The organism is Aquiflexum sp. TKW24L (genome assembly GCF_023502205.1).
Classification (GTDB): domain Bacteria; phylum Bacteroidota; class Bacteroidia; order Cytophagales; family Cyclobacteriaceae; genus Cognataquiflexum.
Map to the genome: position 1 here is coordinate 57672 of NZ_JAMFLG010000010.1, position 57671 is coordinate 115342.

General features: G+C 40.5%; 42 protein-coding genes (2 of these 42 cut by a window edge). 29 read left to right on the plus strand and 13 right to left on the minus strand.

The annotated features are described in order from the left end of the window. A protein-coding gene (gene porM / locus M3O96_RS08860) for a type IX secretion system motor protein PorM/GldM (RefSeq protein WP_249719983.1) crosses the window boundary here: on the plus strand, positions 1 to 1250 show its 3' portion. The gene continues 352 nt to the left of window position 1, outside the view; 1250 of the gene's 1602 nt are visible here — the last part of the coding sequence; its start codon lies beyond the left edge, outside the window; the stop codon is at positions 1248 to 1250. Between the two features lie 45 nt (positions 1251 to 1295). Next, a complete protein-coding gene (porN, locus tag M3O96_RS08865) occupies positions 1296 to 2105 on the plus strand; it encodes a type IX secretion system ring subunit PorN/GldN (protein WP_249719984.1) in 810 nt (269 codons plus the stop codon). Positions 2106 to 2305: 200 nt separating this feature from the next. On the opposite strand, the gene M3O96_RS08870 is transcribed toward porN, so the two are convergent. Beyond that, entirely contained in the window at positions 2306 to 2728 is a 423-nt protein-coding gene (locus M3O96_RS08870; protein ID WP_249719985.1) for a nucleoside-diphosphate kinase, read from the minus strand. 187 nt (positions 2729 to 2915) lie between these two features. Here M3O96_RS08870 and M3O96_RS08875 point away from each other — a divergent pair, with 187 nt between their 5' ends. From M3O96_RS08875 to M3O96_RS08890, 4 genes are read left to right on the plus strand one after another with little or no spacing between them, the layout of a single operon-like run. Further along, entirely contained in the window at positions 2916 to 3956 is a 1041-nt protein-coding gene (locus M3O96_RS08875) for a DHH family phosphoesterase (RefSeq protein WP_249719986.1), read from the plus strand. After that, complete coding sequence (locus M3O96_RS08880) at positions 3943 to 4881, plus strand: FKBP-type peptidyl-prolyl cis-trans isomerase (protein WP_249719987.1); 939 nt, start codon at positions 3943 to 3945, stop codon at positions 4879 to 4881. Before M3O96_RS08875 ends, M3O96_RS08880 begins: the two co-directional genes overlap by 14 nt. A 4-nt stretch (positions 4882 to 4885) precedes the next feature. Then, positions 4886 to 5434: an FKBP-type peptidyl-prolyl cis-trans isomerase gene (locus tag M3O96_RS08885; RefSeq protein WP_249719988.1), complete on the plus strand. Its 549-nt coding sequence runs from the start codon at positions 4886 to 4888 to the stop codon at positions 5432 to 5434. Positions 5435 to 5437: 3 nt separating this feature from the next. Then, a complete protein-coding gene (locus tag M3O96_RS08890) occupies positions 5438 to 5986 on the plus strand; it encodes an FKBP-type peptidyl-prolyl cis-trans isomerase (RefSeq protein WP_249719989.1) in 549 nt (182 codons plus the stop codon). A gap of 107 nt (positions 5987 to 6093) precedes the next feature. Here M3O96_RS08890 and M3O96_RS08895 read toward each other — a convergent pair whose 3' ends face one another. Next, entirely contained in the window at positions 6094 to 6729 is a 636-nt protein-coding gene (locus M3O96_RS08895) for a GDSL-type esterase/lipase family protein (protein WP_249719990.1), read from the minus strand. Between the two features lie 90 nt (positions 6730 to 6819). On the opposite strand from M3O96_RS08895, the gene M3O96_RS08900 reads away from it, so the two are divergent. Continuing rightward, positions 6820 to 7659 carry a hypothetical protein gene (locus M3O96_RS08900; RefSeq protein WP_249719991.1) on the plus strand — a complete coding sequence of 280 codons (840 nt, stop codon included), beginning with the start codon at positions 6820 to 6822 and terminating at the stop codon, positions 7657 to 7659. On the opposite strand, the gene M3O96_RS08905 is transcribed toward M3O96_RS08900, so the two are convergent. Together M3O96_RS08905 and M3O96_RS08910 are read right to left on the minus strand one after the other, a co-directional pair. Further along, the gene (locus tag M3O96_RS08905; RefSeq protein ID WP_249719992.1) at positions 7651 to 9015 is read right to left on the minus strand and encodes a neutral/alkaline non-lysosomal ceramidase N-terminal domain-containing protein; all 1365 of its coding nucleotides are present in this window, start codon (positions 9013 to 9015) and stop codon (positions 7651 to 7653) included. The genes M3O96_RS08900 and M3O96_RS08905 overlap by 9 nt on opposite strands. 36 nt (positions 9016 to 9051) lie before the next feature. Next, positions 9052 to 10215: an AIR synthase related protein gene (locus M3O96_RS08910; RefSeq protein ID WP_249719993.1), complete on the minus strand. Its 1164-nt coding sequence runs from the start codon at positions 10213 to 10215 to the stop codon at positions 9052 to 9054. A gap of 335 nt (positions 10216 to 10550) precedes the next feature. Between M3O96_RS08910 and metK the strand changes: the two genes are divergently transcribed. The 3 genes from metK (at position 10551) to M3O96_RS08925 (ending at position 12947) form a co-directional block, all read left to right on the plus strand. Continuing rightward, on the plus strand, positions 10551 to 11804 hold the full coding sequence (gene metK, locus M3O96_RS08915) for a methionine adenosyltransferase (protein ID WP_249719994.1): 1254 nt from the start codon (positions 10551 to 10553) through the stop codon (positions 11802 to 11804). 119 nt (positions 11805 to 11923) lie between these two features. Next, the gene (locus M3O96_RS08920) at positions 11924 to 12421 is read left to right on the plus strand and encodes a hypothetical protein (RefSeq protein ID WP_249719995.1); all 498 of its coding nucleotides are present in this window, start codon (positions 11924 to 11926) and stop codon (positions 12419 to 12421) included. 4 nt (positions 12422 to 12425) lie between these two features. Then, a complete protein-coding gene (locus M3O96_RS08925) occupies positions 12426 to 12947 on the plus strand; it encodes a hypothetical protein (protein ID WP_249719996.1) in 522 nt (173 codons plus the stop codon). A 15-nt stretch (positions 12948 to 12962) separates the two neighbouring features. Here M3O96_RS08925 and M3O96_RS08930 read toward each other — a convergent pair whose 3' ends face one another. After that, positions 12963 to 13949: a D-alanine--D-alanine ligase gene (locus M3O96_RS08930; protein ID WP_249719997.1), complete on the minus strand. Its 987-nt coding sequence runs from the start codon at positions 13947 to 13949 to the stop codon at positions 12963 to 12965. A 183-nt stretch (positions 13950 to 14132) separates the two neighbouring features. Here M3O96_RS08930 and M3O96_RS08935 point away from each other — a divergent pair, with 183 nt between their 5' ends. The 7 genes from M3O96_RS08935 (at position 14133) to M3O96_RS08965 (ending at position 25734) form a co-directional block, all read left to right on the plus strand. Next, positions 14133 to 15212 (plus strand): metallophosphoesterase, encoded by a 1080-nt coding sequence (locus tag M3O96_RS08935; protein WP_249719998.1) that lies wholly within the window; start codon positions 14133 to 14135, stop codon positions 15210 to 15212. A gap of 115 nt (positions 15213 to 15327) precedes the next feature. Continuing rightward, positions 15328 to 17508: a S9 family peptidase gene (locus M3O96_RS08940; protein ID WP_249719999.1), complete on the plus strand. Its 2181-nt coding sequence runs from the start codon at positions 15328 to 15330 to the stop codon at positions 17506 to 17508. A gap of 339 nt (positions 17509 to 17847) precedes the next feature. Continuing rightward, positions 17848 to 18654 carry an alpha/beta fold hydrolase gene (locus tag M3O96_RS08945; RefSeq protein WP_249720000.1) on the plus strand — a complete coding sequence of 269 codons (807 nt, stop codon included), beginning with the start codon at positions 17848 to 17850 and terminating at the stop codon, positions 18652 to 18654. Positions 18655 to 18659: 5 nt separating this feature from the next. After that, positions 18660 to 19751 (plus strand): efflux RND transporter periplasmic adaptor subunit, encoded by a 1092-nt coding sequence (locus M3O96_RS08950; protein WP_249720001.1) that lies wholly within the window; start codon positions 18660 to 18662, stop codon positions 19749 to 19751. A 3-nt stretch (positions 19752 to 19754) separates the two neighbouring features. Next, complete coding sequence (locus tag M3O96_RS08955) at positions 19755 to 22817, plus strand: efflux RND transporter permease subunit (protein WP_249720002.1); 3063 nt, start codon at positions 19755 to 19757, stop codon at positions 22815 to 22817. Further along, a complete protein-coding gene (locus M3O96_RS08960) occupies positions 22817 to 24166 on the plus strand; it encodes a TolC family protein (RefSeq protein WP_249720003.1) in 1350 nt (449 codons plus the stop codon). Before M3O96_RS08955 ends, M3O96_RS08960 begins: the two co-directional genes overlap by 1 nt. Before the next feature lie 167 nt (positions 24167 to 24333). Next, complete coding sequence (locus tag M3O96_RS08965) at positions 24334 to 25734, plus strand: MltF family protein (protein WP_249720004.1); 1401 nt, start codon at positions 24334 to 24336, stop codon at positions 25732 to 25734. On the opposite strand, the gene M3O96_RS08970 is transcribed toward M3O96_RS08965, so the two are convergent. Beyond that, positions 25731 to 26444 (minus strand): SAM-dependent methyltransferase, encoded by a 714-nt coding sequence (locus M3O96_RS08970; RefSeq protein ID WP_249720005.1) that lies wholly within the window; start codon positions 26442 to 26444, stop codon positions 25731 to 25733. The genes M3O96_RS08965 and M3O96_RS08970 overlap by 4 nt on opposite strands. A 122-nt stretch (positions 26445 to 26566) precedes the next feature. Between M3O96_RS08970 and M3O96_RS08975 the strand changes: the two genes are divergently transcribed. Continuing rightward, positions 26567 to 27049, plus strand: coding sequence for a hypothetical protein (locus tag M3O96_RS08975; RefSeq protein ID WP_249720006.1), 483 nt, complete (start codon positions 26567 to 26569; stop codon positions 27047 to 27049). 91 nt (positions 27050 to 27140) lie between these two features. Then, on the plus strand, positions 27141 to 28490 hold the full coding sequence (locus M3O96_RS08980) for an amidohydrolase family protein (RefSeq protein ID WP_249720007.1): 1350 nt from the start codon (positions 27141 to 27143) through the stop codon (positions 28488 to 28490). Between the two features lie 145 nt (positions 28491 to 28635). On the opposite strand, the gene M3O96_RS08985 is transcribed toward M3O96_RS08980, so the two are convergent. Together M3O96_RS08985 and M3O96_RS08990 are read right to left on the minus strand one after the other, a co-directional pair. Continuing rightward, complete coding sequence (locus M3O96_RS08985; protein WP_249720008.1) at positions 28636 to 33027, minus strand: hypothetical protein; 4392 nt, start codon at positions 33025 to 33027, stop codon at positions 28636 to 28638. 1301 nt (positions 33028 to 34328) lie between these two features. Continuing rightward, on the minus strand, positions 34329 to 35375 hold the full coding sequence (locus M3O96_RS08990; protein WP_249720053.1) for an RluA family pseudouridine synthase: 1047 nt from the start codon (positions 35373 to 35375) through the stop codon (positions 34329 to 34331). Between the two features lie 59 nt (positions 35376 to 35434). Between M3O96_RS08990 and M3O96_RS08995 the strand changes: the two genes are divergently transcribed. Beyond that, complete coding sequence (locus M3O96_RS08995; protein WP_249720009.1) at positions 35435 to 36349, plus strand: 1-aminocyclopropane-1-carboxylate deaminase/D-cysteine desulfhydrase; 915 nt, start codon at positions 35435 to 35437, stop codon at positions 36347 to 36349. Here M3O96_RS08995 and M3O96_RS09000 read toward each other — a convergent pair whose 3' ends face one another. From M3O96_RS09000 to M3O96_RS09010, 3 genes are all read right to left on the minus strand, one after another. After that, positions 36350 to 36982, minus strand: a complete 633-nt coding sequence (locus M3O96_RS09000; RefSeq protein WP_249720054.1) for an AlbA family DNA-binding domain-containing protein — start codon at positions 36980 to 36982, stop codon at positions 36350 to 36352. It lies immediately after the preceding gene. Positions 36983 to 37247: 265 nt separating this feature from the next. Continuing rightward, complete coding sequence (gene uvrB / locus M3O96_RS09005; protein ID WP_249720010.1) at positions 37248 to 39284, minus strand: excinuclease ABC subunit UvrB; 2037 nt, start codon at positions 39282 to 39284, stop codon at positions 37248 to 37250. 62 nt (positions 39285 to 39346) lie between these two features. After that, positions 39347 to 40537 (minus strand): Lnb N-terminal periplasmic domain-containing protein, encoded by a 1191-nt coding sequence (locus M3O96_RS09010; protein WP_249720011.1) that lies wholly within the window; start codon positions 40535 to 40537, stop codon positions 39347 to 39349. A gap of 123 nt (positions 40538 to 40660) precedes the next feature. Between M3O96_RS09010 and M3O96_RS09015 the strand changes: the two genes are divergently transcribed. From M3O96_RS09015 to M3O96_RS09030, 4 genes are all read left to right on the plus strand, one after another. Then, positions 40661 to 42907, plus strand: a complete 2247-nt coding sequence (locus M3O96_RS09015) for a T9SS type A sorting domain-containing protein (RefSeq protein ID WP_249720012.1) — start codon at positions 40661 to 40663, stop codon at positions 42905 to 42907. A gap of 96 nt (positions 42908 to 43003) precedes the next feature. Next, complete coding sequence (locus M3O96_RS09020; protein ID WP_249720013.1) at positions 43004 to 44317, plus strand: gluconate:H+ symporter; 1314 nt, start codon at positions 43004 to 43006, stop codon at positions 44315 to 44317. Between the two features lie 512 nt (positions 44318 to 44829). Then, complete coding sequence (locus M3O96_RS09025) at positions 44830 to 45294, plus strand: RidA family protein (RefSeq protein ID WP_249720014.1); 465 nt, start codon at positions 44830 to 44832, stop codon at positions 45292 to 45294. 362 nt (positions 45295 to 45656) lie between these two features. Further along, a complete protein-coding gene (locus tag M3O96_RS09030) occupies positions 45657 to 46730 on the plus strand; it encodes a dipeptidase (RefSeq protein WP_249720015.1) in 1074 nt (357 codons plus the stop codon). Positions 46731 to 46845: 115 nt separating this feature from the next. Here M3O96_RS09030 and M3O96_RS09035 read toward each other — a convergent pair whose 3' ends face one another. Continuing rightward, positions 46846 to 47142: a PH domain-containing protein gene (locus M3O96_RS09035; protein WP_502798907.1), complete on the minus strand. Its 297-nt coding sequence runs from the start codon at positions 47140 to 47142 to the stop codon at positions 46846 to 46848. A gap of 521 nt (positions 47143 to 47663) precedes the next feature. On the opposite strand from M3O96_RS09035, the gene M3O96_RS09040 reads away from it, so the two are divergent. The 5 genes from M3O96_RS09040 (at position 47664) to M3O96_RS09055 (ending at position 56434) form a co-directional block, all read left to right on the plus strand. Further along, positions 47664 to 50630: a SusC/RagA family TonB-linked outer membrane protein gene (locus M3O96_RS09040; RefSeq protein ID WP_249720016.1), complete on the plus strand. Its 2967-nt coding sequence runs from the start codon at positions 47664 to 47666 to the stop codon at positions 50628 to 50630. A gap of 18 nt (positions 50631 to 50648) precedes the next feature. Beyond that, positions 50649 to 52283, plus strand: a complete 1635-nt coding sequence (locus M3O96_RS09045) for a RagB/SusD family nutrient uptake outer membrane protein (protein WP_249720017.1) — start codon at positions 50649 to 50651, stop codon at positions 52281 to 52283. A gap of 7 nt (positions 52284 to 52290) precedes the next feature. Then, positions 52291 to 52386, plus strand: coding sequence for a hypothetical protein (locus M3O96_RS22200; RefSeq protein WP_502798908.1), 96 nt, complete (start codon positions 52291 to 52293; stop codon positions 52384 to 52386). A gap of 88 nt (positions 52387 to 52474) precedes the next feature. Beyond that, positions 52475 to 53077, plus strand: a complete 603-nt coding sequence (locus M3O96_RS09050; RefSeq protein ID WP_249720018.1) for a hypothetical protein — start codon at positions 52475 to 52477, stop codon at positions 53075 to 53077. Positions 53078 to 53113: 36 nt separating this feature from the next. Further along, positions 53114 to 56434: a VCBS repeat-containing protein gene (locus tag M3O96_RS09055; RefSeq protein WP_249720019.1), complete on the plus strand. Its 3321-nt coding sequence runs from the start codon at positions 53114 to 53116 to the stop codon at positions 56432 to 56434. Positions 56435 to 56537: 103 nt separating this feature from the next. On the opposite strand, the gene M3O96_RS09060 is transcribed toward M3O96_RS09055, so the two are convergent. After that, positions 56538 to 57671, minus strand: partial view of a DUF2231 domain-containing protein gene (locus tag M3O96_RS09060; protein WP_249720020.1) — the 3' portion only. 207 nt of this gene lie beyond the right edge of the window; the window shows 1134 of its 1341 coding nt (coding positions 208-1341); its start codon lies off the right edge, out of view — the gene reads right to left on this strand; the stop codon is at positions 56538 to 56540.

The following is a 57671-nucleotide window of genomic DNA, read 5'->3' on the forward strand; positions in this document are numbered from 1 at the left end:
CAGCTTTGAAAAATACGGATATTCCTGGAAATATCTTCAATAATAACAAGAAGGGATTTGAAATGCAGGAAAGGTTAAATGCCTATCCAAAAGAAATCAGTGAAATCCTTAAGAAAGTAGGAATCGAGATGACTTTTGGTGACATTGCTAAAGATGCCAAAGACATTGAAATATTTCAAAACGACAAAGAAGTCAGAAATAAAAATTTCGTGTTTCTTAACTTTGTTAAGTCACCTGTAGGTGCGGTAATGGCTTTGATTTCTCAATATCAAAATGAAGTTTTGAATATCGAAAGTGAGTCTTTGGGTGCTATTACTTCTTCAATCGGCTCTTTCTATTACAAAGCTGATATTGTTGAAGCAAGAATTGCAGCTCTCTCAAATGTGGTTGCAGCGGGCACTAAGTTTCAAGCAGACATGTTTATAGCTTCATCCTCATCTTCAGATGCACCTCAAATGACAATTGATGGAAGGCCTGTAAGCGTTGAAAATGGCTTTGGTAAAATCGAATTTACGGCAACTCCTGCCGGTCAGTATGACGATAGGGGTTTGGCCAAAAAAATCCTAAAAGGAGAGATTGTTACCAATGTCGGTGGTGAAGAAAAAATTCTTCCTGTAGAATATGAATACTTTGTTGCTCAACCAGTCATCAAAGTTACTTCAGAAGTAGTCAACCAGCTATATGCGGATTGCGCCAATGAATTGTTGATTGATGTTCCTGCTTTGGGGAATAGCTACGCACCGAGTTTTACGGTTTCGAATGGTTCTTCTATCCAAGGTAGCAAGCCCGGACAATTGACAGTTATTCCCGGTGGTTCTGGGAAAGTGTTAATCGGAGTAAGTAGTGGCGGCAATAAAATTGGGGATGTGTCGTATGATATTAAGCCTGTACCTGCTCCAACTGTGAGGTTGTTTGATGGTAGAGGCCCAATAGATTTGAGTCAGGCTTACCCTGCACCAGGACCTTCTTCATTGATCGTAGAAGCGATTCCTGAGGTAAACTTTGGAAGAACCATGGCGAAAGATGCCAAATTCGAAGTTACAGGTGGTGAAGTTATTCTTCTGAGAAATGAAGTTCCTAGAGAGAAAGTTGCCATCAACGGTAAAAACGTTGCTATCAGAAATCTTTTAGCTTCAGCAAAAAGCGGTGATGCTTTGGTTATCCGTGTTACGCAGGTTACAAGAACTAACTTCAGAGGCAATAAAATTACGAACAATCAGCCTGAAATCATCAGGATGGCGATTAAATAAATGATCGATGATGCCTATTTGGCATGATCATAAACAAAAATGAATATGAAGCTTTATTCAAAAATCTTTGGCTTTTTTTCCCTTGGTCTTTCTCTTGTAAGCATAGAAAGCCATGCACAAGCGACAAGTGTGAATCCAGCCGGAACTGGCGATAGACAGTTCAAAATGGACACTGTTTTTTCAGCTCATCCAATTCGTGAAGACGATAAGATGTATCAGATCTCCGTGTGGAGGAGGATTGATCTTAGGGAAAAATACAATCATCCTATGTATGGATCTGGTGATACCAAAAATGATGGGATTGTCAATCAAATCTATAAAGCAATTGTAGAGGACAATGCCCTCGAGGTATTTGCGGACGATAAATTCAAGCAGCCTTTATCCATATCTGATTTCCAGTCCAATTTTTGGTTGGCCGCCAATGGAGACAGTATTTTTGTGAAGCAGTTATATTACCTTGATTTCATGGAGGATTTTGTATTTGACAAACACCACTCACAAATCAAATTTGATGTCAAATACATCGAGTTGGTAATGCCATCCCAAACCAATGCCAATGCAGGTCAGAAAACGATCGGTTATGTCAGGTTTAAGGATTTCTATTACCACTTCAAGGACCATCCGGAAGCAAAATGGCTGATCTTCCAGAACACCGCCAAGAACTTGACCTATGATCAGGTTTTCGATCAGAGGTTGTTCAGGTCGGTAGTGAGAAGGTACACCAACCCTGATAATGCCTACGTGGCAGATTTGGTTAATTCCACCCATCCCAATCCAGAATTGCAGGCATTCTTGAATTCCTTGGAATTTGAATATAAATTGCTTGATTTCGAAAACGGACTCTGGGAGTGGTAAAAACCTAGGATTCCAACAATACATAAGTATAAAGGCTATCAGATTTCTGGTAGCCTTTGTTTTTATGGCAAATCGGCAATATGGGCATAGGATCTCATAAGGCGTTTCAAATATTATACCCAAAAAAAAGGCAATCAGATTGACCTGAATGCCTTTTTAATAAATCTTTGGAAGGTTTTCTTTCCCAAAAATTCTGTGAATTACAATACCCTTTCGAACTGGCTGAAATAGAAATTGCCTTCAATCTGGGCATTTTCATCTGAATCAGATCCATGCACAGCATTGGCTTCTATTGATGTTGCGAATATTTTTCTGATCGTCCCTTCAGCAGCATTCGCGGGATTGGTGGCACCGATCAAAGTTCTGAAATCTTCCACTGCATTGTCTTTTTCCAAAATTGCGGCAATGATAGGTCCTGAGGACATATACTTGCAAAGATCTGCGTAAAACGGTCTTTCTTTGTGTACTTCATAAAATTTTCCGGCCAATTCTGGTGTCAGTTGTGTCGCTTTTAGCGCTACAATTTTGAATCCTGCCCCCTCAATCATTTTTAATATTGCTCCGGAATTGCCGGCTCCAAATGCGTCCGGCTTAATCATTGTGAAAGTTCTATTACCTGCCATTGTTAATGTTTTTGTAGGTTTAAATTTGGGTGCAAAAATACATGAATTCGTTGGATCTCCGAATAATGATTGTAAAATCTCTGTTATCTGATTCAGATTTAGCCCTTTAACACCATTGGGATTTTTCAAAAATTATCCTGACCTTTGCGGACTATGTTCCTCAAGGGGAGTGTACAAAGGCAATCAAATGCAAGAATTAGAGTCATTTAAAAATATAATCTCCTCACCCCAGAAAGTTGTCATTACCACACACCACAAGCCGGATGCAGATGCATTGGGCTCTTGTCTGGCGATGTCAAACTTCTTAATCAAGCTGGGTCATGAGGTGCAAGTTATCACTCCTTCTGATTATCCTTCCTTCCTACATTGGATGAAAGGAAATGAGGATGTTATTAACTTTGAAGATGTATCCAAAAGACAAGACGCCATTAGCATCATTCAAAAGGCGACTTTAATTTTTTGTCTTGATTTTTCTTGTCCTAAAAGATTGCAGGATATGGAGAAATGGGTGGAAATGTCAGATGCCTACAAGGTGAACATTGACCACCATCAAGATCCAAAAGACTTTGCAAATTTCAGGTATTGGAGCACTACTGCTGCTGCTACTTGTGAATTGATCTTCGAATTGATCGTAGCGATTGGTCATAGGGAATCGATTGACAAGGAGATTGCAGAATGCCTCTATGCCGGTATTATGACTGACACTGGGGGATTTAGACATCCTAATACAACCAAAAATGTCCACTTGATTACTGCTGAATTGATCGGAATAGGTGCTGATAATTCCAAGATATCCCGTTTGATCTATGATACCAACAGTGTCAATAGGTTGAAATTTATAGGCTTTGCCATCATGAGGAGATTAGTTATCATGCGGGATTTGCAGACCGCTTACTTTGCGATTAGCAAAAAAGACCTCCGGAAATATTATTCACAAACTGGAGATACAGAGGGATTGGTCAACTATGCTTTGTCTTTGGATGGGATTAAAATTGCCGCCTTGTTTACCGAACGTGAAGATGGAGTTAAAATATCTTTTAGATCCACGGAGGATGTTGCTGTCAACAAATTTGCAGCTACGTACTTTGACGGTGGAGGACACAAAAACGCATCAGGGGGTAAGTCTCAATTGCCCTTACAGGAAACTACCGAAAAATTTGAAACACTAATAAAAGAAAACTATAATTCCCTATTTATTCAATCTGAACTACTTCATGAAAAAAATTAATCTTTACTTATTGCCGGCCATAGTTATGATTTTGGCTACCGGCCTCATGTCTTGCAAGAAAAAGCAAACAACCTCTGACGGTATAGAATATACCTATATCAAAGAAGGAGACGTAGCTCCCAAAAATGGAGAATACATCCTGTATAACCTAATCGTTATGACGGACAAAGACTCCACATTTATCTCTACTTACGATCAAAACATGCCAGGTTATATTCTTTTTAATGATTCATTGCCAAAAGAAAGTGGCATGGATGAGATTTTCTTAAGTCTGAAAAAAGGAGACAGCATTGCATTTGAAGCTAATTCAATGAAAGTATTTGGCGAGCAGAATATGCCTTTTTTCTTGGATAAGGAAAAAAATGTGAAAATCCGGATCGGTGTGGTTGACATCACTGACCAACAGGGCGTAGAAACATACTTCAATGCCCTTCAGGAGTCACAGATGAAAAAGCAAGCGGAAAATGCTGTAAAGCAATTGGAAGTAGATACGAAAATCATTGAAGATTACCTCTCTGAAAAAAATATCAAAGCCACGAAGACAGCATCGGGTCTTTATTACGTCATAGAACAAGAAGGAGCAGGTCCTAAAATAGAAGCAGGAGATTTGGCGTTTGTTCATTATGCAGGGTACTTATTGGACGGAACACTTTTTGACTCAAGCATCAAAGAAGTGGCACAAGCCAATAACACTTTTGACGAGCAAAGAGACAGCATGGGAGGCTATTCTCCTTTGGAAGTTTCTGTGGGTCAGGGAAGGGTAATCCAAGGTTGGGACGAAGGTCTTGCACTTTTGAAAAAAGGTGACAAAGCCAAATTCTTCATTCCTTCTACCTTGGCTTACGGCGATAGAGATTCCGGAGGTCCAATTAAGGCAAACTCTGTGTTGATCTTCGACGTAGAAATCACAGACGTACAAAAATAAAAATATGAAAAGAGTAGGCGCGTTATTATTATCAGTGGTTTGGGTATTTTCCGGATGTGTTTCTGACGAAGAAAACGCTCAAATTCTTTTTGAAAGGGATATTCAAAAGATTGAAACATATATAACGCAAAATCCCATAGCTTCTGTAAAGGATGCTATTGATGGTGGTACAGGAATCAGGATGTATTGGATAAAATTGTCAGGAAGCGGACATAAAGTCTCCTTAGGAGATACTGTGTCTGTAAATTATACAGGAAAAATGTTGGATAACCTTGTATTTGACACCTCGATTGATTCTGTTGCGCGAGCAAATAATTTATTCAATGCAAACAGAACCTATGAACCATATAGATTTATTATAGGTCGTGGGATGGTAATCCCCGGTTTTGAGTTTGGGGTTTTCAATATGGAAAAAGGAGACAAAGCTACTGTAATTATGCCTTCCTTGTATGCATATGGATCTCGCGGAGAAGGACGCATTCCACCTAATGCTCCTTTGATATTTGAACTTGAACTAGTAGATATCAAGGACAATCCATTGGCAGACGACTGATAAATGAAAAATGTAAAAATAGTTTTAACATTTCTGCTTGGTATACTCCTGTTGGTTTCCTGCGACACGCCGAGTCCTTTTGGCGGACCAGTGTATGATGCCGCAGGGAATCTTGCAATTGATAGGGTAAAAATCGATGATTTCCTAAAAACTGCTCAGATAGACAGTCTTTACAGAGTTCATGATCCCAACGGCGTTGTGGTTATTGTGCAAGAAGAAGGGTTGGGCGCAAGGCCCGGAACAGGTATGCTGGTGTATAGCAATTACACAGGAAAATTATTAGATGGAACAATATTCGACACCAATAGCGAGGATGTGGCGAGGGAAAACGATGTATTTGATCCTAACCGAAGATATAGGATTTTCCAATTTACCCTTGGTACTTCTGAAACTATACAAGGTTTCAATATTGGATTTAGGCAGATGAAAAGTGGTTCTAAAGGAGTCTTGATTATCCCATCTCCTTGGGCATACAGGGATAGCGGTACTATTCCAGGTGTTCCTGCCAATTCGATTTTGATGTTTGAAGTAGAATTTCTTGGAATGGACTGATTTTAATTGAATCAGGTTTTTCCTTCGTCTAAACTAATTGTATTTAAAAACCCTCCCTTTATGAATAAGGGAGGGTTTTGTTTTTTTAAAATTTATATACTGCCGGGTTATCTGATGGCTTTTGCAACTTCTGCAGCCACTATTCCCAGCCCCTCTTTGTTGGGATGGATTCCATCCGGCAGTAGTGGGGATTTGTCCAATAAAGGAGTATAAAGATCAATTATTATAGTTTTTGTTTTCTTGGCGATTTCCATCAGCATAGGCCGCATTTCGTTAAGGATTACCTTGCTATTGATATCAAAATTTCCCTGAAACACCGGAACCGGTAGGCAGATGTAAACTTTGGCTTTTTTGGGCATGGATTTTTTGAACGCCTCAATCATTTCGATGTAGTCAGCCGTAAATTCTCCCTTGTGTTTCCAATTTTGGGGTTTAGAATCATTGGTCCCCAACTTGATGATAAGGATATCAGGTGCAAAAGATTTGGTTTCTTCAAACTGTGGCTCGTCCCAAAAAGGATAATCCCCCTTTTTTAATAATGTCCTTCCACTGACACCGAAGTTTCTCACATCATATTTATCGCCAAGAATTGCCTGCATCTGAAGTGGGTAACTGTCTGGATTGTCCCTACCCGGTCCCTGCGTGATGCTGTTACCAACACAGGCTACTTTAATTTTTGATTGTGCAGCAGCTTTAAAGCTGAAGGCAAAGGTTAAAACAAAGAGAATAAGGAGGCTTTTCATAGGTTCATTTTTCTTTCAATTTAAAAAGTTTTGATTCTTTAAAAGTCTTTGGAAGGTAAAATTATTACAAGAGGATATCTTTAAAGCTGAATGGAGATTTTAAGAAAAATACTGCTTTATTTTAATCTTTTGTCCTTAGATGTAGTTCTGGGTGCAATGGCAGGGATGTTGTTTTTCTCTGACCTGTTAGAGGTAAAACTACCGGTCATAGTCTATGTATTGCTGGGAATGGCGGTGTGGTGTATTTATACTTTAGACCATTTGTCGGATGCCCGAATCGCATTGGGTAAGCCCCAATCACTAAGACATCAATATCACCTGAGATATTTCCGTGTGCTTTTTGCTTTGGTCATAAGTTGTATTTTGATTGGAACTGTGATGTTTTTTGCTTTGGCAGATATGGAATTTCTACACATCAATGGAATAGTGTTGGGTTCCGTAACAGGAGTGTGGATGATTTTTTTGAAAATGACGGGTAAAAAATTTTCTTGGTTGAAAGAAATAAGCACTGCTCTGATTTACATTTTGGGGATTTCTCTTGCCCCCTTTGCCAGTGTGGATTTGGATTTGGTTGATAAAAACTCCTACTTTTTTATCTTCATATATTTTTTGGCTGCTTTGGTCAATCTACTAATCCTCTCCTACCTCGATTCGGAAGAAGACCAGAAAGATGGCTTCGGTTCCATATTAGTATTGATTCCAAAAGCAGGATTGAAAAATCTAATTACCCTATTGGGAGTGCTTGGAATCAGTATGCTTGTAATCCTTGCCATTATTCTTCCCTCTTTCTACCATGTCCATTCTGTAATTTTGGGGCTGATTCTAGGCTATCATCTGATATTGTTTTTTTCCAAAAACCACAGCAAGAACCAAATCAGAAGAAAATCGGAGTCATTATTTCTCTTACCATTTTTGTTGCTATTATTTTAGAGACAATTCTTGCTCGGAAGCTTTATCGATCATCCTCTTGATCATTTCGTCAAAGTAGGCGCCATTGTACGGGCCAAACCAGTTCATGTCCCTGGCTTCATAAAGTGGATAATTGTAATATTTATCGGGGGTGATGTATCCTATATAGCCGCCATTAAAGCAAGTAATGATCAAATGAAGCCCTTTTTCGGCGGCATAGTCTTCCCATTCTTTCATAAATACGCCCGAAACTTCCCCACTTGAACTGATAAACAATGTTTTCCCGATTTGAACCATGTCAAAGTGGGCGTTGGTTTTTCCAAAAGCAGCATTGAAAATCCATGGACGGATGCGGACTTTTTGACTGATCCGAAAATGTGCTTTTCTTAATCCAAGTGGCAAATTTCCAAACATGAGGTTGGGTTCTTCTACCGGAAATACTTCATGGATATTTTCTGAAAGATTTCTCTGTAGAGCTAAGGCATAGGAATCGACATCTTTTGGTTCATTTCCTGCGGCTACAGGTCGGTGGCTTCCTACCGTCCCTGCGGCAAAAAGTGAAAAGTCATATTCCTCCTGCTCCATCAATTTGGTCAGGTAGTTGGGATAATCTCCTGACAAGCCCATAAATTTTGAATTTAAAATAGTCGGATGGGCACTGTATGTCAGGATTGTTCCTTTTTTCCCATTCCGCTGTTCAAATATCAATTGCCTGATGTAGGGATCTATGGGGTCTTCGGCGATCAACCTGTTCGCAAGAAGGGTGTCGGCTTTGGTTTTTCTAAAAAATACTTCTGCTGTGTCTCTGCTAGACATGGCTGATTTCAATCCTTCTAAGGTTTTGGCTTCCAGGAATTTGACGATTTTCTCATCATAGCTTCCAAAAGCCAACTTGCCGAGAAGTCCTGGAATATGTCCTCCGATGCCGCTGTGCGTGTGGGTTGCTGTAAAATAAACGTTATCCAACGCCAATCCTGATTCACTGATAGCCTGATTGATTCTTCCCTGCAGGTACGGATGTACGATCATTAATTCATAGTTCAAAAAAGCAACCGTAGAGATTCCGTTGCTGATGACCATCGTTTTGACAAAACTGCTGTCCTGCACAAATTCATATCTTCCCCGAGGTTTGTATCCCACCAATTTCGCAGGATTTGGAGGAGTGGCGTTGGTAGAGGCCCATCCCACCAGCCAGATTTCACCTGAAGAGGATGCGAGGTCCATGGTATCAAGATGAGCCACCGTCTCCAGATAATAGTCCATTTCTTTGTAATCACGCCAATCAATTCGCGTCAGCATCGTCAATGCCAAAAATACCACCACACCGAAGGTCCAGCCAAAAACTCTGAATATCCTGTGGGCTTTTGATCCGGGCATCCTGTTTATAGAAATTGGTCGTTTTATTTCTTCAAGTTAATAGGTGAATGTGCCATGTGCACCTTGAACGGTCACCTTTTTTCCTTCATGTGGAAGGACCCTTCCAATGATTTTAGCTTCCACACCCAATCCCTCGGCGATGTCCATGACTTCTTCGGCATACCTTTCTTCAAGATAAACCTCCATCCGGTGGCCCATGTTGAATACCTTGTACATCTCCTTCCAATCTGTACCGCTTTCTTCTTGGATTATTTTGAAGAGTGGCGGTGTGTCAAACAGGTTGTCCTTGACCACATGGACATTATCGACAAAATGAAGAACTTTGGTCTGTGCCCCACCGCTGCAATGTACGATGCCATGGATGGCAGGTCTCAGGTATTTCAGGACATCGACCATGATCGGTGCGTAAGTACGGGTTGGTGACAGCACCAATTTTCCCATATCGACCGAAAGTTCCGGTGCAGGATCCGTCAGGTTGTATTTTCCTGTATAAACCAAATCAGAAGGAACAGCAGGATCAAAGCTTTCGGGATATTTGGTTTTCAATAGTTTGTTGAAAACATCATGTCGGGCGGAAGTCAGGCCATTGCTTCCCATTCCCCCATTATAAGAATCTTCATAAGTAGCCTGTCCAAAGGAAGCTAATCCAACTACCACATCACCCGGTCTGATTTTATCATTGGAGATGACATCCTCTTTTTTCATTCTGCAGGTCACTGTGCTGTCTACAATCACAGTCCGAACCAAATCCCCCACATCGGCTGTTTCGCCACCTGTCAGGACGACATTGACACCATGGTCACGAAGCATCTGCAAGACTTCCTCGGTTCCGTTGATAATCGCTGATATGACCTCACCGGAGATCAGATTTTTATTTCTCCCAATAGTAGAGGATACAAGAATATTATTAACAGCACCTACACAAAGCAGGTCGTCGGTATTCATGATGATGGCATCTTGGGCGATTCCTTTCCACACACTCAGATCCCCTGTTTCCCTCCAATACATGTAAGCCAAAGAAGACTTGGTACCTGCCCCGTCAGCATGCATGATGTTGCAATAATCAGGGTCATTGCCAAGGGTATCTTCCACTATTTTGCAGAAAGCCTTGGGAAAAAGTCCTTTGTCCAATTTGGAAATGGCTTGGTGTACATCTTCTTTGGAGGCAGACACGCCCCGCTGCATATACCTTTCGTTCATCGAGAATTTGGAGATTGGTGGAATTGGACAAAGTTAAGGATTCCAACGGGATTGAAGGATGGAAAACAGGGAAGATTGGAAAATCAACCATTCAATTTTTGGCTTTGGTATTTTGGCTTTTTCCTTTTCATCGGTTAGATTTTTTTCCCTTTTACGAGGCAGATTGATCCCGGATGTTTTCAGGTACGGTCCTTTTTAATATTAAAATGAGGCTGTTTGAAATCATTTGGATATTTTGTCAGTCAAATCAACCAACCCACTCCATCCAATTTTTTATTTCCCTTTGAAACCTTATTTTTACGACCCAATTGAAAACGCATTAAAAACTTTCCCATATGCCATATTTATTTACATCAGAATCAGTGTCTGAAGGTCATCCTGACAAAGTCGCTGACCAGATTTCGGATGCCTTGATTGATAATTTTTTAGCTTTTGATCCAAATTCCAAAGTCGCCTGTGAAACATTGGTGACTACAGGACAGGTGGTATTGGCCGGAGAGGTAAAGTCTGAAATATACCTTGATGTGCAAAAAATAGCCAGAGACGTCATCAACAGAATCGGATATACCAAAGGGGAATACATGTTTGACGGGAACTCCTGCGGGGTTCTTTCTGCTATTCACGAGCAGTCACCCGATATCAACCAAGGCGTAGAAAGGGCAAATCCTGAAGAACAGGGTGCCGGAGACCAGGGAATGATGTTTGGCTATGCGACCAGAGAAACTGATAATTTTATGCCTTTGGCGCTAGACCTTTCCCATAGGATTTTGAAGGAATTGGCTGCAATGAGAAGGGAAAGCAAAGAAATTGCCTACCTCCGACCGGATGCCAAATCCCAAGTGACCATTGAATACGGAGATGACAACCAGCCTTTGCGGATCGATGCCATTGTGGTTTCGACACAACATGACGACTTCGATGAAGAACCAGCGATGTTGGCCAAGATCAAGCAAGACATCATCAAAATCCTGATCCCAAGGGTAAAGGCGCAGTTGAAACCTGAAATTCAGGCCTTATTTACAGATAAGATTATCTACCACATCAACCCGACAGGAAAATTTGTCATTGGCGGCCCACATGGAGATACAGGATTGACAGGGAGAAAAATCATCGTCGATACCTATGGTGGCAAAGGCGCCCATGGAGGCGGCGCTTTCTCCGGCAAAGACCCTTCGAAAGTTGACCGCTCTGCCGCTTATGCCACAAGACATATTGCAAAGAATATGGTGGCAGCGGGAGTAGCTGAGGAAGTATTGGTTCAGGTTTCTTATGCAATAGGAGTCGCGAAACCTATGGGAATCTATGTCAACACCTATGGAACTTCCAAAGTGAACATGAGTGACGGTGAGATCGCAAAGAAGATCGAAGCCATCTTTGACATGAGACCTTATGCGATCGAACAAAGGTTAAAACTCAGAAATCCCATCTATGAGGAAACTGCTGCTTACGGCCATATGGGACGCGAAAATGAGACTGTGACCAAAACTTTCAAAAATCCTTACGGTAATTCCAAAACCATAGTAGTGGAATTATTTACCTGGGAAAAGTTGGATTACGTAGATAAAATTAAAAAGGAGTTTGGACTATAAGGGAAAGCGGCTTTCGGGCCGCTTTTTTTGTGCATATTGGCTTTGCAGATTTTCGCATTATTTGGGGTAACCTTAATTTATGTCTATCCGTTGATTTTGTAATTCTTTGATCCATCAAGATGAAATCATTTTCGTTCACCCTGCTCTTGTTATCCGTTGTGTTTTTGGCCCAAGCCCAAACAAATCCCAAAATTTCATATCGGGAGAATTTTTTTGGAAACCATGTTTACCTGGCAAATGGCCAAAAAGTGAAAGCTGCAGAAATTGAAAAATTAATGTCCCTTTTTCCTGAAGACGCATTGTTGTTTTCCAAGGCCAACCAAAAAATGGTGATGGGGGAATCTTTTCGGTGGGGAGGTTGGATCTTAGCTACCGGTTCTTTGGTGTATCTCTTTTCAGGAGAAATCAACCAGCAGAGGGCGCTTATTGTTGGAGGATTGACCCTTGGGGCTATTACCTTAAGCACTATTTCAGTATCCATGAAGAGAAATGGAAAAAGGGAAACCTCTCATGCGATCGAAAGCTTCAATTATAAAGTCTCACGGGGTTTTGGGTATGAACCTTCCCTCAAAATTAAAATATCCCCCTTAGCCATGGGTTTAAGTCTAAATTTCTAATCGGATGAGAAAAATTGTATTTGCGCTGTTATTGGTTTGTGTCATGACCGAAGTGTATGGTCAGGAATATCCTTTTTTGAGGATTGATTACAGGGATACATTTATTGGCGACAGGATTGACATTTTAGATGGGCCAAAAGTGTTGAGTAAGGAGGAAGTGTATCAATTGATGCAGGCCCAGCCTGAGGCTTTCGAAAAATACCAATTGGCAATGAAAAAGCAGCGCACGAGCAAATTGTTGGATGGAGCTACAGTTTTGACCTCTGCCGCAGTTTTGGTTTTGAGTTTTATTCCTCCCCAATCTTCCTCCTACAATACTAGGAATAACCTATTACTTCCTGCCATGATTACTACTCTTGGATTGGGGATAGCGTCTGGATTTTATAGACGAAGCAGCCGAAACATTACCCGCGAGGCTGTGGATTTGTATAATTTTTCTGAAAAAAAGTCTGAACCAATTTATTTTGAGGATGGTCTTACCCATTACAGAATTCCTGATTTCATTGGGTTTCAAATCAGGTTTTAGATTTAGAAATTGGTATTAAGTAAACATTTCCTCTATCAAGGCATTGTAAAAATCCTTGACATCAATTCCCAAAGCACGCACTTGTTGGGATATCAAACTGGTTTCAGTTTGACCTGGAACGGTGTTGATTTCGATAAAATAGAATTTACCTGTTTCATGTTCTAAGAAATAATCGACTCTGACTGCCCCTTTGCAATTTAACTTTTGATATACTTTTTCGATGATTCGGCCTACCCTTGCCACTTCCTCCTCGGTCATTCTCCCTGGAGTAATTTCTTCACAGACACCCGGAGAATACTTGGCCTCAAAATCAAAAAATTCCTTGCTGCTGATGATCTCAGTAGCTGGGAGGACGGTAGTAATGCCTCTTGACCGATAGACTCCGATCGAAAACTCCCTGCCGGAAACAAATTCCTCTACCAATACCTGAGAATCCTCCGCAAATGCCTTGTCCAAAGCTTCCTGCAACTCATTAGGTTCTTTGACTTTGGTCATCCCGATACTTGAACCACCATTGTTAGGCTTGATGAATAACGGAAGGCGAAGCTCCTTTAAAATTTTACTCTCATTATCAGGGTTGTTGGTAAACAGCTGAATGGACTTGGCAACAAACAATTCATCGATGTCTTGGACAATTGCTTTGGTATAACCTTTATTCATCGTGATGGCAGAGGTCAGGGCATCACAGGTGGTATAAGGAAGTCCGATCATATCAAAATAGCCCGCTAGCTTTCCATCTTCGCCAGGAGAACCATGGAGGATGTTGAAAACCCCATCAAATTTGATTTTTTCCCCATTGATGAAAACCGAAAAATCATTAAGGTCAATAGAGATTTTAACACCAGAACTGGTTTCATGATACCAATTTCCGGGATAAATAAAAATTTTAAATACGTCATATAGGTTACGGTCGAGCGTTTTTTCAACAACCGCAGCACTTTTAAGCGAGATGACAGATTCTCCTGTATATCCTCCGGTAACTAAGGCAATTTTTTTCTTCATGGCATGCAAAAGTAAAAAATCAATCTCCATTTATCATTAATCGATCCCAAAAAATAGGAGTATAAAAATTCTGACTAACAATTTCCCGAGCCGAATTACTTTATGCCTTGTTTATTCAAAACTAGATTCGGAAATTAGGTCAAAATACTTGCTAGGAATTCATTTTTATCTAAAATCATGGCCATGAAATTATCCCTAAAAATTTCCTTTATTGTTCTTATTCTGCTTTCTATTTCTAAAGAAGCCTCGGCTCAGAGTGAAAGTACTGCTGTTTCAGAAGGACCCTATATTTTTTTTAAAGGAGATCAGATTGCCGTCAAATGGGTAGAAGACGGTCAAATGAAAGAAACGGATAATCCAAGCGCTGATTTCCTGCAAAGTGAATTCCAACTAGGATTAAATCCAAAGGTATTCCTTCAAAATAAAAAGATTGTTCCTGAATTCTATCAGGAATACGAAGGTGTTTCAAATCTCGTGGTCATCTCTGATGTCCACGGCCAATATGGGCTCACAGTAGAATTGCTCAAAGCCCATGGTGTAATTGACGAAGATAACAATTGGAATTATGGGAAAGGACATCTTGTAGTCAATGGTGACATATTGGGCAGGGGGGATTCGGTCACCGAAGTATTGTGGCTAGTGTATAAGCTTGAGCAACAAGCCAAAATAAAAGGTGGCCATGTACATTTCCTTTTAGGAAATCATGAGCTGATGGTTATCGAAAATGACTTGAGGTTTCTCAATGAGAAATATGTGAGTGCAGCCAGAATTATGGGAATCAGGCCAGCCTCCTTGTATGCTGAAGATGCGGTTTTAGGCAATTGGCTCCGGAAACGGCCCATCATCATCACCATTGATGATTTGTTGATTACACATGCGGGGATCTCTCCAGCATTTATCGGGAGAAATCTGACAGCCAAAAAAGTGAATACCCTTTTTTATAAAAAAATTCTTAAGGCCTCCAACAGAAGGAAAAACGAACTCCAGAATTTTCTGACCGGTGAAGAGGGCCCAATTTGGTATCGGGGATATTTTATCCAACCTACTCCTACCGAGCAGCAACTGGATGATATGTTGGATTTCTTTGATTCCAAAAAAATTATTGTTGGCCATACTTCCTTGGGTTTTATTACCGGCCTTTTTGGAGGACGGGTGATCGGGGTGGATTCCAATATCAAGGATGGAAACACAGGGGAAATTCTTATTGTAGAAAACGGTGAAGCATTTCGTGGGAGAACCAACGGAAGCAGGCTTAAACTGTGACCAACACCATGCTGATGTTTTTAACCTTCTGAATTAGAAATCCGGCCACAAAATATTCTTTCGCCTATTTGATGCTTTTTTTTACTTTTAAGCCGGATTATAAATCATTATAAAAATGAATAGAGTAAAGCAAATTGGTCTTCTGGCCATTCTGATGGTTTTTGGATGTGCTGTGATGGCACAACAAAAGAAGAAAGTCACCCTCGAGGATGTTTTCAAAAACAACACCTTCTCCCAAAAGTCAATCCAAGGGATCAATTGGATGAAGGATGGACAATTCTATAGTACGCTCCAAAAAGGAACAGCCGGTCCTAAAGTAGTGAAGGTCAATGTTGCGACAGGAGACGAAGCTGGAGTTTTGATCGATGGTGCAGCCCTTGGGGTCAATTTTTCAAGTTATTCTTTCAATGCCGATGAGACCAAAGCGCTGATCGCTTCAGAAGTAGAAAGTATTTACAGGAGGTCAAGCAAGGGCGTTTTTCATTTAGTGGATCTGAAATCAGGCACTGCCCAAAAACTTCTGAATGGAGAGAAAATCATGTACGCTACCCTCTCTCCCGAAAATGACAAGGTCGCTTTTGTCAAGGACAATAACATTTTTATCATAGAATTGGCAAATAACCAACTAACCCAAATCACAGATGACGGAAAATGGAATCAAGTATTGAACGGTGCTGGAGATTGGGTGTATGAAGAGGAATTTTCTTTATCCAAAGCATTTTCTTGGTCTCCTGACGGGCAGAAGATTGCTTTTATAAGATTGGACGAGACAGATGTACCCGAATTCAATATGCAGCTTTGGGGAAAATTGTATCCTCAGGATTATAAATTCAAATATCCAAAAGCAGGAGAAGCCAATGCCAAAGCTAGCATCCATATTTATGACCTGATAAGTAAAAAGACTATAAAAGCTGATGTGGGTGCGGAAACAGATATTTACTTGCCGAGAATTTATTGGACAGGTGAAGCCAATACTTTGGCCTTTTTGCGAGTAAACAGACTTCAAAATCAGATTGACCTGTTGTATACCGATGCGCAATCAGGTCAGAGTAAAGTAATCTTGGAGGAAAAATCAAAAACCTATGTGGATCTTAATTACAATGACGATTTGAGGTTTTTGGGGGACAATAAAGGCTTTATCAGAACTTCGGAACAGGACGGTTTCAAACATATCTATCACCATGGCAATGATGGAAAGCTTATCCGCCAGATTACTTCCGGCAAATGGGAAGTGACGAATCTGGTCGGAATAGATGAAAAAGGGAAGAAAATCTATTTCATTTCTACAGAGGCCTCACCTATGGAAAGAAACCTGTATGTGATCAATCTCGATGGGAAAAACAAAAAGATCCTTACACTGGAAAAGGGGACTTATTCTATCAATATGAGTAAGGATTTCAAATACTATATAGCTAATTATACAAATGCATCTACACCACTCCAAGTAACTTTGAATGAATCTTCCGGTAAGTTGCTAAAAGTATTAGAAGAAAATCAAGAGCTTAAAGGCAAACTTGCCACCTTTGCCATGTCAGAAAGGGAATTTTTTGCTTTCAAAACGGTAGAAGGGACTTCATTAAATGGCTATATGATCAAGCCTTCGGATTTTGATCCCAACAAAAAATATCCGGTATTGATGTATGTCTATGGAGGACCGGGTTCTCAGAATGTCATGAATTCATGGGGTGGAACAAGGGACTTTTGGCACCATCACCTTGCGGCAGAAGGTTACATAGTCGCCTGCGTGGACAATAGAGGCACCGGTGCAAGGGGTAGGGATTTCAAACATGCTACTTATGCCAATCTTGGAAAACTTGAAACTGAGGACCAGATAGCTGGAGCCAAATATTTGGGTTCTCTTCCATTCATTGACAAGTCAAGGATAGGAATCTGGGGCTGGTCGTATGGAGGATACATGTCTTCGCTTGCACTGATGATAGGCAATGATGTTTTCAAATCCGCGATTGCTGTGGCCCCTGTGACGACTTGGAGGTATTACGATACCATTTATACAGAGCGTTATCTTCAGACACCTCAGCAAAATGCAGCAGGATACGATGACAACAGTCCGATTACCCATGTATACAAATTGAAAGGTAACTTGCTTTTGATCCATGGCACAGGGGATGACAATGTGCATTATCAAAATGCCGTGGACCTCGTAGATGCCTTGATCAAAGCTGACAAACAGTTCGAGACAATGTATTATCCCAACCGAAACCATGGCATTTCCGGCGGCAATACTTCATGGCATTTGTATTCTCTGATGACTGATTTTATTAAGAGAAAGCTTTAAAGAAACAAGAGACGAGATGCGAGAAGCGAGATTCAAGAAAAGGGATTGATGGGGCCTGAAGCGAGGAATGGAAAAAGAGATGGATTTGGAAGTGATTTTTTTAATGGGCATAGATTTGCTCAACTATTTGGTATGAATACCCTTAATCTTAGAACCAAAGATCAATGAACCAAGGTAAAAACTGCCTTGGTTTATTTTTTTTGAAGGAAATAACCATTAATCGACTTCAATAGCCACCTGTGTTTATTTTATTTTTTACCCCAATTAATGGGCTTAGCTTTCGGGTTCGGAACTTAAATCTAACCTTTCGGTTATTACTTGGTCAAGATGAAAACCAGTATGTTATATTATAAAACTTACAAGCATCCAACCAGTTCCGAATGGGTTGTATTTATTCATGGAGCAGGTGGTTCGTCCTCTATTTGGCATAAACAGATCCGGGAATTCAGACAAGAATTAAACCTTTTGCTGATAGACTTGAGAGGCCATGGAAAATCTGCAGGCTATATCAGAAACATTTGGAAGGAGGAATATACCTTTCCTGCTGTCACAAAAGATATCATTGAAGTTTTAGATCATCTAAAATTGCCTGCTGCCCATGTGATGGGCGTTTCTCTTGGGACGATTTTGGCAAGACAATTGGCCGAGATGGAACCTCAAAGAGTCAAATCATTGATCCTTGCAGGAGCGATAACAAGATTGAATTTTACTTCAAGGGTGCTTGTGATCCTTGGTGATGCTTTCAAAAGCGTGGTGCCATATATGTGGCTTTATAGTCTTTTTGCTTGGATTATCATGCCAAGAAGACACCATGCTGAATCAAGGAATCTCTTTATCAATGAAGCAAAAAGGCTATGTCAGAAGGAATTTATCCGTTGGTTTAAATTGACCAAGGATATAAACCCACTTCTCAAATTTTTCAAAGAAAGGGATCTCTCCATTCCTACTCTCTATGTGATGGGCGAGGAAGATATCATGTTTCTGGAAGCAGTAAAAAAAATTGTTAAAGAGCATAAACTTTCGATCCTCAATGTTGTCAAAGCATGTGGTCATGTAGTCAATGTCGAGCAGCCTGAAGTTTTTAACCAATTGTCCCTCCAGTTTATAAGAAATCAACAACCAGCCTTAAATGGATTTTCTGAATAAGTAGAATGAAAAAACAAACAAAAGCCGTTTTAATTATTGCCATAGTTCTCGTATTGGCAGTTATTTTTATTTATCCAAGGTGGGATCAGTTTATGGGTAGAACTGAAAAAACCGCAACCTCCGGACAGGCAGGTGGACCTCAGGGTTCCGGTCAGCCTATTCCCGTCAATGTAGTCGAAATCCGTCCCGAAAGATTGGAAAATAATCTTAGTGTAACAGGAACAATTATTCCAAATGAAAGTGTAAATCTTAGGTCTGAGATTTCCGGGCTTGTAAATAAAATTTCCTTTAATGAAGGTCAGTTTGTAAAGAAAGGCACTCCCCTTCTTTACCTCAATGACGACGAACTTAATGCCCAATTCCAAAGACTGGATTTTACCAGAAAGCTTTTCCAAAGTCAGGAAAACAGACAAAAGCAACTCTTAGCCAAGGAAGCCATCAGTCAGGAAGAGTACGATATCGTGCTCAACCAATTTAACACGAACCTTTCTGATATCAAATTGGTAGAAGCACAGTTGACCAAAACAGTCATCAGAGCTCCTTTTGATGGAGTTTTAGGATTAAGAATGATTTCCGAGGGTAGTGTTATCGGCTCTACGGATGTGATTGCCAATATTGTAAATATTGATCCGATCAAAATTGAATTTTCCATTCCTGAGAGATATGCCAACCAAGTGAAGGTCGGTTCCAAGATTATTTTTTCAAATGAATCCGAAGGAGTAGATGTTGAGGGAATAGTCTATGCTTTTGAGCCTACTATTGATACCGGGACCCGGACATTGAAGATCCGCGCACAAAGCCCTAACAGAGAAAGGAAATTTCTCCCGGGTATGTTTGTCAGGATAAAATATATTCTTGGTGTGGAAGAAAATGCACTGATGGTACCAGCTGAATCCGTCATACCGGAATTGGCAGGTTACAAGGTCTTTGTTGTTAATAAAGAAAGTACAATAGAAGAAAGAAAGGTGTCCATCGGAACCCGTACGGAGAGTTTTGTACAGATTGTCGATGGATTAAAAGAAGGGGAACTCGTTTTGAGCACTGGAGTCTTGCAAGTAAGAACAGGAATGCCTGTCACCTATACTAAAATCAATTAAGATATGGCCAGTTTATCAAGTATCAGTATCAGCAGACCTGTTCTTGCCATAGTGATGTCATTGACAATAATGCTATTTGGTATTATTGGAATTAGTTTTTTGGGCATAAGGGAGTTTCCAAGTGTGGACCCTCCGATTATCAACGTCCGGACGGCTTATGTTGGTGCCAATGCTGATGTCATTGAGGCCCAGATTACCGAGCCCTTGGAAGAGGCAATCAACGGTATTGCAGGTATCAAATCCCTTACTTCAACCAGTAATGACGGAACTAGCAATATTACTGTTGAATTTGATGTAGGAGCTGACCTTGAAGCAGCAGCCAATGATGTTAGGGATAAAGTTTCCGGTGCGCAGCGTAACCTTCCACCAGATGTAGAACCACCTGTAGTATCCAAGGCAGATTCAGATTCGCAGCCTATCGTTTTTTTAGGTGTTCAGAGCGAGACTAGAAACCTTTTGGATCTATCCGACATTGCTTCTAATATATTCAAAGAAAGGCTTCAGACCATTCCGGGAGTTAGTACAGTTCAGATTTGGGGAGAAAAAAGATATGCCATCAGGCTGAGGATGGATCCCTTGAAAATGGCTTCTTATGGGGTAACTCCCTTGGATGTGCTCAATAAAGTGCAAAGTGAAAACGTGGAATTGCCATCTGGAAGAATCGAAGGTGCTGCCATTGAGCTTTCTGTTAGGACCAAAAGTAGGTTGAGTACGCCACAGGAATTCAATGACCTGATTATAAAGGATGATCAAAACAATATTGTAAGGTTTCAGGATATCGGCGCAGCGGAAATGTCTGCATTGAATGAAAGGACAGTTCTCAAGAGAGATGGAATCCCAATGGTTGGGGTAGTTTTGGTTCCCTTACCTGGGTCTAATAATATCGAAATTGTAGATGAGTTTTATAAAAGGCTGGAGACGATCAAGAAAGACCTGCCTGCTGACATTCGAGTTGACATCGGATTTGATTCTACCACATTTATCAGAAGTTCTATTGCAGAAGTTCAGGAAACAATCTTTATCGCATTTATCCTCGTCGTTTCGATTATTTTCTTGTTTTTGAGAGATTGGAGGACAACTTTCATTCCTGTATTGACTATCCCAATATCCTTGATTGGGGTATTTTTTATCATGTATTTGATGGATTTCTCTATCAATGTCCTGACTCTTTTGGGTATAGTACTTTCCATCGGTTTGGTGGTGGATGATGCAATTGTTGTTTTGGAAAATATTTATTCCAGAATAGAAAAAGGAGAAAATCCGGATACAGCAGCAGCCAAAGGTTCAGAAGAAATTTTCTTCGCTGTCATTGCAACAACGGTTGCACTCGCGGCTGTATTTCTTCCGGTAATTTTCTTGACGGGTACCACAGGAAGGCTCTTCCGAGAGTTTGGTATTGTAGTAGCAGGGGCGGTAATCATTTCCTCCTTTGTGGCTTTGACGATGACTCCGATGTTGAGTTCTAAGTTATTGAAGAAAAGAGAAAAGCAGAATGCCTTTTATAATTGGACTGAGCCTTTCTTCGTTTGGTTGAACGACCTTTACGAAGGGGCACTGAATAATTTCATGAAGGTAAGATGGAGTGCATTTGCCATTATCTTCATCATGGGTTTTGGTATCTATTATTTTTTCAAAGTAATACCCACCGAACTTGCTCCTGTGGAGGATAGGGGAGAAATGAGGGTCAATATCTCGGGCCCTGAAGGTGCGACTTTTGGGTATATGGATAAAGTCCTCGATGAAATGACAGTTGATTTCATGAATCAGATTCCTCCTGAAGAAAGAGCCGGAATTACGACCGTAACATCTCCTGGATTTGGAACATCCAGTACCAATTCAGGTTTTCTGCGATTGATTTTGGTCGATGCGGCTGATAGGGAAAGAAGTCAAATGGAGATCTTTGGTCAGGTTTCCAATATGATTAAAAAATATACTGCCGTTAGGGCTTTCGTTACCCAACCCCAATCAATCGGCGATAGAAGAGGTGGTTTACCTGTTCAGTATGTGATTCAGGCACCTACCTTAGACAAACTGAAGGAAGTAATTCCGGCTTTTATGGAAAAGGCAGGACAGAGCCCAGTATTTAGTTTTTCGGATATCAACCTGAAATTTACCAAACCTGAAATTGAGGTAGAAATCAACAGAGAAAAAGCGAGAAATGTCGGTGTATCTGTACAGGAAATAGCCAGAACATTACAGCTCTCTTATTCGGGTCAAAGATTTGCTTACTTTATCATGAATGGAAAGCAATATCAAGTCGTCGGTGAAATGCAGCTCGCAGACAGAAATGAGCCCGTGAACTTAAGGATGCTGTATGTGAGGGCGGATAATGGACAGCTCATTCAGTTGGATAACTTGGTGACTATCAATGAAAAAAGTACACCACCGCAATTATACAGGTTCAACAGATTTGTGAGTGCCACGGTATCTGCAGGCCTAGCAGAAGGATATACCATTGGAGCGGGTTTGGATGAGATGGACAGGATTGCAGAAGAAGTTTTAGATGATTCTTACAGCACTGATGTTGCGGGACTATCCAAAGAATTCAGAGAGAGTTCTAACAGTTTGATCTTTGCTTTTCTATTTGCATTGGTATTGATCTATTTGGTGCTTTCTGCACAGTTTGAGAGCTTCTTGGATCCTCTTACCATCATGTTTACAGTGCCATTGGCATTGTTTGGTGCTTTGTTCTCTTTGTGGTTATTTGATTTTACCTTGAATATTTTCAGTCAGATCGGGATCATCATGCTCATAGGTTTGGTGACGAAAAATGGTATTTTGATTGTGGAGTTTGCCAATCAGCGAAAAGCCCAGGGTATGACCATTGATGAGTCAATCATTGGAGCCTCTGCTGCCCGTTTCAGGCCAATTTTGATGACAAGTTTGTCCACGATATTAGGTATCCTTCCTATTGCATTGGCTTTAGGGGCAGGTGCGGAAAGCAGGGTGCCTATGGGAGTTTCAGTTATAGGTGGTTTGGCATTTTCCACTATTCTGACATTGTTTATTATCCCCGCCATTTATACCTATTTAACATCCAAGAAAGGAAGATTAGCAAGAGTCTAATGAGAAAATCACTTTTAATATTAATGCTCAGTGTATGGGCGATGTCTTCTCTTTTTGCACAAGAAGGGGAAGAGCTAGATTTGGAAAAAGCAGTTCTGATCGGTTTGGAAAAGAACTACGGTATAAAGATCACAGCAAACAATGTGATTATTGCCGAAAGGGATATCAAGATAGGAGTAGGTAGTTTCTTCATGCCGGTAATTGACGCAAATGCCATCAGGACCTTCAGCAAGGAAGATGTGGAGCAGACTTTTGTTACCAATCCGGAAAATCCAAACAAAATAGACAATGCAAGATCTAATACTGAAAACTATTCCATAGTTGGTTTTTTTGGATTCAGGCCTGAGACTATTTTTACCCTCAAAAGACTTGGGGTGATGGCTGAGATGAGTGAACTCCAAGCAAAGATATTGGTTGAAAACACGGTCGCGGCAATTTCCAGCGCTTACTTCAGGATGGTGCTGGAATCCCAACGCTACAATGTGTTGCGAACAACCCTCGACCTCTCCCAGGCAAGGTTGGATATTGCCAAAGCAAGGTATGAATTGGGAGGTGCAGGTAGAAGTGATTTTCTAACGGCACAAGTCGATTACAATGCAGATCTTTCTTTGCTGACCAATCAGGAATTGGTTATTAAAAACGCTAAAATCAATATCAATGAGTTATTGGCTTTGCCTCCCACAACCAATTTTGCTATCAATGACACTATTGTCATAGATACTCACCTTGGTCTCGAGGAATTATTGGAAAATGCCAACACCAACAACAAACAATTTCTCTTGACCCAAAGACAGGAAAATGATGCTTATTTGGCGCTCAGGGAGACACAGGCCCTTAGGCTTCCCTCAGTCAACTTGAACGGCGCTTACAATAACAACACTTTTAAATCCGATGCGGGTTTCTTGTTAGAAAACCAACGTCAGGGGTTTAACTACGGGGCCAATGTGTCATTGAATCTATTCACAGGTTTTACGGTCAATAGAAGAATCCAAAATGCAAGGGTTCAAAAACTGAATGCTGAATATGCTTTATTGGATATGGAGATTTTAATGAATTCGGATATCCAACGTGCCTACAATACTTACCTTACAAATAAGGAACTTCTTGAGATCGAATTTGATAATTATAAAGTTGCCACTGAAAATGCAGACATAGCATTGGAAAGGTTCCGTTTGGGAATATCCGATTACCTTCAGTTCAGGGATGCACAGCTGAATTTATTGACTGCAGAAAATAGATTATTGACAGCTATATTTAATATCAAAGAAATGGAAATTGAGCTAATGAGGCTGTCAGGAAGAATTTTTTATCAAGAAGGGCAAGAAAATTTTCAGTTAACAATTGATTAAGTAAATTACCCTCAAGATATTGATAATCAATATAATATAATACCAACGAAAAATCATTGGTATTTTTTTATGCAAAAAAATGCATTTCATAACCCAAAAAATTTGGTATGTAAATTGCTTTGAACGACATTTGTATAAACCAAAGTCCTGCAAAGGTCACAAATGGAATGAAAAAGACAGGAATCAACATACTGTTTTTGATAGTATTTACACTTTTTGGGTTTCAATGCACCCCATTTGAAAGAACCGAAACAGAGGTAAATTTTTTGGAAAACCCAGTTCTGTTAGACTTGGATGATATTAAGAAGAGAGGTTACATCCGGGCTGTTGTAGATAATTCTTCCACCAGTTATTACATATATAGAGGAAGGAGAATGGGCTATGAATTTGAAATGCTAAAGACCTTGGCATCTTCTCTAGGTGTTAGACTCCATCTCATTGTCAAATCAGATATTGAAGAAGCTTATTCTCTTTTGAATAAAGGAAAAGCAGACATCATAGCGATGAATCTCGCAGTGAGTGAAGATAGGAAGAAGATTGGCACTTTTACTTCGCCAATTGGAACCATGGGTACTGTCCTGGTTCAAAAAAATGGGCCTACAAAAATTACAGATCCTTTTGAATTGAATGACAAAGTGGTCCATATTCAAAAAGATGCAATCTATAAATCCCAATTGAATTCACTGCAAAATAACCTAGGAATACACCTGTCTGTTTTGGAAGAAAAAAGCAACAGTGACTTTCTGGTGAGTAAGGTAAACAAGGGAGAAATAGAATATACAGTCGTGGATAAAGTTGCTGCGATAGTCAACGCCTCCTATTACGATAACCTTGACGTTCAACTTGAAATAAGTCCCAAGGCTGATGTTGCCTGGGTAGTAAGGAAAAACGCTCCTCAGCTTGAAAAGGAAGTCAACGATTGGATTCAGAAGAAAAATAAATCAGGTTACATCAAAACACTATATGCAAAGTATTTCCAAAATACTAAAAATAACTTTTATAGAGCCAACAGCTCATTTTCATCCTTGGGAGGAAATAAAATCTCCCAATATGATGACCTGATCAAAAAGGGAGCAGAAAATCTGGGTTGGGATTGGAGGATGTTGGCGTCATTGGTTTACAAGGAATCAGGTTTCGATACCACAGCGACCTCTTATGCTGGCGCCTCGGGACTGCTCCAGCTGATGCCGGTTACTTTGGAGCGTTTTGGTGTAACAAATCCTAACGATCCGATCGAAAGTATGATGGGAGGGGTCAACTACCTGAAATATTTGGATAAATTTTGGAAGGAAAAAATTCCTGAGACCAATGAAAGGATAAAATTTATTTTGGCATCCTATAATGTCGGCCATGGGCATGTGTTGGATGCTTGGAGGCTTACAATGAAATATGGTGATAATGAACAGAACTGGAATCATGTTGCCCAGTTTTTGAAACTCAAATCCGACCCGGTATTTTATAAAGATCCGGTTGTGAAAAGCGGTTATGCAAAAGGTCACGTTGCAGTATCCTATGTCGAAGATATCCTGACACTCTACGATTCGTATCGGGAGTTAATTGAGCCTTAACTTCCTGAGTACAACACAAAAACCACAGGAATTTTATGTAGGTCCAGCTGAATTTTTCTCCACTCTGAAACAGATTTAGTGAGAATCATTTCATCTGGACCTGTTATATTTTTACCAATACAAAGTTTGGTATTTGGATTTAGTGTACTCTTCAAATCCTCCATCAGGTGGTTATTGCGAAAAGGGGTCTCCATAAAAATCTGCGTCCTGTTATTTTTAAAAGACTCCGTTTCAAGGTTTTTGATGGCTTGAATACGGTCATTTTTTTCAATAGGTAAATACCCATGAAAGGCAAAAGACTGACCATTGAATCCTGAACCCATCAAAGCCAAAAATATGGAACTTGGTCCGGAAAGCGGGACAACCTTGATGCCTTTAGCATGGGCATAAGCCGCTGCTGCTGAACCTGGGTCGGCAATTCCCGGGCAACCTGCCTCTGACATGACACCTACATCCTGGCCCGAAAATATAGGCTTCATGATCCTTTCCAACTCTGCGCTTTTGGTGCTTTTATCCAAAATTTCAAATTGTAATTCCTCAATTTTCAATCCTAGTTTTAGGCTGCTGATATACCTTCTTGCGGTACGGACATTCTCTACCAAAAAGTAATTGAGGTTCTTTATGGTATCTTTAACTTGGGGGCTGATGACCTTGTCAGCAGTATTCTCTGCAAGGACAGTTGGGATCAAAAATAATTTGCCTATTTTCATATTTATTAAGTATTTATAAAATTAATGTTTCAACAAACTCTTGGATTTCAGGTTGGGAATTGGAGCTTTCATGAGAAGGATAGTTGATACTCTAATATTAAAACTAACCAACTTCCGAAGATATGAAATATGTACCCTTAGTATGCCTCATTATTGTACTCTTTTGTGCTCCAGCCTTTTCGCAGACTGAAGCAAAAATGATCGATGTAGAATTAGATTTTTTTGGTGGAAAACCTCAGTATAGTGTTTCGGGCAAAAAACTTTTGCACAAAGATTTAGAGGTGATCATGGAAAATTTTCCTGAACCTAAAATTTCTTTTGAGAAAGCAACAAAGAGAAAAAAAGTAGCAACTCCATTACTTGCTATAGGAGGAGCAGGAATGATAGCAAGCTTATTCCTTACGACAACCGATGCCGGACCTCCTGTTTTTTGGTCCTCCTTTGGTGTATTTATGGTTGGTGCGGGTTATTTTCAAGGATATCTTGTCAATCTTCAGAAGTCCGTCAATACCTATAATCAAAATCTATATAATTCTGGCAGGACACGAAGCAGTCTTGACATTAAAATCTCTCCTTCACAAACTGGATTTGTTTACAGTTTTTGAGAAAAGGTAAGGTCAGGAATTAACCAAAAGTCTATCTTTCGCTTGTCCCCTGTAGTATTGACCTGATTTTCCACTTTATTACAACAAAAATATGTACTCAAAGAATACTAGATATTTCCTGCTCAGTATAGTTTTTCTTTCCATTCAATTCACTCCGATTCATGCTCAAAACATCAAAGTCCTTGTCGGAGGAACCATGATTGATGGTTTTGGTGGACCACCTCTCCGCAACTCTGTTATCATTATCGAAAATGACAGAATTAAAGAAATAGGGCAAGTCGGAACATTGGCAATACCTTCCGGAGCAGAAATTATTTCTACAGAGGGAATGTCCGTACTTCCCGGTCTTTGGGACATGCACGTACACCTAATGCTCAACGGCCACAGTAATTATACACATTGGGACAGCACATACATCGGTGTTTTTGAATCAGTCATCATGCCTTCTTCAGCTCATCAACTTCTAATGGCAGGTGTAACTAGTGCACGTGAACTTGGCGCACCACTTGAAGCGAGTATCAATGTGAGAGACCGGATCAATAAAGGCGAAATTCCCGGTCCGACAGTTTATGTGTCGGGACCTTTTATCCAAAAAAAACCATATCCAAGAACAGAGGAATTCCGATGGGGGGTAAATGGGGTACAGGATGCACGAAACAAAGTCAAGATTTTGGTTGATGCAGGTGTGGATGTGATCAAACTGATCGATCAGGATGAAATGACTTTTGAGGAAGCCAAAGCGGTAGTAGACGAAGCCCATAAATATGGCAAACCCGTTGTCGGCCATTCACATCGGCCTGATGAAATCCGGATTGGATTAAAAATCGGGATTGATTGTTTTGAGCACACGGGACTTTCATCCGCTCCAGAATATCCCGCTGATATCATCGAAATGATCAAAGAACGTACAGCCAAAATGAATATGGGACCCTTGTTTTGGACTCCAACTGTGGAGGGTCTGTACAACTACGAATACATGCGAAATAATCCGGAGAAATTGGATGACCCATCTTGGCATCTGGATTTACCGGATTCTATCATCAGGGATATCAGGGCTTCGCTAAGGTACCCGGGAAGAATGCCATATTTCCAATTGACCCCTGTCCGAAAACCAACTTTGGAGAAAAAAATAAACCAACTCAAAGATGCGGGTGTGGTCTTGATGATCGGGACAGATTCAGGTATTCCCATGAAATTCCACAGCCAAAGTACTTGGAATGAATTGGATGTATGGGTCAATGAATTTGGTTTTGACCCAATGCTGACTATCAAAGCCGCTACTTATTGGCCGGCAGTATCTATGCGGGTTGAACAGGATTATGGCACTATAAGCGAAGGCAAATACGCTGATATCATCGCAGTCCGCGGAGATGTCTTGCGCTATATCAGCCTACTCCAAAACGTGGACATGGTGATCAAGCATGGGAAAAGAGTGAAATAAATAGTCATCTTTTGGCAAAAGGAACAGAAAAAATAGTTTGGTGATCCAGGTTCGGTGTAAAATAGCTGATCATAAACTCACCTGATGTTCCGTAAACCAATTTTCACACTTCTCACTGCTACTGCAAACTGTCAGCGCATACGGATCAATCCTCTTCCTTTAACCCTTCAAAATTATTCTTTCTCTCTTGACTCTCGTTTCTTGTTGTTTTTTTTGGCTTTACCGGTTTAGACTGCCCTAGGCCAAGACTGCCTTTCATGCCACTGAAAGTTGCTTTCCACCAATAGTTGAAAATGAATTTTTCTGTATCCCTTACTTCATAGATTTTCCCAATTATCGGCTTTCGGAGGTATCTTCGGGGGTTATTGGACCTGACAGCAAATGAATTCAATACAAATGTCAAAATAGCATCTCTACCTTTGGCTTTTTCCAATGTCATTTTATCCAACAGGAACAGGTGTAAATCTGAATACAAAAATGACATCTGGCCAACAGCCTTATCTTTGTCTGCTGAAAATGACCAATCGGCGCCATTAACTTTCCCCCTTTTTACATTTACAAAGGCATTTGGTCCTAGAATGGAATTAAGGGTGGACATCTCAAATGCACCAAGCTGAGCATTGATTCTCATCAAATAAGGATCCTCAAAAAACAAATGCCCTTGAAGATTGAGGTCTGCTTGGCCATTGAGTTTTGCGTTTACGATCAAAAATGCTTCTTCCAAAGGATAGGGTTCTCCTGATTTTGAAAGATAAAATGGATACAGTCCCGCATTCAGGTTGTTAAATGTCAATTCTCCCGGTATCATTCCATTTTCCGGAAACTCGGAGTAAGTAATTCTTGCATTTTCAATGATCAAAGTATCCAACCTTAAGTCAAGTCCGGCCTTTTGCATCAATTCCTGAGGCATGAACTTATGGACACTCTCCCCTATTGGAAGCCTCTTGTCTTTAAACAAACTGGCATCCAATCCATTGACTTTGAGTGACTTTGCTGACAACACATTTTCTTCCAAAAACTTATCCCAAGCCACCCCTTCAAGAACCAGCAATGGCACTTTGATGTGAGATATATCTACTTGTTTACCCACAATTTGACCATATTGATAGCGGCCAAATCTTGGCGAAAATTCTATGTCTTTGATCCTAATCTCTTCATTATTTAAGCTGAGTTGTCCTATGGTGACCTTATTGAGACTGTCTGCCAACAATATTTGATATTCAGGTATTGAAAAGGAATATTTTTGGTTAAGGAAATCAGCGGGATTAAATTGATCAATATTTAAAAGGTCAATTTTTGTCCCTAACAAGGAAAAATTTACGGCATTGAAATGACGTGCCTGTTTGGAACCACCTTTATCAAAAATGGAAAAATTTCCTTCCACAATTTCAAAATCGTCTACCAGAAAATATTCAAACATACTTTTACCCGGATCTTTCGCCTGTTTCTCATTTTTAGGGACTTTGACCTCATCGAGAAATACCTCCAAGTCAGGCCGATATAACCGCAGTTGTTTGATCCATAAGTCTTTGCTCGATTGTAGATCTGCGAGTGAATTGATTTTGATAAGGGCCGAAGGTATATGGCCGGAAAATACGGGAAAGCCAGGATTTCCTCCCAAATCGCCGGGTATCACCCTAAAGTTGTTTATGAGAACTCCGTCATACTTTGTGTCCAACTCCACTTTCGAAAAAGTTACCTGATGGACACTGTCATTCAGAGTCAGCCAAAATTCATCCAATTCCAATGTAATTCCATCAAACAAACCTGCGATTTCACCTTTCTGAATCGTTGCAGAATCCAACAACAACTTGAATACTTTAAGGTCGATCCCGGTGTTGATGAGTTCCCTTGGGGTTCCGTTTTCCTTAAAGGATAGGCTGAATTTCGCATCAATTGTCTCTATGGTGTCTATGGCGACAATGCTGATATTCTTAGGGAGGTTCATTTCCCTTGGAGCTCTTTTTATATCGGAAAGGTCTTCTTCTCCATTCCAATCATTGTCAATAAGCAACTCAACAGAAGAACCTACCAGCCCTACTTTCTCCAAGCTCAAAGTATTGTCAAATAAAAAGGCTTCCAAATCAACGCCTCGAAATGAAAGAATAGGGATATTGGCTGTTACCTTTGTCTTATCAGAAAAAGTCCTGCTTGGACTTAACTTGACATTCCTTGTGATTATCTCCTCCCTTGAAGTGTTGAAATTGATCCCATCAGCTTGGATGGTATATTTTCCACTTCCGATGTTAAAAACATAATTACTTAAATTTAAATCAAGCTCATCAGAATAAAATGTATTGATTTCATTGGAAGCTGTTGCCTCATTAATAAAAAATTTTTTCACGGATATGGTAACATTCTCTTCCGAAAAGCTCCGCGCTTTGTCTGTGATAAAATTCTGGTAGTTAAGTTTGGCATTTTTAATGTTTATAGAATCTACTTGAATTTCGGAAAAATAATTTGTCAACAATTCCAAAATTTCCCCTCTTTGTAAATCATTCGCAGAACCAACTTCATTTTTTGGTTTGTATCGGAAAAGATTGATGGTTGGGGAAGGGACCAAAATCTCATTCACTCTAAGAATACCATCAAAATATGCTTGGGGAATATCCACTCCTTTGGCGATAAACTTTGGAACATAAATATCCAATGTTGTCGTTTTATCATACCTGTTTAAGATTTGTTGGATTTGGTTCTGATTGAGCGGACGTATTGCAAATCCATCAATTTCAATTTGGAATTCTTTGGTATCCAAAAAAATCCGGTCGGCTTTGAATATATGAAGGTTGTCAGCAAGCTTTAAGGCATAATCTTCTATTTCCAGCTGTAGGTTTTCCGCCAAAAACACACCTTTCGAATCTGCATTCTCCGTCTTTTCGTCTAACTCAAAATTTTCAAGGATCAAGTTGATTTTCCCAAAGGAAAGGCTGTCCTGTCTGATCCTCACCCTATTGTCCAAAGTGAGGGAACCTTCCCTGATTTCAAATCTTTCCACATAAATCCCATTGAGAAATTCACTGTAAATCTTAATGAGATCCAACTTAGAATCTTTCTGTTCACGGCCGCCATGAATATTTCTGAGTAATATTTCCGGTTCATTGACGATGACTTCTTTCAGGTCAATGATCCCGAGGTTATATACTTTTTTGAGATTGACCTCTGTGATGACCAATCCCGGGACATTGATATCGAGGTGTGCTTTTTTGCCATCCATTTCAAGTCCTTCCAAAGGGAAAAGCGTAAAACCATCAATTTCAATCTTGTCGTCAAAAGATGAAAGCCTTACAAAATCACCTTTCATCAAGTGAATACTGTCATTGAGAGAAAATTCCACCTGATGAATTTCTACTGATGCATTGTTGGCATAAAAAAACTGGTCTTTCTTTTTGGATTCATCCGGCCCAACATAGAATTCCTCCATTTTAAAATCTATCCGATCGGTCTTGATCCTGTAGGTATCCCGGAAATTTGCCAGCCGTTTCCCAAATTTACCATCCACAATTTCAAAATCTTGGATCTGGATGGATTTCAAAATACCATCTATTAAACCATAAAGGTCAAATGGTTTTGATACTCTGTCCTTCTTCAATATTCCACCCGTATAGACACTAAACTCAGGGTTTTCGATTTTTAATTGACCCACCTCAACCTCAGTGGTATAGAAAACCCGATTGATGTCCGCATCTTTCAAAAAAAGATTCTCTAGATCTAATTGAAAATAAGTATTTGCTGATTTGCTGAAATCCGGAATGATTTGAAGTTCAACTGCATTAATGAAATGGTCAAGGGACGAAACATTGACTGTTTTGGCTTTGATAGTGTGGATACTGTCGGCCAACAGTACTTCAAAATTATCCAATCCGAAAGAAAAACCTTTGGCATTGAATGGGGTCTCCGGTACCCGAGGCTGCAAAAGTTGGATATCCTCCAATAATAACCTAGTATTCTCAGCTTTGATGGTTTTTTGGGCAATGAAATTTTTCAATAACAAATCAGCATCATCAATTTTTAGTTTATTGATCCTGATTTCTTTGACCCGAGTGCCTAAAAATGACTTTTTAATTTCCTCTTGGAGGATTAGTATCGGAGAAACAGCCGGTTTCGAAACTTCTGATGTATCTTTTTGTACTAATTTGAAATCGACTTCCGGACTTGAAAGCTCAATGTTCCCAATGATGAATTCTTTTTTGAAAAATCGATAATGAAGTCCGGTTATCGCAATTTCATCTACCGAGATCCGGTAATAGGGAATCTCGCCGAGGACCTCAAATTGATCTTCGACTGGGTTTAACTTTAATCCAGTGAATGTTATTCCTCTTTGAAAAAAGAGAATATGAAATTCTTTGAAATCTATTTCATATTTATTACAGGAGGCAATATTGACTTTCTCTTTTAGAAAATTGCGGAGCAAAAGATCAGATCCAAAATAAAAAAGAAGCTGAAGGGAAAATAAAAACAAAACGACAATACCAGCCAACCGGAAGTACTTCTTTCTTTTATTTGATTGCAATGCATTTTGGCTCTGATTTTCTTCCATACACTATAATCCGATAGTAAAAGTAACACAAAAGGATTGGAAAATCAGTAGACAGCTTTTTTGATTTGGAAAAATCCGTTCATGTTTCATTTGAAGAATCCTTTTTAACTCCCCACCATTCAAATGATTCCAAAATGAACCATAAGCCAATTTGGCAACTTGTAGAAGATTTACAAACCCTAGGATAATTGGCAAAGGCCAAAAAAATGAAACAAAACAAAAGAGACAATCAAATATTGGCTTACCAATTCCGATTGTCTCAATAATAAAATAACCCAAATATAAATTATTGCTGTAGGAGAAGGATTCGAACCTCCACGGAGAAGTTAGGCAACAAAAGAGCTCTTTGTGTGCTTTGTCCATTCCTGATAAGAACCAGGTACTCCACCCCCGAGACAGGAGGGCATGTCTGCCAGTTTCAACATCCTACAAGGAGTGTTTTTTCAAAGCCTTTTGCTTTGTGGTGGGTCAAAATTAACAAACCGAGTCATTTATTAAAATTTATTTAATTAAAAGTATATTTTTTTACACTTTATTTAATTTTACTTGATAAATATTAAATATAAGGAAATTCAACGTTAAATAAGGCTGCTTTATTGACAAATCTTTAATGAAAAAAAAGTAAAGTCCCGTTAGGTGCGAAAACCTCTTTGTATGGAGCAATTTTATTTGTGTAAATTTTTATTTGTTTTATCGGGGAATTGCCCAAATAGAATCTCTTCGAAACCAAAAAAAACCATAGGCCTTGAGTAGGGTGTATTGAAGCCAACAAAACAAAAGACCGAAAAGTATAAAATCAAAAAAGCTGTGAAACAAAATCTCACAGCTTTAGTCAATTAACAATAAACCCAAAATAACCAGATGTAGGAGAAGGATTCGAACCTCCGGGAAAAACCCCACCACTCTTTTAATCCTACAAAACAACCAGACTTTTTTCTAATTGATTACAACACAAAATTAACACCTTATCTGATTCTTTAATAATTGTATAAATATTTAGCTAAAAATTTACAGTATATTTATTTTACGACACATTTTTTATTTATTCTTAAATCTACAACGATTGCGGAAACCAGTTTTTTGAATACTTGACAATGGGTTTTGGGTTTCCAACCTACCAATTATTAAAATTTCATGTAATTACAAGGCACTTTTTTAATTTTTTTAATCATCTTCATTGACTTTAAACTTAATAACTCCAGATTTTGCTACCGAAATTGAGGTAAATCGTCTGGCTTGAAATCAAATTTTGTAAGGAAAAGGTAAATTAAGTCCCTCCAATACAGGACAATAGTGAAAACTTAGTCTTCATATTTGACATAATTCTCCCATTTTTCCAAAACAGCCGCAAAATCTGCCGGAAGCGGAGTTTCGAAATAAATCCTGTTTTTGGTTACAGGATGGATAAATCCCAAGGACATCGCATGCAAGGCCTGCCTTGGCATCAGATCAAAGCAATTTTGGATAAACATTTTGTATTTCGAAAACTGTGTCCCTTTTCGGATTTTATCTCCTCCATAAACTGCATCGTTGAACAAAGGATGTCCCAAGAACTTCATGTGGGCACGGATTTGATGGGTACGCCCGGTTTCCAGATTGCATTGCACCAAAGTCACATACCGCAACCTTTTGATAACTTTCCAATGTGTAACGGCATGTTTTCCCTGCGAACCATCGACAAAAGTATCCATCACTTTTCGGTCTTTGGCGCTCCTGCCAACATTGGCGATGATTGTTCCTTGGTCTTCCTCAGGTTCTCCCCATACCAAAGCCAAATAAGTCCTGTCAATGTCATGGTTAAAAAACTGCTTGGCAAGATCCGTCATCGCAGTCTCCGATTTTGCAATCACCAATAACCCTGAAGTGTCTTTATCAATTCTATGAACCAATCCAGGCCTACCCGAATTTCCGGGCATGGTGGGCAGTTGGTTGAAATGATAAACCAAGGCGTTGACCAAAGTTCCCGTCCAATTCCCATGGGCAGGATGTACCACCATCCCCGGAGACTTGTTGACAATCATCAGGTACTCATCTTCGAATACAATGTCCAAAGGAATGTCCTCCGGGACAACTTCGGTATCTCTTGGAGGTTTTTCCAAGAAAACCTTGATCTCATCTAATGGCTTGATCTTATAATTTGCCTTTGTTGGATTGCCATTGATCTGAACAAAACCTGCGTCTATCGCATTTTGAACCCTGTTTCGGGTGGCATTTGGCAACCTGTCAGTTAAAAATTTGTCCACCCTTGTTGGGGCCTGTCCCTTGTCAATCGTAAAACTGAAGTGCTCAAAGAGTTCTACATCCAACTCTTCCTCATCAAAATTATCCTGATCCATCATGTCTGCCATCCTGCAAAAATAAGGGCATTTGGTAAAGATTTGGTTATTTGCAGGAATATTGGAAAACATTGCTTCTCCCAAATCCCATATCAACCCAAGAAATCCAGCTCCCTCTTTTGGAGGAAAAAGGGATCAGCCTAGCTGTCAGGCGGTTGGACCAAGTCCATGACCTAGTCTCAGGAAATAAATTCTATAAGCTTAAATACAACATGGAAGAAGCTAAAAAGAAAGGTTTTTCCACCTTGTTGACTTTCGGAGGGGCATTTTCCAATCATATCCATGCCACAGCAGCAGCGGCGAGATTAGAAGGATTCAAGTCAATTGGAATCATCAGAGGTGAAGAAATAATTTCTTTGAACCCAACCCTATCTTTTGCAAAGTCGGAAGGTATGCAACTCGAATTCATCAGCCGGGAGGATTATAGAAAAAAGTCTTGCGATTCTTTTGTTGAAAAACTGAAAGAAAAATTTGGAGATTTTTATTTGATCCCCGAGGGGGGTACCAATGCCCTGGCGATAGCAGGAACAAAGGAAATTCTATCCGAAGTAGATTCATATTATTCCCATATCACCTGTTCTATCGGAACAGGGGGAACTTTTGCAGGTTTGGCGGAAAGCATACATTCCGACCAAAATTTACTGGGATTTTCTTCTTTGAAAGGGGATTTTATTCATTCGGAAATCAATAACCTACTTCTTGAAAACCAGATCTATCCAAAAGGAAAATACAGTATTTTTGACAATTACCACTTTGGAGGATATGGAAAATCGGATTCTAAACTGTTTGATTTTATGCAATGGTTTTATGCACAGACCCAAATTCCTTTGGATCCGATCTATACCGGAAAGATGATGTTTGGGATATTTGATCTGGTCAGAAAGGATTTTTTCCAGAAAGGCTCTTCCATTTTAGCCATCCATTCAGGCGGTTTACAAGGGATAGCAGGATTCAACCAACGGATGGGGACGAAATTGCCTGTATGATTACTTGGTGGTAAAAAAGTCTTCTTTTTCCTGCGGAATGATTTGGATGACATTTGCCAAAACTAGCCTAACCAGTGTTTTTGATGCTAAAAAACGGGGTAATTTGGCCAAAAACTGAAACTCCTTCAAAGTGATTTTGCCATTTTCTTCAAGGGATTTCATCAGGATATTCTCCTTTTCCCCATAAGTGAAAACCATATCTTTCGGGTTTTTCCCTCTTTTTAACACTTCCCACATTTCCTTGCTTGCTTGGATACTGCGATCCTTGACGCGGACAAACGCTTTTCTCTTATCCTCCTCCATCAAAAAATGTGGCCGCTCGGGAGATTTTGGAATGGTAAATACTGCAACTCCTTTTTTCGGGGTGAGTTTGATGACTTCAACCTGATATTCCAACTTGGGCTGAATATGCTGACCGATGGCTTTTTGCATCACAAAAACTTCCTCTTCGATAAACCGCTGTCCACTGACCGTCCCGTCATCATCCACCCCGATCAACAAAAATCCTCCTTCGGTATTGGCCAAAGCGATGATCTCCCTGACGATTTTTTCAGGATAAGCCGCTTTCTTCTTGAACTCGATCTTCAAGCCTTCCCCTTGCTGGGCGATTTTATGGATTTCTTGAAGAGTCATTTGGAAGTACGAGGTTTGAAGTTGGTAGTACGAAGTGGATAAGTTGTAATTGTTGTAGTGGTTGTAATGGTTGTGGTGATTGTAGGGGTTGTAATGGTTGTAGTGGTTGTAATTGTTGTCAGCTTCGCGTTGTCTGGTTGTCAAGTTTCTGTCAGGTTGCCCCAATCTTGGTACTTGTTACATTATACTTGGTTCTAAAAACGGTCTCTTGGTTCCTGAGCATAGTCGAAGGGTTCGGTCCCTTAGCATGGTCGCAGGGCTCCCCTCAAACCCCTCTTTTCAAATCTTCCAACCTGTTTTTCATTCCCTGCCATTCGTCTCTCAGTCGGGCAGCCTCCATAAAGTTGAGTTCTTTGGCTGCCTTTTCCATTTGCTTTTGAGTTTGAATGATGAGCTTTTCCAATTTGTCCTTGCTGAGATACTGCACTAGCGGATCGGCTGCGATCAAGGATGGAGAATCGATGGAATCCTCGTACAATTTGGCTTTTCGCTTGTTGTCTGCAACCGTGGTCTGACCCATGATTTTTTCTTTGGATTTTTTGATCGTCGTGGGGATAATTCCATGCTCAAGGTTGTAAGCAATCTGAAGACTTCTTCTCCTTTTGGTCTCATCGATGGCAAGCTGCATGGAGGCAGTCACTTTGTCTGCATACATGATTACTTTTCCGTTTTCATTCCTTGCTGCCCTGCCTATCGTCTGCACCAAACTTCTTTCATTTCTTAGAAATCCCTCTTTGTCCGCATCCAAAATCGCCACCAAAGACACCTCGGGCAAATCAAGTCCTTCTCTTAGCAAGTTCACCCCAACCAACACATCAAATACCCCAAGTCGCAATTCCCTCAAAATCTCCACCCTGTCCAATGGTTTAACCTCTGAGTGGATATAGCGGCTATTTACGCCTGCCCTTTCGAGGAATTTTTGCAGTTCTTCGGCCATTCTTTTGGTCAACGTCGTAACCAACACCCGATCTCCTGCTTTGATGCGTTCATCTATTTCTTCCAACAAATCATCGATCTGATTGGCACTTGGCTTCACTTCGATGATCGGATCCAGCAAACCTGTCGGCCTGATAATCTGCTCCACCACGATTCCTTCTGTTTTGTTCAGTTCATAATCTGCCGGCGTTGCACTGACATATATCGCTTGGTTGATTAGCCCCTCAAATTCATCAAAATTCAAAGGTCGGTTGTCTAAAGCAGAAGGAAGGCGGAATCCATAATCCACTAGATTGATTTTTCGGGAACGGTCACCACCCCACATCCCCCTGACCTGAGGCAAAGTGACGTGGCTTTCATCGACCACCAACAAAAAATCATCAGGAAAATAATCGAGAAGGCAGAATGGCCTTGTCCCGGGTTTCCGCCTGTCAAAGTACCTGGAGTAGTTTTCCACTCCTGAGCAATAACCCAATTCGCGGATCATCTCCAAATCAAATTCCGTTCTTTCCTTCAGCCGCTTCGCCTCGATCAACCTCATATCACGCTCAAAAAACGCTACTTGGGCCATCATATCGTCTTGGATTTCGTGGATGGCAGTGTCTATAACATCCCTTCCTGTGACAAAAAGATTGGCCGGGAATATGGAAATGATTTTTTCATCTGATAATTTCTTCCCGGTGGCAGGATCGATTCTTTGAATGGCTTCAATCTCGTCTCCCCAAAAGAAAATCCTGTAGGCAAAATCAGCGTAGGCGACAAAAATATCCACTGTGTCTCCTTTTACCCGGAAGTTGCCATGGCTGAGATCATGGTTGACTCGGCTGTAAAGAATATCGACCAATTTGAAAAGCAACTGATTCCTTGGAATCCGGTCGCCTTCCTGCAGGCGGATGACGTTTTTCCCGAATTCCTCTGGATTTCCGATACCATAAATACAGGAAACTGAAGCGACAACGATGACATCCCTTCTACCGGACAACAAGGACGAGGTCGAACTCAACCTTAATTTTTCTATCTCTTCATTGATCGAAAGGTCCTTTTCGATGTAAGTCCCACTTGTCGGGATAAAGGCCTCGGGCTGGTAGTAATCATAGTAGGAAATAAAATATTCTACCGCATTTTCAGGAAAAAACTGCTTGAACTCGCCATAAAGCTGGGCGGCCAAAGTCTTGTTGTGGCTCAGGACCAAAGTTGGTTTCTGAACGTGCTGGATGACATTGGCAACAGTAAAAGTCTTCCCGGAACCTGTCACCCCGAGCAAAACCTGGGATTGCTCACCGGCATTGACGCCTTCTGTCAGCAGTTTGATCGCCTGGGGTTGGTCGCCTGTAGGTTTGTACTCCGAAACTAATTTGAATTCCATTTGATCTCAATTGAAAGACGATAACAAGTTTCAGGTGGCAAATAGTTTTGATTCCCGAAATATTATCCTTTCAGAATCGGCTTGAATTTGTCCAAGTTATAATATAAGAAATTGGTTCGCAGAATCAGAACCAACAGCAAAGGCACAATGCTCGGGTGAAATGATTGCCATCCAAAGATCCAAAACACCAAACCCACATTTGCCGAAATCAGTGCGAACAGCAGGTATTTCTTCACCCAAACAGGAATGGATTTTCTCAAAAGCATGATGGCTAAAATCAAATGTCCGGGAAATGCCCAAAGGATATTCCAGTTGTATTTGGTCTGGGAATGGAAAGTGAAAAGCCAAAGCATGGTAATCAGCAATCCCAACAAACCCAAAACAGTAAAGAACCCAATATCAAATCCGATGAAAAGCCGTTTCCTTTTGAAGCCAAAATAGGTCAAGGCCATCACGAGAATTGCAAAAACCCACCAAAGGATGTATGGGTTGAACAAGTCCATTTGGGATTGCCTATCAGGAAACTCTAAGATCACCTTGTTTTCTTTGACCAATGGCCGTGTAGGGCCATCGCCAACGATCATTGCTCTGCCAAACGCAGCTTCCATATAATCCGGCAAAAATTGCTTTTCCCTTTCCGAAGCATTGACATCGATAACCGAACCCAAGGCCAGGTCAATCCCAAAATCCGCCCAAGGCAAGGGATAAACGTATTCATCAATCAGATTTCTGAAGGTTTTGATCTCAGGATTTTGCTCTTCATTCCAGTCAAGCTGTTTCCCCAGAACCTTGTCAAACCCATCCCGGATTCTCGTGGCACAATTGTCATAGAAGAAATCATAGCGGTAAAACCTGTTTTGGGGCTGGTAATTGATCCGGAGAAATTCGACAAGCCTTTCAATCTGTTCGGGGCTAAGGTCCAAAACCTGCTCCCGGACATCCCTTTCATGATAATTATATTCTTCTATAAACCGCTCATAGGTAGACACGCTGAGCATGTAATCCAATGTCCTTTGGGTGAATTTGACATAAAAATAGGGCGTGTTGAAATCAAAAGTCCCATAGTTGAATACCAGATCCTGACCGGATTGCCGGTCCAAAACCCGGATGGCACTGTGCCCAAAAGCGGAGTAAAGCTGGTCTCCCGGATCACAGGTCAACAGGCTGATTTGGTAATCTTGCGCTGACGCAAAAAAAATAGTCGAATAAATAAACGAATAAGTAAGCAAGAATTTTTTCAATTGAACAAGCATAAAACTAAATTTCATGGATAGGTCAAAACTTTTTCAAATATGGCTTTTTACAAACGTTATTCCGTCTTTGCCTTTTTAAATTCTCCACGAATTTATGGGAATAATCTTGTAATCTGTTTTTTCATGTTCGTAAATCCTATCATCGCACAGGGACAAATCGTCCACGAACTCAATGATTACAAAAGTATAGCTTCCGGAGATTACAACAATCCTGCGGTTTGGGAGATTTGGGATGGGATCGTTTGGGTTGCGGCTAGTGTCAAACCTGAAAGGACCAATAATATTTTCATTGATCAGGGACATGAAATGAGGTTGATAGGAAATGAAGAAGCAAAAAATGTTTATTTATATAGCGCAACGGGAACATCAAGAAAATTGAATTTACAAAGTTTTGAGCTTCTAGTTTACGGCGCATTAAGAGCGATTGGACCATTAGGTCCTGACTTTATAATAAATGGAAGTGCAAGTTTATTGACAGATTGGATTTATCCTGTTTCGGGAAAGATTGTATTTAAAGGTACCTCAAGAACAGTTGTAGACAGGGCTTCATGGAGTGCTCAAAATCGAAATAGCAAATTCACTGTGGTTTTTAATCCAGAACCTGGAGAAATGTTAACAGTGAATTCAGCCTTCAAGGCGAACATTTTTATCATACAAACAGGTACAGTATTCCAAACAGTCAATACTGTGGGTATTCCAGCATGTTCAACATTTTCTTTCAATGACCAGGTTATTTTTAATGGAACTGGTCCATATGGAAATTTGATCATTGAACCTGGAGCGACACTTATTTCGGAATGCTTTAATTCAAATGGTCAAATAATTAGAAGAACAGATGGAATCCCAGCCGCCCTTTTCCACTTAAAACCCGGAGCAAATTTTGTCCTTTTGGCAAATGATCCTACAATGGATGTCGCAGAATTCCGCTTTGAGGGAAATGTATATTACCGCTCCAATTCGGGAAACCAACGTCTGGTCAGGACAACTTTTGCCACTTCAGGAAATCCCAAAACCTACAACAACATCCTATTCGAAAATGCCTCCAACAAGTTATTGACTGACTCCTTGTTTCTCAACGGAGACTTTGCAAGACTGACAGGCGGAAATATCGTAGAAGCGCCTACTTTCCTGAGGTTTCAAGGAACAGGGATACAACAGGTGTTCGGTTTTGATATTGACCTAAGGCAATTGGAAGTCAATAAGCCATTGGGCAGTTTGGTTTTTTCTTCGGACGTGAGGGCAAAAACCAACTTTATCATGAAAAACGGTCAGGTCGATTTCACCGGATTTGACTTGTATGTGAATACTGCAGGAGGTGGAACTTTATCTTATGAAGGTGGAAAATGGATCAACCTGAATCAGTTAATTTACAACCAAATCCCGGCAACGCTGACCGCAGCCAATGCCACTTTCCCTTTTGAAGATTTATATCAAGGTGGGATCAGAAAAGTGCAGCTTTTGGGCAATTCTCCGGGAGGCAATATTTCAGTCCGCTTTATAGAAATTCCCGGCAGTAACAATGACCCGATGTATGATGATTTGGATGGAACCCCGATACTCTATCAACTGAACAGCTATTTTGAATTTTCGGGAATGAGTCCAAGCACAAGTCCTATAGAAATGAGAATATCGGCTGAAAATCTCGTGGTGGACGATGTGGACGACCTGAGAATCACCGGAAATGGAAGTGCCGCCTCGGGTACTCATTTGCCGGGATTGGATCCAACATTGCTTTGGGCAAGAAGGGAATTGGAATACGGTCAAATCAATGGAAATAATTTTACTGTTGGCAGTTTCAGGTTGCTTTCTGTGTTGCCTGTGACTTGGCTGGATGTTTCCGCAAAATGGAATCGGGAAAACATTGAAATCTTATGGTCAACTGCCAAAGAGTTGGACAATCAGAAGTTTTTGGTTCATCGCTCATTGGATGGGATTGACAACTTTGAAATTATCGCAGAAGTTGCCTCCAAAGGAAATAGCGATCAAATTCAGGAATATCGGTTTTCCTACAGTGAAAAATTAAGAGGAAGTGATGCCTATTTTCAAATTGAGCAAAGAGATATTGCCGGAAAAAATTCTTTCAGCGAAGTATTCAAGTTAAAAGGAAATCCAAAAATGGATACGCCACAGAAAGCCTCCATTTGGCCAAATCCCTATGAAAATGGCGCTATCCATGTTGAATTGCCACAGGATATAAATCCCGATCAAATCTCAATCTCCGTTTCAGACATGAAAGGCCAATCCTTCTTTATCGGTAAAAATCCCGGACTTCGTTTGGAGGAGTTTCTTGGCAAACTCAGGCCAGGTGTTTATCTCATTGAGTTGAGTTCCGAGGACGGAAAATGGGTTTTGAAGCTGCTGAAAAAATAAATCCTGATAATTTGCCTTTTGTATAATTATGGAGTGCTTCAAAAGCACCTATTTGGATTAATTTTTTACCTTGTTGGTCAAACCCAACCGAAACCTATGACCATTTTATTTGTTTTCGTCAGCATCTTGGTTCTGATCTTACTGATCACCTGGCTGAAGCTGAATCCATTTTTAGCTTTTTTGATTTCCTCCATCTTAGCAGGTTTTTTATTGGGGATTCCACCTGAACAAATCGCAGGTTCCATCCAAAAAGGGATCGGTGGATTGCTCGGAGACTTGGTCATCGTCATCGTGATGGGTGCCATGTTGGGCAAATTGGTAGCTGAAAGTGGTGCAGCCCAAAGAATCGCCGACACACTGATGTCCATTTTTGGGGTAAAAAACGTGACTTGGGCCATGATGGTCACCGGTTTGGTTGTTGGGATTCCTTTATTCTACAATGTCGGTTTTGTATTGCTCGTACCTTTGGTCTTTTCAGTTTCCTATAGGTACAAACTTCCCGCGGTTTATGTTGGCATTCCGATGTTGGCAGCACTTTCGGTAACCCATGGATTTTTACCACCTCATCCCTCCCCGGCTGCATTGGTTGCTCAGTTTGGGGCCAATATGGGGCTTACGTTGGCTTATGGGTTGATCGTGGTTATTCCCACGATCATCATCGCCGGCCCACTTTTCGCTAAGTTTTTGAAGGGAATTGATTCAAAACCTTTACAAACCTTTCAGGCCAAACAAAGAGAAGAAGCGGATCTACCCGGTACTTTCAATAGTTTCTTTTCTGCGCTTTTTCCTGTTTTCTTGTTGGTAGGCACTACGGTTGTCAGCCTGCAGATGTCACCTGACCACGTTCTTTTCCCTTATTTCAAATTCGTGGGCGATCCGGGTATGGTGATGTTACTCTCCTTGTTGATTGCAACATTCACTTTGGGAGTCAATATGAAATTCAAAATCCCTCAATTGATGGATATCTATGTGGTGGCAGCCAAGGATGTCGCGATGATATTGTTGATCATTGCAGGTGCGGGAGCTTTGAAGCAGGTTTTGATGGACTCGGGAGTCAGTCAGACTATCGCAGATTCATTACAGGGATGGGATGTGCATCCGCTGATTTTGGCTTGGTCGATCACTGCCATCATCCGGGTTTGCGTAGGTTCGGCGACTGTTGCAGGACTGACGACCGCAGGCATCATAGCACCTATGGTCGGTGGCGGAAATGTTGACCCAAATTTGTTGGTATTGGCGATCGGAGCCGGGAGTTTGATGTTTTCCCATTTCAATGATGCTGGATTTTGGCTTTATAAGGAATACTTTAATGTTAGCGTCAAAGACACCATCAAATCCTGGTCTGTGATGGAAACCATCGTGGCTGTTGTCGGATTGGGAGGGGTGTTGATTTTGGATGTTTTTATTTGAAATGATATAAATGGATATATTCTTCGTGAAATACGTTGATATATGCTTTGCGATATAGAGTTGATATATGCTGCGCGATATTCGAAAATGATATTAATGGATATTGGCTTTGCGATATTTAGTTGATATAAAGTGGATATATGCTGCGCGATATATGGTTGATATAAATGGATATAGGTCCTGAATCAAATGCTATTTGAAGATTTTGGCTTATGAAAATTTCAGTTCATAAAACTTTAGATTCGAAAAAAAGATAGATCGGAATCAAACATCAATTCTGGACCCTATTTCAATTTATTTCTACCTTATTTCAACTTTATTTCAATAATTATCCACTTATGATTTCAACAGATGATTGATTTGGCAGTAGCCTAAAGACTTGAACCTATTTCAATTTATTTCCACCTTATTTCAACTTTATTTCAATAATATTTCAATGATATTTCCACCATATTTCTATCATATTTCAATCCAATCTCAAATCTCTTGTCTCAAATCTCAAATCTAATTTCATGAAAACAGCTGAAGAAAATTTTGCCTCACTTGGCCTGACTTTACCTCCTCCACCAAAGCCTCTTGGTGTTTATAAACCTTGCTTGGTAGATGGAAAATACCTGTATCTATCTGGCCACGGCACAGTCCAAGAAGACGGAACCTTGATCATTGGCCGTGTAGGCAAAGACATGGACATGGAAGCAGGAAAGTTGGCTGCAAGACAAGTCGGTCTCGCCATGTTGGCCACCATCAAAGCCAACATCGGTTCACTCAATAAAGTCAAACGTGTCATCAAAGTTTTGGGAATGGTCAACTGTTCACCGGAATTTGAAAGACACCCTTATGTCATCAATGGCTGCAGCGAATTGTTTGCGTCTGTCTGGGGAACAGAGAATGGAATCGGAGTTAGAAGCGCCGTAGGATTTGGTTCTTTGCCTGATAATATTCCTGTAGAGATTGAGGCTTTATTTGAATTGGAATAAATATTTTGATATATGCTTTGCGATATAAGGTTGATATAAAGTTGATATATGCTTCGCGATATAGATAGATATAAAGTTGATATATCCTTCGCGATATTTAATTGATATATGCTGCGCGATATATGGTTGATATAAATGGATATAGGTCCATATTCAATCGCTAATCCTACTCTTTCCCCTTTAAAAGAATTCAAAAAAATCTTTGAATTCAATAGACGATTGACTTGAATCAAACCTCAAGACCCAAACCTATTTCAATTTATTTCTACCTTATTTCAACTTTATTTCTATTGTATTTCTACCTTATTTCAATAATATTTCCACCATATTTCCATAATATTTCCACCATATTTCATTTACAAATGTTCACCATAGACGCCCACCTAGATCTCAGTATGAATGCCCTTGAATGGAACCGGGACCTGACAAAATCATTATCAGAGATCAATTCGCGGGAGAAAGGTTTGAAAGATAAGCCCGATCGGGGAAACGCAGTGGTTTCACTTCCTGAACTCCGAAAGGGAAATATCGGATTGGTCGTGGCTACTCAGATTGCTAGGTATGTGGCAAAAGACAATCCCCTTCCAGGCTGGCATTCTCCTGAACAAGCTTGGGCACAGACTCAAGGTCAGTTGGCATGGTATAAAGCCATGGAGGATGCGGAAGAAATAACCCAAATCACAGACCTCGAAAGCTTGGAAAAGCACATGCAGCTGTGGCTTCATGAACTCCCTTGGAGTACGAAACCCATCGGTTACATACTTTCTCTTGAAGGTGCAGACTCAATTGTAAAAGTCAGTTACCTAGAAAAAGCCTATGAATCTGGTCTTCGGGCTTTGGGTCCTGCCCATTACGGACCCGGCAGGTATGCCAATGGCACAGATGCAACCGGTGGATTGGAAAAACACGGCAGGGAATTGCTCAAAGAAATGGAGAGCTTGAATATCATCCTCGATGCCACCCATCTCTGCGATGACAGTTTTTGGGAAGCTTTGGATCATTTCAATGGTCATGTTTGGGCGAGTCATAATAATTGTCGGGCACTGGTCAACCATAACCGTCAGTTTTCTGATGAACAGATCAAGGCCCTGATTGAGCGAGGCTCAGTTATTGGAGGTGCTTTGGATGCTTGGATGATGGTGCCAAACTGGGTCAGGGGAAAATCCAATCCCAAAGAAATGGGCTGCAACCTGGAAAAAATGATTGACCACATGGACCATATCTGTCAACTTGCCGGCAATGCAAATCATATCGGGATAGGATCTGATTTGGATGGTGCCTTTGGTAAAGAACAATGTCCTTATGACGTGAAAACAATTACTGACCTCCAAACCTTACCGGGCTTACTTTCAAAAAGAGGATATTCTGCTTTGGATATCGAAAAAGTGATGTTCGGCAATTGGTTGGGATTTTTGAAAAAAGCTTGGGCAAAATAGGATTTGCCTCAAAAACCTGATTTTGGCCTATTTACTTCAACACATAAGTAGCCAATACCTTCTGTACATCATACACACTTACAGATTTAGAGAACTGTTTTTTGATGCTTGGTTCCTATTCGCTGGAAACCCAAATCTTCAACTCCGCATCCAAATCAAATGTACCTGTTGTCTCCACACTAAATCTGGAGATGCTTTTATAGGAGATCGATTTATATTCGACTTTGCTGCCAGTTACCCCCTGTTTTTCAACTAAGATTAGACGCTTGTTGGTAAAAATGAAGACATCCCTTATCAACTTGAAGCCCATTTCGATATCCTCCCCATCGATCAGAAGTCTCCCAAAATCTTTGATCAAGTCCTCTTTGTTGGCATGACCGGCATTACCGAGGATAGCAGAAAATAGCCCCATATTTCTATCTCTTAAGTCTTAAAATTTCAATTACAGGTAAAGTATTTCATTTTCCTACTTCTTCATGGTGAAGAAAATCGGTTTAGAAGGAAATATTCGATTTTTTAGCATGATTTTGTTTCTGAAAAAAGGGATAAGAATGGAGTAATAAATTTTCATACAAAAGCACTTATGAATTTAAGGGAACTATAAATCTTAAAATTCATATTTTATAATTTTTATTTACAATTTTGATATTCTTTTTATATTAAAATTTAATATTATTAACTTTATGTCATATATATGCTTTTTACAATATCCAAATTTTATTTTATTTTTACTAATTTGAAGAAAGTTGATGGTACTAAATTTGCCAAAAGCAAATGTTTTATTGCAAATAGTTGTTTTTAAGGTTTTTTAACTTCAAATTAAACTGCGTTTTTCACTCTAAGTCTGTTTAAGCCTGCTTTTGTAGGGAATTGAAAAAGAAATGGGAAAAAAAGTGCAACCAATTAAAATCAACAATCAAACCCCATTAACCCATGAAAAAACAATGGAATTTAGCTTTCCTTTTGTTTTGCATGTTGTGCATGAGTTTACCCAATCTCGGTTTTGCACAACAAAGTCAAATAACAGGAAAAGTAACTGACACTGATTCAGGAGAAGGAATCCCTGGAGCCAGTGTTTTAGTCAAAGGCACCACAAGAGGTGCTATTACGGATTTGGATGGGAATTTCACTATTTCGGCAGCAGCTGCAGAAATCTTGGTCTTTTCATTTATCGGATATGTTACCATTGAGCAGCCTGTGGCAAACAGGTCTGTTATCAATGTAGGGTTGGCTGTATCCGTTCAGGCCCTCAATGAGGTCATTGTAGTAGGTTATGGTACCCAAGAGCGGAAAGAAATTACAAGTGCGGTGACCAGTGTCAAAGCAGAGAATTTCAACCAAGGTACCGTAAATGACCCACGTCAGTTGCTTCAAGGCAAAGTGGCAGGATTGAACATTGCAAGACCGGGTGGCAACCCTAACGGAGGCTTCAGTATGCGTCTGAGAGGTATTTCATCCTTCGGGGAAAATGCTGAACCACTTGTGGTTATTGACGGTGTGATTGGAGGTTCTTTGAGTACAGTGGATCCAAACGACATTGAGTCTATGGATGTACTAAAAGACGGATCTGCGGCTGCAATCTATGGTACAAGGGGTTCTGCCGGGGTTATCTTGGTAACAACCAAAACTGGAAAAACCGGTAGAACAGTTGTAGAATTCAACAGTAGTGCAGCTGTAGAGAATGTTGCAAGAACTATCAGTGTCATGAATGCGGATGAATACAAGCAGATTCCAAACTCACGAGACCTTGGTGGAAACACCGACTGGATGGATGAGGTGACAAATACTGGGTTAAGCTTTATCAATAACCTCTCACTTGGAGGCGGAAGTGCAAGTACAAACTACAGGATTTCGATCAACTCACGAAATGTAAATGGTGTGGGTATCAATTCAGGTTTTGACCAAATGAATGCCAGGATCAACCTGACTCAAAAAGCACTGAAAGACAAAGCAATATTTACTGTAAACCTTTCCAATACATCAATTGATAGACAATTGGGTAACGAAAACTCTTTCAGATATGCGATTATAAGTAACCCAACAGTTCCGGTTCGCGATCCAAATCCACAGAGCCCAAATTTCGGAGGCTATTATGAGCGAGATATATTTGATTGGTTCAACCCAGTATCCATTGCAGAACAAAACATTGCAGACGGTCGCGATAGCAGGCTTCTTGCCAGTATCCATGGAGAATACAATTTCACTAGCAAGTTTAGAGGCGCGGTTTTCTATGCCAGTCAGAGAGAAACTGATTGGAGAGGTTCTTACTCTCCAAAAACCGCTAAATTCGGTGGTGGTTTTGGTAGAAATGGCTTGGCCACAATCCGGAACGATGTAAGGTTAAATGATCTTTTTGAAACTACTCTAAATTATGATGCCACTGCAGGAAGAGTCGGTATGGCTTTTTTGGCGGGTTATTCTTTCCAAGAGTTTTTCAATCAAGGGAACTACACCCAAGCAGGAAATTTCCTGACAGATGCATTTACATACAACAATATAGGTGCAGCTCTTGATTTTGCCAACGGTTTGTCGACAGTTTCAAGTTATGCCAATTCCAACAGGTTGGTGGCATTCTTTGGCCGTGCAAACTTCAATTTTGAAGATACTTACCTTTTGTCAGTCAGTGCACGATATGAAGGTTCCTCAAGATTCGGAGAAAACAACAAATGGGGTTTGTTCCCTGCAATCAGTGCTGGTGTTAATATTGCCAATTTGATCGATATGACAGGCGTAAGTGCCATGAAATTCAGGGCAAGTTATGGTAGAACAGGTACCCAGCCAGGTCAATCGTATCTGTCATTGTTGAGATTTGGCCGTCAGGGCAACTTCTTTTACAACGGACAATTTGTGCCATCTTTCGGACCTGTATCTAATGCCAACCCAGATCTAGCATGGGAAACAAAAGACGAATACAACGTTGGTTTGGATTTTGTAATTCTTAACAACAAACTAGATGGAGCAATTGACTACTATACTAGGGTAACAACAGGAATGATATTGCCTATCAACGTTCCTGTTCCGCCAAACCTTTTCCCAACCACCCAATTGAACATTGGAGAATTGCAGAATTCAGGTCTTGAGGTAATGTTAAATTATCGGGCAATCCAGAAATCAAATTTCAGGTGGTCAACAGGAGTTAATTTCTCTACCTTGAGAACAAACCTTAGGAGCTTGTCCGCAGGTGATCTAAGTTTTGGAGAAGTGAATTACCGATCTAACTTTGGATCACCGGGTCAAAACCTGACACAATTGATCCGAATCCAGGAAAACGGACCACTCGGGCAGATTTGGGGACCAATTCAACAAGGTGTAAGTGAAACCGGAGCTCCAATAATGCAAGTACTCAATGGAACTGCCAAAGATGCAAACGGAAACCCAGTTTATTGTAACTGTAACGATGACAGAACCCAATTGGGAACAGCCTATCCTACTTTCAATTTTGGTATTAACAATACATTTAACTACAAAAATTGGGACTTGAATTTCTTCTTTAGAGGATCAATCGGCCATTTTCTGATCAACAGCTACAGAGGTTTCTATGAAAACACAGAAAGCACAACTGTTCAAAACTGGAATATTGTCAATACCAAGTATTTCGATCCAAAAATCACCAAAGCAGAATACAATAGTACCCACGTTGAAAAAGCTGACTTTGTAGTTTTGGATAACGCCACACTTGGTTACAACTTCAATCTAGGACCTGGCAAAGCAATCGGAAGAATCAGAACTTTCATCTCTATTCAAAATCCTTTCATGTTTACCGGTTACACCGGAGTTGATCCTGAGGTAAGATATGGGGATTCAGAGTCAGGTAATGATCCACTTGCACCGGGTATCGAGCGTAGAGCTACTTATTTCACTACTACGATCACTACCCTTGGCCTAAATTTAAGTTTCTAAGCTAAAACATAAGATATCATGAAAAAATTAATCAATATAAGATACTTCTTGATTGGCCTGGGAATGAGTTATTTTGCTTCATCATGCGTCGACTTAGAAGAAGAAGTTTTCAGCGAAGTTACAGCGGATAACTTCTTCAAAACCGATGAAGAATTTATTTCGGCTCTTGGACAAGCGTACACTTCCTTAGGGGGGTTGGGTAACCACTCCGGTCTTTGGTCCATCAATGAAATCGCTTCAGATGAAATTACAATTTCGCACAAAGGTGGTGACTGGTTTGATGGAGGGGTTCTTTTGCAATTGCATCAGCATGAATTCAAAACTGATAATCCATTCTTGCAAAACACTTGGAATTTCCTTTTCGGAGGTATTAATAACTGCAACAGGTTGATCTTTTCTTTTGAAAAACTAGACAATCCAAACTCCCCGGCGTTCATCGCAGAGCTTAGAACATTGAGGGCGTTGTATTATTATTGGGCAATGGATGCCTTTGGAAATGTTCCGATCGTTACGGATTTTACCGATGAAGAAGCTCCTGAAACCCAATCAAGGAAAGCTGTTTATGATTTCATACTGAAAGAACTCAATGAAACCATTCCTTTGTTGCCGGTGGCAAAAGATGGCACCACTTACGGAAGGATGACCAAATGGGGGGCTTTGATGATCAGAATGAAACTTTACCTGAATGCAGAAGTGTATACAGGTACTGCACAATGGGCACTAGCAGCAGCTGATGCATCTGAAATCGTCAACAGCGGCCCTTACAGCTTGATGCCGTCTTACCGAGATAACTTTGCTATCAACAACAGCCAATCAACTGAAAATATCTTTGTTTATCCTTATGACAAAGTTTTTGCAGGTGGATTTAACTGGGTAATGATGACACTTCACATTGTGAGTCAAGCTACCTTCAACCTTACCCAACAGCCTTGGAATGGTTATCAGACTGTAGAAGAATTCTATAATTCATACATAGATCCTGTCAAAAATCCGGGTGTTCAGGGACCAGTTTGGAGAGGTTTGGCTTTAACTCAATCCCAAGGAACTATTGATGGAAGATTGAGCAATTTCTTGGTAGGACCACAGGTTAGAGCAGATGGGTCACCATTGATTGATCCGGGAGTGGAACCTACCGATCCTACAGGAAGAAACGGTGATCCAAATGGCCCGCCCCTGACTTTCATGCCATACCTCAATGAAATATCTCCGGGAGGCTTGCGTCAGGCAGGTGCTAGAATTGCCAAATATGAATTTGAAAGAGGTGGAACGAATAACATGAGCAATGACTTTGTGATATTCAGACTTTCTGATGCAATCCTTTCTTTGGCAGAAGCCAGATTCAGATTGGGACAAACCACAGAAGCATTGGCCTTGGTCAATCAGATCCGTGCCAGAGCAGGTAATCTTACTCCTTTCACTACTTTGACAGATGAAAATCTTTTGGCAGAAAGAGGTAGAGAAATGTATGTGGAGATGACCAGAAGACAGGACCTCATTCGATTCAAAAAGTACGGAGATGCATGGTGGCCTTTTGCAGGTATGAACAGACCTAAGCTTGTTCACGCCCCGGGAAGCTTCTTGGAATTGTTCCCAATTCCTGCACCTCAGCTTCTTGCCAATCCAAAATTAAAACAAAATCCAGGATACAATTAATTAGGGTTTGATACAGATTAAAAAGCAGGCTGAAGATTTTTCAGCTTGCTTTTTTTTTATAGTATTTCTGATCCATATTTTATCCAAAAGGATTGAAGTATAGGTACAAATTCATTTAATTTAACCCCTCATTCCCTTCAAATAATTCGTAAGGAGAAAATTTTCAACATTGCTTGATACCCAATTAAACTATGCGCAGTTCCCTAACCATATTATTCCCTTTATTCATTTTCATCCTACTCATTCAAAGTTGCGATTCCTCCATCTTTACCTCTTCTAAAGATGATTTATCCAAATCCGATAGCCTGTTTTTGGGATTTCATTTGGGCATGCCCCAAAAAGATTTTTTTGATCTTTGTACTGAATTGAACAAACAACAAATAATCACCCAAGGGCCAGGTGGCTCCACCAATGTCGAATTTAGAATTGTAGATGAATATGACAGCGAAATCAGCATGCGTTTTTTCCCGACTTTCAATGAAGAAAAAATATTCGAAATGCCCGTCACCTATTCTTATGTAGCTTGGGCTCCTTGGAATAGACAATATTGGGCTGAAAAATTATTGCCAAAAGTTTTGGAGAAATACAAAGAAATCTATGGCGATGATTTCAAGTTGATCAACCATCCTACACAAGGAAAGGTCTATTATAAAATCGATGGCAAAAGAAGGATTAACTTATTTATCAAAGACGACCAGCATGTACAAGCCGTCTTCTCCGATTTAAGGGTAGAAAAGAGACTTAAAGAAGAATTTGAAAAAAGCCAATCCCAAGAACAAGCACCTTCCAATTGACCCGAAAAAGGATTGAATTTGTGAAAAACCCATCAGATGAAATATGCCCATTTGCCATTTTTGCTTTTTCCGCTGTTCATTCTGATTTCATGTTCCCAAAAAACTGAGTTAAAGCAAACAGAACCACTTTTTGAAAGTCTAAGCCCAAAAAAAACAGGCATTGACTTCACCAATATACTGACCGAAACAGAGGAATTCAACATCATTGAATACCTCTATTTCTATAATGGTGGCGGATTAGCAGTGGGTGATATCAACAACGACGGGTTGTTGGACATCTATTTTTCATCCAACCAACTTCCAAACAAACTTTTCCTGAACAAAGGAAATATGGTCTTTGAGGATATTACGGAGCATAGCGGAGTGGGATCGCCCGGTCCGTGGAAAACAGGCATTACCATGGTGGATATCAATGGTGACGGCCTTTTGGATATCTATGTATGCAGACTTGGGGATTGGAAAGGTATTACAGGCAAAAACGAGCTATATATCAACAATGGCGACCTGACCTTTACCGAAAGTGCCAATCTGTATGGGTTGGATTTTCAGGGATTTAGCACACAAGCCGCTTTTTTTGATTATGACGGAGATGGTGATCTGGATATGTACCTCCTCAACCATGCCGTGCATACCGAAAATAGCTATGGCAGGGCCTCCCTCCGCTACATGGACAGTGGTCCCGAGGGAGACAGACTCTACAGAAACAATTCCGAAAAGGGGGTAAAGAGGTTTAACCCGGTTACAAACGAAGCAGGGATTTTTTCAAGCCAAATTGGATATGGTTTAGGCATAGGAATAGCAGATGTCAACAATGACGGTTGGCCGGACATCTATGTATCCAATGATTTCAATGAAAATGACTACCTCTATATCAACCAAGGCAATGGAACCTTCAAAGAATCGAGTAAAAATGCCCTGACGTATACGAGTAGATTTTCGATGGGAAATGATTTGGCTGATTTCAACAATGACGGATGGATTGACATCATAAGTCTTGACATGTTGCCGGAGGACGAAATCGTCCAAAAAATGTCTGCCGGCGAAGACAGTTATGAAATATACCAACTCAAACTCAACTTCGGTTACGGCAGACAAACCACCAGAAACAGTCTGCAACTGAACAATGCAAACGGTACTTTTTCGGAAATAGGCCAACTCGCCGGCGTTAATGCCACTGACTGGAGTTGGTCCCCCTTGTTTGCAGATTTTGACAATGATGGTTGGAAAGATTTGTTTATTTCCAATGGCATTGCGCGGCGACCCAATGACATGGATTACATCAACTTCATCACCAATCCGGAAATCAAAGAAGGTCTTGTTCAAAGACCGGATATCAGCGATCTGAAAATTTCCGGTCAGATGCCTCCAGGTGAAGTACCAAATTATTTTTTCAAAAATTCCAGAAACCTGACATTTGAAAATGTAAGTATGGCTTGGGGAATATCCGAAGCAACGATTTCCAATGGGGCAGTCTATGCTGACTTGGACAATGACGGGGACCTTGATTTGATCGTCAACCATATCAACCAACCCTCCGAAATATTTGAAAATAAGCTGAATCAACTTCCAGGTGGTGAAAAACCATCCTTTCTTAAAATCAGATTTGAAGGATCGGGATATAATAAGTTTGGGATCGGAGCGAGAGTGGAAGCCTATGTAAATGGCTTAAAAATCATTCAGGAAAACTTCACATCCAGAGGATTCCAGTCTTCCGTTGCGCCGGAGATCAATTTAGGCTTGGGAAAAACCAACAGCATTGATTCCCTAAAAATCATTTGGCCCTCGGGGAAAAGGGAAACTCTAATCAACATAGAAGTAAACAAACTACTGACTGTAAAAGAGGAGAATGCATTGCTTGTCTCCATTCCTCAAATAGAAAAACCGCTTTCTTTGCTCCAAAAACTCAGTTCGGAGGAAACCGGTTTAGAATTTTTGCACGTAGAGGACGATTACAATGATTTCAATAAAGAGCCGCTGCTGCCACACAAACTTTCTCATGAAGGTCCGGCTTTTGCCATAGGGGATGTCAATGGGGATGGATTGGAAGACATATTTATTGGTGGGGCATCAGGTCAGGAGTCCCGTTTATTTATCCAAAATAAAAACGGAAAATTCCTCCACTCAGAACAAGAGATTCTAAAAAAAGACCTGGAATCTGAAGATACCTATGCTGCCTTTTTACAAGGTAAAACAAAGGGATTTGCAAATTTGCTTTTGCTAAAAGGAGGAAATATGCCTGCTATTTCAAATTCAAGCAAAGTCCTCCTCAATCAAGGTCAAGGCTCATATTCCGAATCTATTGAACTTCCCATTGATCCTGACAACCAATTTTCCGTTGCACTTCCTCAGGATATTGATGGAGATGGATTTTTGGACCTGTTCGTAGGTGGTAGAAATGTCACCGGGAAATATGGCGAGCTTCCTAGAAATTATATTCTTAGGAACAGCGGAAACGGCACCTATGTAGACATTACTTCCCAGATTGCCCCGGAACTTGCTTCCATCGGAATGGTCAAATCCGCTTCATGGGTAGATTTAGATCAGGATGGGAATATGGATTTGGTCGTAGTGGGTGAATGGATGCCGATCAGCATTTTGATGCACCGTGATGGGAAATTGGTCAACGAAACCGAAAAATTCGGGTTGAGTAAAACCTCGGGCTGGTGGAATTCAGTAGAAATTGGAGATCTGAACGGAGATGGTTTTCCTGATTTGGTACTGGGCAATCTTGGATTGAACAGCAGGTTAAAAGCTTCTCCTGAGGCTCCTGTCAGGATGTATGTCAAGGATTTTGACGGAAACGGCAGTTTGGAACAAATCCTGACTTACCATATAGACGGCAATGAATATACCATTGCCACACGGGATGAATTGGTGAAGCAGATCCCCGTGCTCAAAAAAGATTTTGTCAGGCATTCAGACTTTGCCGGCAAAACAGTGAAACAGATTTTCAAGAACTTCCAATTAGAGGAAGCCAAACTTTTCGAAGCAAAAAAATTCGAATCCGTGATTTTATTCAATAATGGTGGAAAAGGATTTACAATTCAACCCCTGCCCATTGAAGCCCAATTTGCGCCGATACAGGCAATTTTGATGGAAGACATCAATGAAGACGGGATTTTGGACTTGATTCTCGGGGGAAATATCACAGCAGTTTCACCCTATTTTGGCGCTTACCAGGGAAGTCATGGATTGGCTTTGAAAGGAAATGGAGATGGGAGTTTTTCCTTGATGGAAAATGGAAAACTTGGAATTAGCGGAGATCTCAAACATATCCGGTCCATTAAAGTCAAAAATGAAACATGGATTCTCTTTGTCAAAAACGATGGAGAATTGGAGGTTTTTAGAATGAAATGACCCAATTTTTAAACTTATCAGCTATCTTGAAGGTATAATTACCTGGACCAATAGGAGCGGAAAACCAATGTATTGGGCCCTTTGACGGCATTACAAGTCAATTTCAACCCCCAAAAACAACCTTCACTCCGGCAGCGCTTATTTTTTCCACCCTTTGATCCTGGGGATCAATAGCAGTATTCCAGAGGAAAAGTGATTTGAGTGAATTGATTTCAGCAAGGGGTTCCAAACCTGCGCCGCTAACTTTGGTCCCATTCAGGTTCAAGCTTTCGAGTTTGGAAAGACTCCTCAAACCTGAAATTCCGGAATCCGAGACGGGATTATTTTCGATCCGCAGTCTTTGCAAATTGGGAAACTGTGCGATCTGAGCCATGTCAGCATCCTGAATTCCTGTCCCGGCCAAACTCAGCCAATAAATCTGATCTTTGATAGGCAAAAGTGCTTTCAATAGTTCCGAGGCTCGATCCTTGGCGGCATCCGATGGCAAGACAACATCCAAAGCACCGGATTCATGGGAGAGAACCCTTACCCGAAATCCCATTTTCTCTAAAGCTTTGAGATGAACAGTATCGATGCTCACCGCTAGCATTTTCTCCCCTCCGAGAATATTTAGTCTTGGCTTTGCCCATGCGATAATTTCTTCATCCGCAGCCATCAAGGATGCTTTGGGATCTGCTTTCCCTTTTGCTATCCACCAAATGAGTACTTGAATTTCCGCCTCGGTAAGGGGCTTTTTCCCTTCGGCAGGCATAAAATCTTCGTGATCTGACGGCAGCGTTACCCTCCGGATCAGCTCACTTTTTTCAGCATCAGCCGCAATAAAAACCGGGCCGTTTTCTCCTCCTTGGAGCATTGTCTCATAGGAAGCCAAATTCAATTCACCTTTGGATTTTCCCGATCGGTGACAGCTTTGACATTTGCTTCGAAGAATTGGCTGAATCACATCTGTAAAAACCTCCGCATCCTCCACCTTGGCCAATACCCGACCTTTGGTCTCTTTTTGCTTTTCACCAAAAGGTGCAAAGGCAGTCAGATAATCTTCCCCATGAGTCAGGCTCCCACCAAAATGTCCGGTGACAGAAAGTGCTAGGATCATAAAACCCAATACAGTATAATTAAGCTTTCTGCCAAATCTGAGCTCATTCTTATTCACCCACCAAGCAATTCCAGAAATAATAACCGTCGTCCATCCCGCCATCAAATGAATAACCAAAAGGTCGTCCTCATATCCCCCGGA

Excerpts from the sequence above, each read along its gene's own strand:
- M3O96_RS09030 (WP_249720015.1), top strand. The coding sequence starts at position 45,657 with ATGTTCACCATAGACGCCCACCTAGATCTCAGTATGAATGCCCTTGAA.
- M3O96_RS08920 (WP_249719995.1), top strand. The coding sequence starts at position 11,924 with ATGAAATCATTTTCGTTCACCCTGCTCTTGTTATCCGTTGTGTTTTTG.
- M3O96_RS09025 (WP_249720014.1), top strand. The coding sequence starts at position 44,830 with ATGAAAACAGCTGAAGAAAATTTTGCCTCACTTGGCCTGACTTTACCT.
- M3O96_RS08955 (WP_249720002.1), top strand. The coding sequence starts at position 19,755 with ATGGCCAGTTTATCAAGTATCAGTATCAGCAGACCTGTTCTTGCCATA.
- metK (WP_249719994.1), top strand. The coding sequence starts at position 10,551 with ATGCCATATTTATTTACATCAGAATCAGTGTCTGAAGGTCATCCTGAC.
- M3O96_RS09045 (WP_249720017.1), top strand. The coding sequence starts at position 50,649 with ATGAAAAAATTAATCAATATAAGATACTTCTTGATTGGCCTGGGAATG.
- M3O96_RS09035 (WP_502798907.1), bottom strand. The coding sequence starts at position 47,142 with ATGGGGCTATTTTCTGCTATCCTCGGTAATGCCGGTCATGCCAACAAA.
- M3O96_RS08960 (WP_249720003.1), top strand. The coding sequence starts at position 22,817 with ATGAGAAAATCACTTTTAATATTAATGCTCAGTGTATGGGCGATGTCT.
- M3O96_RS08895 (WP_249719990.1), bottom strand. The coding sequence starts at position 6,729 with ATGAAAAGCCTCCTTATTCTCTTTGTTTTAACCTTTGCCTTCAGCTTT.
- M3O96_RS08900 (WP_249719991.1), top strand. The coding sequence starts at position 6,820 with ATGGAGATTTTAAGAAAAATACTGCTTTATTTTAATCTTTTGTCCTTA.
- M3O96_RS08925 (WP_249719996.1), top strand. The coding sequence starts at position 12,426 with ATGAGAAAAATTGTATTTGCGCTGTTATTGGTTTGTGTCATGACCGAA.
- M3O96_RS08930 (WP_249719997.1), bottom strand. The coding sequence starts at position 13,949 with ATGAAGAAAAAAATTGCCTTAGTTACCGGAGGATATACAGGAGAATCT.
- M3O96_RS08990 (WP_249720053.1), bottom strand. The coding sequence starts at position 35,375 with ATGGCAGACATGATGGATCAGGATAATTTTGATGAGGAAGAGTTGGAT.
- M3O96_RS08905 (WP_249719992.1), bottom strand. The coding sequence starts at position 9,015 with ATGCCCGGATCAAAAGCCCACAGGATATTCAGAGTTTTTGGCTGGACC.
- M3O96_RS09050 (WP_249720018.1), top strand. The coding sequence starts at position 52,475 with ATGCGCAGTTCCCTAACCATATTATTCCCTTTATTCATTTTCATCCTA.
- M3O96_RS08950 (WP_249720001.1), top strand. The coding sequence starts at position 18,660 with ATGAAAAAACAAACAAAAGCCGTTTTAATTATTGCCATAGTTCTCGTA.
- uvrB (WP_249720010.1), bottom strand. The coding sequence starts at position 39,284 with ATGGAATTCAAATTAGTTTCGGAGTACAAACCTACAGGCGACCAACCC.
- M3O96_RS08880 (WP_249719987.1), top strand. The coding sequence starts at position 3,943 with ATGAAAAAAATTAATCTTTACTTATTGCCGGCCATAGTTATGATTTTG.
- M3O96_RS08945 (WP_249720000.1), top strand. The coding sequence starts at position 17,848 with ATGTTATATTATAAAACTTACAAGCATCCAACCAGTTCCGAATGGGTT.
- M3O96_RS08980 (WP_249720007.1), top strand. The coding sequence starts at position 27,141 with ATGTACTCAAAGAATACTAGATATTTCCTGCTCAGTATAGTTTTTCTT.
- M3O96_RS08870 (WP_249719985.1), bottom strand. The coding sequence starts at position 2,728 with ATGGCAGGTAATAGAACTTTCACAATGATTAAGCCGGACGCATTTGGA.
- M3O96_RS09015 (WP_249720012.1), top strand. The coding sequence starts at position 40,661 with ATGTTCGTAAATCCTATCATCGCACAGGGACAAATCGTCCACGAACTC.
- M3O96_RS08890 (WP_249719989.1), top strand. The coding sequence starts at position 5,438 with ATGAAAAATGTAAAAATAGTTTTAACATTTCTGCTTGGTATACTCCTG.
- M3O96_RS08975 (WP_249720006.1), top strand. The coding sequence starts at position 26,567 with ATGAAATATGTACCCTTAGTATGCCTCATTATTGTACTCTTTTGTGCT.
- M3O96_RS08935 (WP_249719998.1), top strand. The coding sequence starts at position 14,133 with ATGAAATTATCCCTAAAAATTTCCTTTATTGTTCTTATTCTGCTTTCT.
- M3O96_RS09020 (WP_249720013.1), top strand. The coding sequence starts at position 43,004 with ATGACCATTTTATTTGTTTTCGTCAGCATCTTGGTTCTGATCTTACTG.
- M3O96_RS09055 (WP_249720019.1), top strand. The coding sequence starts at position 53,114 with ATGAAATATGCCCATTTGCCATTTTTGCTTTTTCCGCTGTTCATTCTG.
- M3O96_RS08940 (WP_249719999.1), top strand. The coding sequence starts at position 15,328 with ATGAATAGAGTAAAGCAAATTGGTCTTCTGGCCATTCTGATGGTTTTT.
- M3O96_RS09010 (WP_249720011.1), bottom strand. The coding sequence starts at position 40,537 with ATGCTTGTTCAATTGAAAAAATTCTTGCTTACTTATTCGTTTATTTAT.
- M3O96_RS08970 (WP_249720005.1), bottom strand. The coding sequence starts at position 26,444 with ATGAAAATAGGCAAATTATTTTTGATCCCAACTGTCCTTGCAGAGAAT.
- M3O96_RS08875 (WP_249719986.1), top strand. The coding sequence starts at position 2,916 with ATGCAAGAATTAGAGTCATTTAAAAATATAATCTCCTCACCCCAGAAA.
- M3O96_RS08965 (WP_249720004.1), top strand. The coding sequence starts at position 24,334 with ATGAAAAAGACAGGAATCAACATACTGTTTTTGATAGTATTTACACTT.
- M3O96_RS08985 (WP_249720008.1), bottom strand. The coding sequence starts at position 33,027 with ATGGAAGAAAATCAGAGCCAAAATGCATTGCAATCAAATAAAAGAAAG.
- M3O96_RS08885 (WP_249719988.1), top strand. The coding sequence starts at position 4,886 with ATGAAAAGAGTAGGCGCGTTATTATTATCAGTGGTTTGGGTATTTTCC.
- M3O96_RS09000 (WP_249720054.1), bottom strand. The coding sequence starts at position 36,982 with ATGACTCTTCAAGAAATCCATAAAATCGCCCAGCAAGGGGAAGGCTTG.
- M3O96_RS09040 (WP_249720016.1), top strand. The coding sequence starts at position 47,664 with ATGAAAAAACAATGGAATTTAGCTTTCCTTTTGTTTTGCATGTTGTGC.
- M3O96_RS08910 (WP_249719993.1), bottom strand. The coding sequence starts at position 10,215 with ATGAACGAAAGGTATATGCAGCGGGGCGTGTCTGCCTCCAAAGAAGAT.
- porN (WP_249719984.1), top strand. The coding sequence starts at position 1,296 with ATGAAGCTTTATTCAAAAATCTTTGGCTTTTTTTCCCTTGGTCTTTCT.